The organism is Mesorhizobium sp. M7A.F.Ca.US.010.02.1.1, assembly GCF_004023085.1.
Lineage (GTDB): Bacteria > Pseudomonadota > Alphaproteobacteria > Rhizobiales > Rhizobiaceae > Mesorhizobium.
This window is the reverse complement of record NZ_RZRV01000016.1, coordinates 61101-117246: the sequence shown is the minus strand read 5'-3', so window position 1 is coordinate 117246 and position 56146 is coordinate 61101. Positions and strand designations below refer to the sequence as shown.

The 56146-nt window shown below is 63.9% G+C and carries 54 protein-coding genes, 2 tRNA genes and 2 riboswitches (1 of these 58 running past the window's edge); of the genes, 32 read left to right on the top strand and 24 right to left on the bottom strand.

The genetic code is table 11. The features are described 5' to 3' along the window. On the top strand, positions 1–700 hold the 3' portion of the coding sequence (locus EOA19_RS18620) for a hypothetical protein (RefSeq protein ID WP_023812412.1). It extends 17 nt beyond the left edge of the window; 700 of the gene's 717 nt are visible here — the last part of the coding sequence; its start codon lies beyond the left edge, outside the window; the stop codon is at positions 698–700. Here the strand turns inward: EOA19_RS18620 and EOA19_RS18615 are convergent. The 4 genes from EOA19_RS18615 to EOA19_RS18600 form a co-directional block, all read right to left on the bottom strand. Then, the gene (locus EOA19_RS18615) at positions 697–939 is read right to left on the bottom strand and encodes a hypothetical protein (protein ID WP_023812411.1); all 243 of its coding nucleotides are present in this window, start codon (positions 937–939) and stop codon (positions 697–699) included. The two genes, EOA19_RS18620 and EOA19_RS18615, sit on opposite strands and share 4 nt — an antisense overlap. A 133-nt stretch (positions 940–1072) precedes the next feature. Then, on the bottom strand, positions 1073–2290 hold the full coding sequence (locus EOA19_RS18610; RefSeq protein WP_128304439.1) for an ABC transporter permease: 1218 nt from the start codon (positions 2288–2290) through the stop codon (positions 1073–1075). Next, the gene (locus EOA19_RS18605) at positions 2287–3000 is read right to left on the bottom strand and encodes an ABC transporter ATP-binding protein (RefSeq protein ID WP_128304438.1); all 714 of its coding nucleotides are present in this window, start codon (positions 2998–3000) and stop codon (positions 2287–2289) included. The genes EOA19_RS18610 and EOA19_RS18605 overlap by 4 nt, the downstream gene beginning before the upstream one ends. Positions 3001–3004: 4 nt before the next feature. Next, positions 3005–4297, bottom strand: coding sequence for an efflux RND transporter periplasmic adaptor subunit (locus tag EOA19_RS18600; protein WP_128304437.1), 1293 nt, complete (start codon positions 4295–4297; stop codon positions 3005–3007). A gap of 101 nt (positions 4298–4398) precedes the next feature. Here EOA19_RS18600 and EOA19_RS18595 point away from each other — a divergent pair, with 101 nt between their 5' ends. Both EOA19_RS18595 and EOA19_RS18590 read left to right on the top strand, forming a co-directional pair. Continuing rightward, positions 4399–5307 (top strand): PhzF family phenazine biosynthesis protein, encoded by a 909-nt coding sequence (locus EOA19_RS18595; RefSeq protein ID WP_128304436.1) that lies wholly within the window; start codon positions 4399–4401, stop codon positions 5305–5307. Between the two features lie 106 nt (positions 5308–5413). Continuing rightward, positions 5414–5489 (top strand) — tRNA-Lys (locus EOA19_RS18590). A gap of 253 nt (positions 5490–5742) precedes the next feature. On the opposite strand, the gene cobT is transcribed toward EOA19_RS18590, so the two are convergent. Genes cobT through cbiE form a run of 7 tightly spaced genes read right to left on the bottom strand, consistent with a single transcriptional unit; the run spans position 5743 to position 12081 of the window. Continuing rightward, entirely contained in the window at positions 5743–6753 is a 1011-nt protein-coding gene (gene cobT, locus EOA19_RS18585; RefSeq protein ID WP_128304435.1) for a nicotinate-nucleotide--dimethylbenzimidazole phosphoribosyltransferase, read from the bottom strand. Positions 6754–6802: 49 nt separating this feature from the next. After that, complete coding sequence (locus tag EOA19_RS18580) at positions 6803–7579, bottom strand: adenosylcobinamide-GDP ribazoletransferase (protein ID WP_128304434.1); 777 nt, start codon at positions 7577–7579, stop codon at positions 6803–6805. A 3-nt stretch (positions 7580–7582) separates the two neighbouring features. Continuing rightward, positions 7583–8896, bottom strand: coding sequence for a cobyrinate a,c-diamide synthase (locus EOA19_RS18575; RefSeq protein WP_128304433.1), 1314 nt, complete (start codon positions 8894–8896; stop codon positions 7583–7585). Continuing rightward, complete coding sequence (cobA, locus tag EOA19_RS18570) at positions 8893–9711, bottom strand: uroporphyrinogen-III C-methyltransferase (RefSeq protein ID WP_128304432.1); 819 nt, start codon at positions 9709–9711, stop codon at positions 8893–8895. Before cobA ends, EOA19_RS18575 begins: the two co-directional genes overlap by 4 nt. Continuing rightward, entirely contained in the window at positions 9708–10472 is a 765-nt protein-coding gene (cobM, locus tag EOA19_RS18565) for a precorrin-4 C(11)-methyltransferase (protein WP_128304431.1), read from the bottom strand. The genes cobA and cobM overlap by 4 nt, the downstream gene beginning before the upstream one ends. Beyond that, positions 10469–10855: a cobalamin biosynthesis protein gene (locus tag EOA19_RS18560; protein ID WP_128304430.1), complete on the bottom strand. Its 387-nt coding sequence runs from the start codon at positions 10853–10855 to the stop codon at positions 10469–10471. The genes cobM and EOA19_RS18560 overlap by 4 nt, the downstream gene beginning before the upstream one ends. Beyond that, positions 10852–12081, bottom strand: coding sequence for a precorrin-6y C5,15-methyltransferase (decarboxylating) subunit CbiE (gene cbiE / locus EOA19_RS18555; RefSeq protein ID WP_128304429.1), 1230 nt, complete (start codon positions 12079–12081; stop codon positions 10852–10854). The genes EOA19_RS18560 and cbiE overlap by 4 nt, the downstream gene beginning before the upstream one ends. A gap of 1 nt (position 12082) precedes the next feature. Here cbiE and EOA19_RS18550 point away from each other — a divergent pair, with 1 nt between their 5' ends. Then, complete coding sequence (locus tag EOA19_RS18550; protein ID WP_023812399.1) at positions 12083–12844, top strand: cobalt-precorrin-6A reductase; 762 nt, start codon at positions 12083–12085, stop codon at positions 12842–12844. On the opposite strand, the gene EOA19_RS18545 is transcribed toward EOA19_RS18550, so the two are convergent. The 10 genes from EOA19_RS18545 to EOA19_RS18500 form a co-directional block, all read right to left on the bottom strand. Beyond that, on the bottom strand, positions 12808–13572 hold the full coding sequence (locus tag EOA19_RS18545; protein WP_023812398.1) for a precorrin-3B C(17)-methyltransferase: 765 nt from the start codon (positions 13570–13572) through the stop codon (positions 12808–12810). The genes EOA19_RS18550 and EOA19_RS18545 overlap by 37 nt on opposite strands. After that, complete coding sequence (locus EOA19_RS18540) at positions 13569–14327, bottom strand: precorrin-2 C(20)-methyltransferase (protein ID WP_128304428.1); 759 nt, start codon at positions 14325–14327, stop codon at positions 13569–13571. The genes EOA19_RS18545 and EOA19_RS18540 overlap by 4 nt, the downstream gene beginning before the upstream one ends. Beyond that, on the bottom strand, positions 14324–14956 hold the full coding sequence (locus EOA19_RS18535; protein WP_128304427.1) for a precorrin-8X methylmutase: 633 nt from the start codon (positions 14954–14956) through the stop codon (positions 14324–14326). The genes EOA19_RS18540 and EOA19_RS18535 overlap by 4 nt, the downstream gene beginning before the upstream one ends. Before the next feature lie 2 nt (positions 14957–14958). Further along, the gene (cobG, locus tag EOA19_RS18530) at positions 14959–16485 is read right to left on the bottom strand and encodes a precorrin-3B synthase (RefSeq protein ID WP_128304426.1); all 1527 of its coding nucleotides are present in this window, start codon (positions 16483–16485) and stop codon (positions 14959–14961) included. After that, complete coding sequence (locus tag EOA19_RS18525) at positions 16482–20204, bottom strand: cobaltochelatase subunit CobN (RefSeq protein WP_128304425.1); 3723 nt, start codon at positions 20202–20204, stop codon at positions 16482–16484. The genes cobG and EOA19_RS18525 overlap by 4 nt, the downstream gene beginning before the upstream one ends. Before the next feature lie 18 nt (positions 20205–20222). After that, on the bottom strand, positions 20223–21275 hold the full coding sequence (gene cobW, locus EOA19_RS18520; RefSeq protein ID WP_128304424.1) for a cobalamin biosynthesis protein CobW: 1053 nt from the start codon (positions 21273–21275) through the stop codon (positions 20223–20225). Between the two features lie 2 nt (positions 21276–21277). Continuing rightward, on the bottom strand, positions 21278–21706 hold the full coding sequence (locus EOA19_RS18515) for a DUF1636 family protein (protein WP_128304423.1): 429 nt from the start codon (positions 21704–21706) through the stop codon (positions 21278–21280). Positions 21707–21744: 38 nt separating this feature from the next. Further along, a riboswitch (cobalamin riboswitch) is annotated at positions 21745–21951 on the bottom strand. Positions 21952–22085: 134 nt separating this feature from the next. Continuing rightward, positions 22086–22292, bottom strand: a complete 207-nt coding sequence (locus EOA19_RS18510) for a hypothetical protein (protein ID WP_128304422.1) — start codon at positions 22290–22292, stop codon at positions 22086–22088. A 29-nt stretch (positions 22293–22321) separates the two neighbouring features. Continuing rightward, positions 22322–22999 carry a DUF6348 family protein gene (locus EOA19_RS18505; RefSeq protein WP_023812390.1) on the bottom strand — a complete coding sequence of 226 codons (678 nt, stop codon included), beginning with the start codon at positions 22997–22999 and terminating at the stop codon, positions 22322–22324. A 51-nt stretch (positions 23000–23050) separates the two neighbouring features. Continuing rightward, positions 23051–24259, bottom strand: coding sequence for a winged helix-turn-helix domain-containing protein (locus EOA19_RS18500; protein WP_023812389.1), 1209 nt, complete (start codon positions 24257–24259; stop codon positions 23051–23053). A gap of 331 nt (positions 24260–24590) precedes the next feature. Here EOA19_RS18500 and EOA19_RS18495 point away from each other — a divergent pair, with 331 nt between their 5' ends. The 23 genes from EOA19_RS18495 to EOA19_RS18385 all read left to right on the top strand — a co-directional run bounded on the left by EOA19_RS18495 (position 24591) and on the right by EOA19_RS18385 (position 49685). Next, positions 24591–24956, top strand: coding sequence for an NADH-quinone oxidoreductase subunit A (locus tag EOA19_RS18495; protein ID WP_010910112.1), 366 nt, complete (start codon positions 24591–24593; stop codon positions 24954–24956). After that, positions 24947–25528 (top strand): NADH-quinone oxidoreductase subunit B, encoded by a 582-nt coding sequence (locus EOA19_RS18490; RefSeq protein WP_013531090.1) that lies wholly within the window; start codon positions 24947–24949, stop codon positions 25526–25528. The genes EOA19_RS18495 and EOA19_RS18490 overlap by 10 nt, the downstream gene beginning before the upstream one ends. A 4-nt stretch (positions 25529–25532) precedes the next feature. Next, positions 25533–26135, top strand: a complete 603-nt coding sequence (locus EOA19_RS18485; protein ID WP_023812388.1) for an NADH-quinone oxidoreductase subunit C — start codon at positions 25533–25535, stop codon at positions 26133–26135. Then, the gene (locus tag EOA19_RS18480) at positions 26136–27326 is read left to right on the top strand and encodes an NADH-quinone oxidoreductase subunit D (protein WP_023812387.1); all 1191 of its coding nucleotides are present in this window, start codon (positions 26136–26138) and stop codon (positions 27324–27326) included. Then, on the top strand, positions 27327–28607 hold the full coding sequence (locus EOA19_RS18475; protein ID WP_023812386.1) for an NADH-quinone oxidoreductase subunit E: 1281 nt from the start codon (positions 27327–27329) through the stop codon (positions 28605–28607). A gap of 10 nt (positions 28608–28617) precedes the next feature. Continuing rightward, on the top strand, positions 28618–29922 hold the full coding sequence (gene nuoF / locus EOA19_RS18470; RefSeq protein ID WP_023812385.1) for an NADH-quinone oxidoreductase subunit NuoF: 1305 nt from the start codon (positions 28618–28620) through the stop codon (positions 29920–29922). 71 nt (positions 29923–29993) lie between these two features. Continuing rightward, positions 29994–30683 carry an NADH-ubiquinone dehydrogenase subunit gene (locus tag EOA19_RS18465; RefSeq protein WP_023812384.1) on the top strand — a complete coding sequence of 230 codons (690 nt, stop codon included), beginning with the start codon at positions 29994–29996 and terminating at the stop codon, positions 30681–30683. Positions 30684–30756: 73 nt separating this feature from the next. After that, complete coding sequence (gene nuoG / locus EOA19_RS18460; RefSeq protein ID WP_128304421.1) at positions 30757–32838, top strand: NADH-quinone oxidoreductase subunit NuoG; 2082 nt, start codon at positions 30757–30759, stop codon at positions 32836–32838. A gap of 2 nt (positions 32839–32840) precedes the next feature. After that, positions 32841–33884 carry an NADH-quinone oxidoreductase subunit NuoH gene (gene nuoH, locus EOA19_RS18455; RefSeq protein ID WP_023812383.1) on the top strand — a complete coding sequence of 348 codons (1044 nt, stop codon included), beginning with the start codon at positions 32841–32843 and terminating at the stop codon, positions 33882–33884. After that, positions 33884–34375 (top strand): NADH-quinone oxidoreductase subunit NuoI, encoded by a 492-nt coding sequence (nuoI, locus tag EOA19_RS18450; protein ID WP_023812382.1) that lies wholly within the window; start codon positions 33884–33886, stop codon positions 34373–34375. The genes nuoH and nuoI overlap by 1 nt, the downstream gene beginning before the upstream one ends. A gap of 240 nt (positions 34376–34615) precedes the next feature. Further along, the gene (locus tag EOA19_RS18445) at positions 34616–35236 is read left to right on the top strand and encodes an NADH-quinone oxidoreductase subunit J (RefSeq protein WP_023812381.1); all 621 of its coding nucleotides are present in this window, start codon (positions 34616–34618) and stop codon (positions 35234–35236) included. A 1-nt stretch (position 35237) separates the two neighbouring features. Beyond that, a complete protein-coding gene (gene nuoK / locus EOA19_RS18440) occupies positions 35238–35546 on the top strand; it encodes an NADH-quinone oxidoreductase subunit NuoK (RefSeq protein WP_010910101.1) in 309 nt (102 codons plus the stop codon). Positions 35547–35556: 10 nt separating this feature from the next. Beyond that, complete coding sequence (gene nuoL / locus EOA19_RS18435; RefSeq protein WP_128304420.1) at positions 35557–37530, top strand: NADH-quinone oxidoreductase subunit L; 1974 nt, start codon at positions 35557–35559, stop codon at positions 37528–37530. Continuing rightward, complete coding sequence (locus tag EOA19_RS18430) at positions 37530–39035, top strand: NADH-quinone oxidoreductase subunit M (RefSeq protein ID WP_027034803.1); 1506 nt, start codon at positions 37530–37532, stop codon at positions 39033–39035. The genes nuoL and EOA19_RS18430 overlap by 1 nt, the downstream gene beginning before the upstream one ends. Before the next feature lie 18 nt (positions 39036–39053). Then, a complete protein-coding gene (gene nuoN, locus EOA19_RS18425) occupies positions 39054–40490 on the top strand; it encodes an NADH-quinone oxidoreductase subunit NuoN (RefSeq protein ID WP_128304419.1) in 1437 nt (478 codons plus the stop codon). A 5-nt stretch (positions 40491–40495) separates the two neighbouring features. Further along, positions 40496–41317, top strand: coding sequence for a biotin--[acetyl-CoA-carboxylase] ligase (locus EOA19_RS18420; RefSeq protein ID WP_023812378.1), 822 nt, complete (start codon positions 40496–40498; stop codon positions 41315–41317). A gap of 118 nt (positions 41318–41435) precedes the next feature. Continuing rightward, entirely contained in the window at positions 41436–43106 is a 1671-nt protein-coding gene (locus EOA19_RS18415; RefSeq protein WP_127267199.1) for a ribonuclease J, read from the top strand. 119 nt (positions 43107–43225) lie between these two features. Beyond that, the gene (mce, locus tag EOA19_RS18410; RefSeq protein WP_128304418.1) at positions 43226–43630 is read left to right on the top strand and encodes a methylmalonyl-CoA epimerase; all 405 of its coding nucleotides are present in this window, start codon (positions 43226–43228) and stop codon (positions 43628–43630) included. Further along, positions 43627–43911 (top strand): DUF1467 family protein, encoded by a 285-nt coding sequence (locus EOA19_RS18405; protein ID WP_023812375.1) that lies wholly within the window; start codon positions 43627–43629, stop codon positions 43909–43911. The genes mce and EOA19_RS18405 overlap by 4 nt, the downstream gene beginning before the upstream one ends. A gap of 653 nt (positions 43912–44564) precedes the next feature. Continuing rightward, positions 44565–45893, top strand: coding sequence for a proline--tRNA ligase (gene proS / locus EOA19_RS18400; protein ID WP_128304417.1), 1329 nt, complete (start codon positions 44565–44567; stop codon positions 45891–45893). Next, on the top strand, positions 45890–47176 hold the full coding sequence (locus EOA19_RS18395) for a lipoprotein-releasing ABC transporter permease subunit (protein WP_128304416.1): 1287 nt from the start codon (positions 45890–45892) through the stop codon (positions 47174–47176). The genes proS and EOA19_RS18395 overlap by 4 nt, the downstream gene beginning before the upstream one ends. After that, positions 47173–47856 carry an ABC transporter ATP-binding protein gene (locus EOA19_RS18390; protein ID WP_174800360.1) on the top strand — a complete coding sequence of 228 codons (684 nt, stop codon included), beginning with the start codon at positions 47173–47175 and terminating at the stop codon, positions 47854–47856. The genes EOA19_RS18395 and EOA19_RS18390 overlap by 4 nt, the downstream gene beginning before the upstream one ends. Positions 47857–48434: 578 nt before the next feature. Continuing rightward, positions 48435–49685 carry a site-2 protease family protein gene (locus EOA19_RS18385; protein ID WP_128304415.1) on the top strand — a complete coding sequence of 417 codons (1251 nt, stop codon included), beginning with the start codon at positions 48435–48437 and terminating at the stop codon, positions 49683–49685. Between the two features lie 72 nt (positions 49686–49757). Here the strand turns inward: EOA19_RS18385 and lipB are convergent, their stop codons facing one another. Then, the gene (gene lipB, locus EOA19_RS18380; protein WP_128304414.1) at positions 49758–50501 is read right to left on the bottom strand and encodes a lipoyl(octanoyl) transferase LipB; all 744 of its coding nucleotides are present in this window, start codon (positions 50499–50501) and stop codon (positions 49758–49760) included. A 235-nt stretch (positions 50502–50736) separates the two neighbouring features. On the opposite strand from lipB, the gene EOA19_RS18375 reads away from it, so the two are divergent. The 3 genes from EOA19_RS18375 (at position 50737) to EOA19_RS18365 (ending at position 52974) form a co-directional block, all read left to right on the top strand. Beyond that, positions 50737–50821: transfer RNA gene (locus EOA19_RS18375), tRNA-Leu, on the top strand. Positions 50822–51011: 190 nt separating this feature from the next. Next, entirely contained in the window at positions 51012–52430 is a 1419-nt protein-coding gene (gene mgtE / locus EOA19_RS18370; RefSeq protein WP_023812369.1) for a magnesium transporter, read from the top strand. Between the two features lie 157 nt (positions 52431–52587). Continuing rightward, complete coding sequence (locus EOA19_RS18365; protein WP_027034793.1) at positions 52588–52974, top strand: MerR family DNA-binding transcriptional regulator; 387 nt, start codon at positions 52588–52590, stop codon at positions 52972–52974. Between the two features lie 252 nt (positions 52975–53226). Here EOA19_RS18365 and EOA19_RS18360 read toward each other — a convergent pair whose 3' ends face one another. Next, on the bottom strand, positions 53227–53703 hold the full coding sequence (locus tag EOA19_RS18360; protein ID WP_128304413.1) for an isoprenylcysteine carboxylmethyltransferase family protein: 477 nt from the start codon (positions 53701–53703) through the stop codon (positions 53227–53229). After that, a complete protein-coding gene (locus tag EOA19_RS18355) occupies positions 53700–54698 on the bottom strand; it encodes a DUF1624 domain-containing protein (RefSeq protein WP_128304412.1) in 999 nt (332 codons plus the stop codon). The genes EOA19_RS18360 and EOA19_RS18355 overlap by 4 nt, the downstream gene beginning before the upstream one ends. Positions 54699–54898: 200 nt before the next feature. After that, positions 54899–55106: riboswitch (cobalamin riboswitch) on the top strand. A 35-nt stretch (positions 55107–55141) separates the two neighbouring features. Between EOA19_RS18355 and EOA19_RS18350 the strand changes: the two genes are divergently transcribed. Further along, positions 55142–55321, top strand: a complete 180-nt coding sequence (locus EOA19_RS18350; RefSeq protein ID WP_027034790.1) for a CbtB domain-containing protein — start codon at positions 55142–55144, stop codon at positions 55319–55321. 15 nt (positions 55322–55336) lie between these two features. After that, complete coding sequence (locus tag EOA19_RS18345; protein ID WP_128304411.1) at positions 55337–56098, top strand: CbtA family protein; 762 nt, start codon at positions 55337–55339, stop codon at positions 56096–56098. The last annotated feature ends 48 nt before the right edge of the window (positions 56099–56146 follow it).

Sequence of the window (56146 nt, the reverse complement as noted above, 5' to 3'; positions counted from 1 at the left end):
GCGCAACGTCATCCTGCCGGTCGACGACATCGACGTCCGGCTCGATCCCGGTCCGCACCCTTTCGCAAGGGACAATGCAGAGGCGATCGCCGAGAACTGGCAGCACGAAATCGCCGCCAATCCGGCGCTGTTCGACGGCATGGTGGTGCTGCTGTCGCAACTTGCCTACCGCGACAGCCGTCTCGTCGGCCGCTGCCATGCGGTCAATTACTCGACGTTCATGCTGTGGCGGAAGCGGCGCGAGAATTCGGGCGCCGAGCATGCCTATGCCCATGCCATGCTGGTGGCCGGCGACAATGCGCTGGTGGCGATCCGCATGGGGCCGCACACAGTCAATGCCGGCCGCGTCTATTTCGCTGCCGGCTCGTTCGAGCCGATCGATTTTCGCGATGGGCTGGTCGATGTCGATTTCAACATGATGCGTGAGGTGCGCGAGGAAACTGGGCTCGACCTGTCAGGTGCTGAACGCGGCAAGCGATACCACGCCATGTCGACCAGCAGCGGCACGGTGATCTTCCGCCGCTATCACGAGACGGCGCCCGCAGACGAGATCGCCAGGCGCATCTCAGCCTTCGTCGCCACCGAGACCGAGCCGGAGATCCAGGGGCCGGTGATCATCCGCCATGCGGCCGACCTGCCGGATGGGCTCTCGCCGCACATGAAGCCGCTGATCGAGTGGCATTTCGCAAACATGGATTAAGGGCGCGTTTTGTCCTGTGCCGCCTTGCGATCGTTGTGGGCAGCGACGAGGAACAGGATGAAGCCGATGCCCAGCAAGCCGCCAATCGCCATTCCCATCGTCTGGCCGACGACTGCCTGGAAATCCGATGTGACGCGGTCGGGATTGGCCATGCCGTAGCGGGCGAGATACCACCAGATGCCTGCAAGAGCCGCCTCGATGATGACCATCGCCAGGATCAATCGCGCCTTCTTGCTCATCCCGCTATTCCTCCACCCAAGGTCAATTGCCCTAGCATCGCGAACAGTGTGGGGACAGTGGCGGGCCGGGTGGAAACGTCGAAGACTGTGCAAAACCGGGTCGGAGCGCCGGCCGCGTTCTGGCCGGGTTGCCCTATTCGTGCCTTAGCGCGTCGATCGGATCGAGCCTGGCGCCGCGCAATGCCGGGAAGAAGCCGAAGACCATGCCGATCAGGGCGGAAAAGCCGACGGCGAGCAGGATCACCGCCGGGCTCGGCGCAAACGGGATGGTCAGCGTCACCGCGGCGAGGCCGGCCAATGCCAGGCCGATCAGGATGCCGATGATGCCCCCGAGCAGCGACAGCACCGTCGCCTCGACCAGGAACTGGATCAGGATGTGCTTCTCATGCGCGCCGATGGCCAGCCTGATGCCGATCTCCCGGGTGCGCTCGGTGACCGACACCAGCATGATGTTCATGATGCCGATGCCGCCGACCAGCAGGCTGACGCCGGCGACGGCGCCCAGCATGCCGGTCATGGTGGTTGTGGCGCTGGCCATGGCGTCGGCGATCTGGGTCATGTCGCGGATGGCGAAATCGCTCTCGCGGTCCGGCGTGATGCGGCGCGCATCACGCAAAATGTCCTCGACGCGCGGCTGCAACTCGCTGGTCGGCGTACGGTCATCGGCGGCGATGTATATGTTGTCGATGTCGCGGTTGCCGGCGATGCGGCGCTGGTAGGCGTGCAGCGGCATCAGCACGACATTGTCCTGGTCCTGGCCGAAGCCGGTATAGCCCTTGGGCTCGAGCAGGCCGATGATCTTGCAGGAGGTGCGGTTGACGCGGATGATCTCGCCCTCCGGATCGCCGGCGCCGAAGAACTGCTGGCGCACCGTTTCGCCGATCAGGCACACGCCGGTGCCCGAGCGGGTTTCGGAATCGCTGAACGGGCGGCCCGACACCAGCTTCCAGTCGCGCGCATCGAGATAGGCGCTGTCGGTGCCGGTGACGCCCGAGGTCAGGCTCTCGGTGCCGAAGATGACCCGAACCTGCTTTTGCGAGGCCGGTGAAATCGCGCGGGCGCCAGTTAGATGCGCCACCAGCGCCGTCAGATCCTTTTCGGCCAGCGGACGCACCACCTGGTCGAGCCCGCCCGGTCCGCCGGGGCCGGCCGGGCGGCCGGAGCGGACCACCAGCAGATTGCTGCCGAGCTTGGAGATGTCGGCCTTGACCTTTTGCGTGGTGCCGGAGCCGATGGTGAGCATGGCAATGACGGCGGCAACGCCGATGACGATGCCGAGCAAGGTCAGGAACGAGCGCAGCACGTTGCGGCGGATCGAGCGCAGCGAGAGGCGGACGGTTTCCCAGATCATGGCTGTGCGATCTCCAGCTTCCTGGAATCCGAAGCGACATGGCCGTCGAGGAAGCGGATGGTGCGTTCGGCATAGTCGGCGACGTCGGCCTCATGCGTGACCATGGCGATGGTCAGGCCGAGCTCGGTGTTGAGCCGGGTGAGCAGTTCCATGATCTCGTGCGTGCGGGCGGTGTCGAGATTGCCGGTCGGCTCGTCGGCGACGAGGAGTGTCGGGCGGGTGACGATGGCGCGCGCGATCGCCACGCGCTGCTGCTGGCCGCCGGACAGTTCGGCCGGCGTGTGGTGCTCGCGGCCGACAAGGCCGACCTCCGCCAGGGCCTGCATGGCAAGGTCTCGGCGCTCTCGCGCGGCAACACCGCGATAGATCAGCGGCAGTTCGACATTTTCGGCCGCCGTGGTGCGGGCCAGCAGATTGTAGCCCTGGAAGACGAAGCCGACATAAAGGTTGCGCAGCATGGCGCGGCGGTTACGGTCGAGGCGGCCGGCGTCGATGCCCATGAAGGAATAGGTTCCGGCCGTCGGCGTGTCGAGGCAGCCGATGACGTTCATCGCCGTCGACTTGCCGGAGCCGGACGGACCCATGATGGCGACGAATTCGCCACGCCGGATGGCAAGATCGACGCCCGCCAGCGCATGCACCTTGGCCTCGCCCTGGCCGTAGCTCTTCCAGACCTTGTCGAAGGTGATGAGGGTCGCGCCCGCAGCCACGGCATCAGCTCCGCTGCTGCGACGCGGTGATGATTTGAGCGCCTTCGTCCAGGCCCGAAATGATCTCGGTCAGTTCGCCGTCGGTGGAGCCGATCTTGACGTTGACCGGGTGCGGACGCCCATTCTCCAGCACGTAGAGCGTGCGCGAGCCGTCGGTGGGCACTGTGGCGGCCTGGCGCTGGCGGTTGCCGCCGGGGTGCCCCATGCGGCCGGTGAACAGGTCGCTCAGACTCCAGCCGCGGGCGGCCTGCTGCGCCGGACGATAGCGGAAGGCGGTGGCCGGCACGGTGAGCACGCCCTTGGCCTGTTTGGTGACGACCGAAACGGTGGCGGTCATGCCGGGCCGCAGCAACAGCTCGTTGTTGTCGACCTCGAGCCGCGCATTGTAGGTGACGACGCCGTCGGTGGTGACGGAGGCATAGGAGATGTCGCGGATCTCGGCATCGAACGGCCGCTCGGGGAAGGCATCGACTGTGAAGCGGGCATGCTGGCCGGATTTGACCGCGCCGATGTCGGCTTCGTCGACCGCCGCCACCAGTTCCATGTTCCTGAGATCGGCGGCGATGATGAACAGCACCGGCGCCTGCAGCGAGGAGGCAACCGTCTGGCCGGGATCGACCGATCGCGTCAGCACGATGCCGTCGATCGGCGCATAGATGGTGCTCTTGGCAAGGTCGGTCTGCTGCGCCTTGAGGTCGGCCTGGGCGATGGCGAGGTTGGCCTGCGCACTGTCCAGCGCTGCCTTGGAACGGTCGCGCGTGGCGGTTGCTGCTTCAAGCGACTGGTCGGTCGCCATGCCGCGCCTAGTCAGTTCCGCGGCGCGCACCAGCGCCTTCTCGTTTTCGGCCAGCGTAACCGTGGCGTCCTCGACATTGGCGGCGGCGGCCTTGGCCGAAGCTTCGGCGCGCTCGATCTGGACTTCGAGTTTCACCGTGTCGAGGGTCGCCAGCACGTCACCCTTCTTGACCTGCTGGTTCTCCTCGGCCGAGACCGAGCGGATGATGCCGGACAGTTCGCTTGAAATGTCGACCTGGGTCAGGGGCTGCAGCGTGCCGGTTGCGGATACTGCGACGGTGAGGTCGGCCTTGGCGGCAGGCACGGTGGTGTAGTCGATCCTGGCCGGCGAGCCGGCATACCACTGATAGACGCCAAGCCCGGCGACGACCACGATCAGCGCCAGCAGCGCATAGAGCCAGCCGCGCCGGCGCGACTTGCGCCGACCCGTCATGTCGAGCCCGAGCGCCGTCTCGATGGCGGAATCCGATTCCGTCTTTGGCAGATTGACAATCTGGTCCACGCTGGACCCCTATAACGCGTAGTGTCCCTATCTGTGCACAGATCAGGCTTACTGGTTCAAATATCAAATTAAATTTCGCCCATGTTGGGATTGAGGCAGGAATGAAAACCCGGAATTACTTGCTTTACGATGTGTTTACGACCGAGCGACTGGCCGGCAATCCCTTGGCCGTCGTGCTGGACAGCAAGGGATTGGACACGGCCGCGATGCAGGCCATCGCGCGCGAATTCAACCTGTCGGAATCGGTTTTCGTGCTGCCGCCGGACAATCCCAAGCATAAAAATCGCATCCGCATCTTCACGCCCGACTATGAAATGCCGTTCGCCGGCCATCCGACGGTGGGTGCGGCGATCGCGCTGGCCGAACTGGCGGAAGAGGGCGGCGCCGGCATCTTCGTGCTGGAAGAAAACATCGGCCCGGTGCGGTGCGCCGTCAGCAAGCATGACGGCAACACCTTTGCCGAGTTCGACCTGGCGAAGCTGCCGGAGCCGCTGAAGCTCGAGGCCGATCCGGAGGCGATCTGTGCGGCGCTTGGGTTGACGCCGCACGAGATCGGCTTCGAGAATCACCGCGTCGCGTTCTGGTCGGCGGGCGTGCCCTACGTCACCATTCCGGTTGCCAATCTCGAAGCGGCGGGCCGGATCCGGCTGGACAACCAGGCCTGGTCGGAACTGGCGCCGCGCAAGAGCGAGTGGGCCTTCGCCAGTCCCTATGTCTACTGCCGCGAAACGGTGAACCACGAAAGCGCCTTCCATGTCCGCATGATCGTGCCCGGCACGCCTTCCTACGAGGATCCGGCGACCGGCTCGGCGGCTGCGGCCTTTGCCGGCGCCATCATGCATTTCGACGCGCCGACCGACGGCATTTCGCAGCTGTGGATCGAGCAGGGGCTGGAGATGGGCCGGCCATCGCGCATCCGCCTCGAACTGACCGTGCAAGGCGGAAAACTGGCCTCGGCGCGCATTGGCGGCAACGCGATCAAGGTGGCGGAGGGCAAGCTGTTCATCTGATTGAACGCATGCTCGGTCGATTTGTCGGGAAATGATTCCGGCAGGGCTGGACAGGACCGATGGTGGCGGCTATATGCCCGCCAACGCCGGTTTTTGCCGGCCGAGTGGGTGCGTAGCTCAGTTGGTAGAGCAGCTGACTCTTAATCAGCGGGTCCACAGTTCAATCCTGTGCGCACCCACCAAATTTCTAGAAGAGTTGGTGGAAAGACCCTGAAAACGAGACGCGTTTGACGCGTCTCGAGCATGCGTCTGGCCGTGATTCTTCAACCGCTATCCGGATCTCGTGGCGATTCAGCCGCGTTGAAAAATGCGGCTCAGAAACCGGCCGAATCGAAAAGCAATGCTCTTTTCCCCGGTTGAGAATCGCCGATGCCGGAAGATGCTTCCTTTGTCGTAACAACGGCTTCTTTGTCGGTCGATACGGGGGTTGGATACCTACTTCTCCGAAACACCCGCTTCTGCAAAACTTGCCATGCGGGCATGGCATTCCAGCGCCGAGCGGACGATGTTGACGGCGAGGCACGCGCCGGAGCCTTCGCCGAGCCGCATGCCGAGATCGAGCAGCGGCGGCAGGCCGAGGGCTTCGAGCAGGCCACGGTGGCCGGATTCTGCCGAAACGTGCGCGGCAATTGTGTGGGCGAGGCCGGTCGGGTGCAGTCTGGCCAGCGGGGCCGCGGCGGCGGTGCAGACGAAGCCGTCGAGCAGCACGGGTATGCCCACATGGCGGGCGGCCAGCGTGGCGCCGAAGATGGCGGCGAGTTCGCGGCCGCCGAGCGTGGCAGCGATAGCAAGCGGATCGGCAAGGGCGGCGGCGTGGCGCTCCAGGCCGGCTTCGATGGCGACCACCTTGCGCTTGAGGCCGGCGTCGTCGACACCGGTGCCGCGCCCGGTCCATTTTTCAGCACCGCCGCCGAACAAGGCGGCTGAAATGGCGGCTGCAGGCGTGGTGTTGCCGATGCCCATTTCGCCGAAGCAGACGAGGTCGAGGTCTTTTGTCACCGCGTCGTAGCCGGCCGACACGGCGGCGAGGAACGACTTCTCGTCCATCGCCGGCACTTGGGTGAAATCGCCGGTGGGATGGTCGAGATCGAGCGGAATGACGTCGAGTTCGGCGCCGGCCATGCGGGCAAGCTGGTTGATGGCGGCACCGCCGCCGGCGAAATTCGCCACCATCTGCACGGTGACCTCCGAAGGATAGGCCGAAACGCCTTGCGCGGTGACGCCATGGTTGCCGGCGAAGACGAAAACCTTGACGCGGTCGAGTTTTGGCATGTCGCGGCCCTGCCAGCGTGCCAACCACGCGGCGATCGTCTCCAGCCGGCCAAGGCTGCCTTGCGGCTTGGTCAGCGTGTCTTGGCGGCGGACGACCGCATTGGCCGCGGCATCGCTGCCGGCCGGCAGGTCGAGGCAGGCGGCGCGCAATTCACTAAGCGATTTGAAGGGCATGGGGGCAAAGTCTCCGAAAAGGAATCAGGCCAAGGGATCAGGCCAAGGATCAGGAAAGCGCTACGGAAGCGACGAGCAGCACCGCGATCTCGCTTGCCTGCTGCAAGGCTCCGATCGTGTCGCCGGTCTGGCCATCGATCTGGTTGAGGCAAAGGGCGCGGAAAGCGGCAAACAGCAGGCCAAGCAGGATCAGCGCGAAGACGGCGCCGCCCAATCCGAGCAGGAGCAGCGGGATCGCGCCGAGCACGGCGCCGGCCATGGCGGTTTCCTGCGAGACGGTGCCGGCATCGGCCGAGAGGCCGTCGACGCGCGCTGGAGGCAGCAGATGCATGAAAGCGCCAAGCAGGCCGCGCGAGGCCGCGTGCGCGGCCAGGAGGGCGAACAGGGCCTGTGTAGGGTCGACGAGTTCCGACAGCGCGCTCCAGCGGATCAGCAGCGACAGGCCCAGCGCCGCCGCACCATAGGCGCCGATGCGGCTGTCGCGCATGATCTCGAGTTTGCGGCCGCGTGATTTGCCGCCGCCAAAGCCGTCGGCGACGTCGGATAGCCCGTCCTCATGCAGGCAGCCGGTGGTGAGCACGGTTGCCACAAGCGCAAGTGCGGCCGCTGGCCCCATGGCCAGGCCAAACCGTTCCGCCGTGGCGAAGACGATGGCGCCGATCAGGCCGACGACAAGTCCGGCAATGGGGGCTGCCCAGATCGCGGCGGCAAGACTGCGGCCGCGAAAATCGAAGACGGGCAGCGGCAGACTGGTGAAGAAGACCAGGCAAAGCGCGATGTCGTCGACGACCTGCCGCGGTGAAAGAGCCAGATTCTTGAACTTCATGCTTTAGCCCCTCGCAATCGCATGGAAGAAGGTGCCGCTGACATGGCCGCGCCGGTAGCCCGAGGCGCCGATCGGGTTGCCCTGCCCGTCGGCGAGGTCGGCCAGCGGCTCGTCATTGCCGGTGGCCGTCATCTGCGCATAGTGGAATTCGTGGCCTCGGATCAGCGCGCCTTGTGAGCCCAGCGGGCAATCGGCGCGCAACCGAGCCTCGCGATAACCGAGATTCATCTTGCGTTTGGCGAAGCTGGTGGAATGGCCGAGCAGGCCGAGCATGGCATGCGTTTCGCCTGACGCGTCCTCCAGCGCTCCGCCCAGCACCATGAAGCCACCGCACTCGCCATGGATGGGCTTTGTCGCGGCGAAACGGGTCATCCCGGCGCGGAAAGTCGCGGCGGCGGCGAGGCGGCCGGCGTGAAGCTCGGGATAGCCGCCGGGCAGCCAGCAAACATCGCAGGTCTCGTCGGGCGCTTCGTTGGCGAGCGGCGAGAACGGGACGATTTCGGCACCCGCCTTGCGCCAGTAGGCGGCGACATGTGGATAGAGGAAGGTGAAGGCGGCATCCTCGGCCAGTGCGATGCGCTGGCCGGGCGGCGCCAGCGCGTCGTCGAAGCCGCCATGTGCCGGGGTGAGGGGTGTCGCCAGGGCCATGATCGCATCGAGGTCGAGCGACTTTTCCGCCATGTCGGCCAGCCGGTCGAGATGCGTCATCAGGTCGTCATACTCGCCGGCCTGGACGAGGCCGAGGTGGCGCTCGGGCAAATTGAGCGTGGGATCGCGCAGGATGGCGCCGACGACCGGCAGGCCGATCGCCTCGATGGCCTCGCTGCACAGCTTGCGGTGGCGCTCACTGCCCAGCCGGTTGAGCACGACGCCGGCCATGCGCACATCCGGATCATAGGTGGCAAAACCCTTGGCGACGGCTGCTGCGGTGGTCGACTGGCCGGAAACGTCGAGCACCAGCAGCACGGGCAGGCCGTAGAGCCGCGCCAGATCGGCCGCCGAACCGGTGCGGCCCGGCGAGGCCGGAATGCCGTCGAACAGCCCCATGGCGCTTTCGAGGATGACAAAATCGGTGTCGTCGGCGGCCTGCGCGGCGAGCGCGTTGAGCAGCGAGGGCGGCATTGCCCAACTGTCGAGGTTGACGCCAGACAGGCCCGTGGCGGCGGTGTGGAAGCCGGGGTCGATATAATCTGGGCCGGATTTGGCGCCCCGCACCTTCAGCCCTCGCCGGGTTAGCGCGCGCAGGATGCCGATGGTGACGCTGGTCTTGCCCGAGCCGGAGCGCGGCGCGCCGATGATGATGGCGCGGGCCGTCATGCTTGCCCTGCCAGTGCCGCGCGCATTGCAACGATGCCGCCGACGACGATCAGCGCCGGCGAGGCAAGACCGGCGGCGGCCGCTTGCTCGGCAATGGTGGCGAGCGTTGCGACGACGGTCCGCTCCTGCGGCGTCGTCGCGGCGACGATCACCGCCGCCGGCGTCGACGGCGCCAGCCCGCCATCGAGCAGTGCGGCTGATATCAGCGGCAGATTGGCCATGCCCATATAGACGACGACAGGCTGGCCGGTGCGGGCGATCGCCGCCCAGTCGATATCGTCATCGGTGCCGGCGGCATGGCCGGTGGCCAGGATCACCGCCTTGTTGATGCCGCGCATGGTGGCCGGGATGCCGGTGGTGGCCAGTGCGCTGAGGCCCGATGTCAGGCCGGGAAGGACGCGGAACGGAATGTTTTCGCGCACCAGCGCCAAAGCTTCTTCGCCGCCGCGGCCGAAAATATAGGGGTCGCCGCCCTTCAGCCTGACGACGCGGCGGCCGTCGCGCGCCAGCCGCACCAGCAAAGCGGTGATATCGTCCTGTTTCATCGACGGTTTTCCGCCGCGCTTGCCGGCAAAGAACAGCTCTGCGCTTTCGGCAACGGCGACGACATCGGGAGAGACCAGCGCGTCGTAGACCAAGGCGTCCGCCTCGGCCAACGCAGCCAGCACTTCCAGGGTCAGGCAGCCAGGATCGCCGGGACCCGCGCCGGCCAGCCAGACATGGCCCGGTTCCAGCCGTCGCGGCTTGAAATTCAGCCGGGACAAGGCTTTTTCGAGCGTGGCGTTTTCGCCGGTTTTTTTGGTGCTGCCGCTCACAATCCGTCCCGTCCGCGAAAACGCCGCTGATAGTGGGCGTCGTACAATGAACTCTCGCCAAAACCTTCCGCCGCCAGCGAGCGGCCGACAAAGATGATCGCCGTGCGCTCCATCGGATCGGCGGCCAGCAACGCTTCGATGGTCGCCAGCGTGCCGGTCAGCACGCGTTCGTCCGGCCAGGAGGCGCGGAAGACGATCGCCACCGGGCAATCGCCGCCATAGTGTGGGGTCAACTCGGCGACGACGCGATCGATGGCGTGGATGGCAAGATGAATAGCGAGCGTGGCGCCGGTGCGGCCGAAGCCGGCGAGCGTTTCGCCGGGCGGCATTTTCGATGCGCGCCCGGAAATGCGGGTCAGCACCAGGCTTTGCGCGATCTCGGGAATGGTCAGTTCGCGGCGCAATGCGGCGGCAGCAGCGGCGAAGGAGGGGACGCCGGGCGTCAGCGTGTAGGGAATGCCATGCCTTTCCAACCGGCGGATCTGCTCGGCCACGGCGCTCCATACAGACAGGTCGCCGGAATGCAGGCGGGCGACATCGTGGCCAACCTTGTGCGCCGCGACATACTCGGCCTCGATCTCGTCGAGCGACATAGGTGCGGTGTCGATCAGTCTTGTTCCCGGCGCGCAGTGCTGCAACAATTCGGGCGCTACGATCGAGCCGGCATGGAGGCAGACCGGGCAGCTTGCCAGCAGCCTCGCGCCGCGTAACGTGATGAGGTCGGCGGCACCCGGGCCGGCGCCGATGAAATGGACGGTCATGGCGCATCTCCGCTGATGGCGATGGCGCAAGTGACCGGGCCGAGCACCGTACGGGGCCCGAGCAGTCTGGCGCCTTTGCCGGCGACGGCAAGGGCGGATGCCTCGGAAACCGATGGGGTGCCGGCGAGTTCTTGCGAGAGCTCGGAATGGCTGAGCGTGTCCGACGAGACGGCCTGAAGTGCTGCATCATCGACGACGATGACCGGAAGATTCAGCACGCGGCCAGCGGCAGAGATCGCTTCTTCATCCTTCTTGAACTCGGTCGTCGCCAGTGCCGAAAGCGCCGTCATCGCAAGCCCATGCGCTTCTACAGCGGTTTCGACCGCCGCAAGCACGTCCTCGACGCTCACCCCTTTTCGGCTGCCAATACCCGCGACCATCATGGCTTCACCCAGCTCCATTGCGTGACTGGCATGGCTGGCCGCCATGCCTGCATCGCGCCGACCGGCGACGCGCGAGAGATGGCGATGCGGGTGAGATCGCCGCCAAGCGAGACATGGCGGGCGAGAAGCAAGGCTTCCATCTCCAGCGTCACCGCATTGGCCACAAGACGGCCGCCAGTGCGCAGCGCTTTGATGGCAGCGTTCAAGACACCGGCATCGCTGCCGCCGCCGCCGATGAAGATCGCGTCCGGCGTGTCCAGCCTGGCAAGCGCCTTGGGGGCGCTGCCTTCCACCACGACAAGGCCGGGAACGCCGCAGGCGGCCGCGTTGCGGCCAATGCGGGCGGCGCGGATCGGATCGGCCTCGATGGCTATGGTGCGCATCGAAGGATGGGCCAGCATCCATTCGATGCCGATAGAACCGGAGCCGGCGCCGATGTCCCACAGCAATTCGCCGCGCCGCGGCGCCAGCGCCGACAGGGTGACGGCGCGGATCTCGCGTTTGGTGATCTGGCCGTCATGGTCGAACAGATGATCGGCAAGGCCTGATGTGAGCGGCAGGACGCGCGCATCCGGACCCGAGTCAATTTCGACCGCCAACACGTTGAGCGGATGGATGTTTTCGAGATCGAAGGCATCGGCGCGGGTCGAGCGCTGGCTCTCGCTTGGCCCTCCCAACGCCTCCAGGATCGTCAGTCGTGAGGCGCCGAAGTCGAGTTCGGTGAGCAGGCGCGCTATTGCCGCCGGCGCATCGCTATCCGACGTCAGTGCCAAAATGCGCGCGCCTGGCTGCAGCAGCGGCCGGATCAGATCGAGCGGCCGGCCGTGCAGCGAGACGGTCTCGATGTCCTGCAGCGCCCAGCCAAGGCGCGCGGCCGCCAGCGAAACGGCCGACGGTGCGGGGATGACATGCATCTCCTGCGGCTTGACCTTGCGGGCGAGGGTGGCGCCGACGCCGTGGAAGAACGGATCGCCGGAAGCGAGCACGCAGACGTTCCTGCCTACAAGGGCGAGTACGTCTCGCATCTCAGCATCGAACGGAACCGGCCAGGTGCGAGCCTCACCCTTGGCGAAGGAGGCGACCAGCGCCAGGTGCCGCTTGCCGCCCAAGATGATCTCCGCCTGGGCAATCCGCTGCTTGGCCTCGTCGCCGAGACCCGCTAAACCGTCCTCGCCGATGCCGACGATTGTGAGCCAGGCGGCGCTCGATTGACCCCTAGCAGGCATGATGACCCACCGCATTCTGATCCTCGGCGGCACCACCGAAGCCCGGCAACTGGCCGGAAAACTGGCGGCGCGAGCCTCGGTCACGCTGTCGCTGGCTGGCCGCACTGAAAGCCCGGTCGCGCAAGGCGTGCCGGTGCGAAGCGGAGGCTTTGGCGGTGCCGATGGGCTGGCCGCCTATCTGCGGGAGACGGGCACCGACCTGCTGATCGACGCCACGCATCCCTATGCGGTGCAAATCTCCGCCAATGCCGCGCAAGCGGCGCGCATTGCCAGTTTGCCGATCCTTGCCCTGCGACGCCCCGGCTGGGAGCCTGTCGAAGGCGACCGCTGGACTGAGGTCAATACATCCGGCGATGCCGCGCGAGCGCTTGGACCGGCGCCGCGCCGTGTTTTCCTGGCGCTGGGCCGGCAAGAGGTCGCTGCTTTCGAAGCTGCGCCCCAGCATCATTATCTCGTCCGCAGCGTCGACGCGATCGAGCCCAAGCTTGCCGTGCCGGATGCGAGCTATCTTCTGGCCCGTGGCCCGTTTCGTGAGGCGGAGGAACGCGCGCTGCTCGAAAAGTATCGCATCGATGTCATCGTGTCCAAGAACAGCGGCGGCGCGGCGACTTATGGCAAGATCGTTGCGGCGCGGGCGCTTGGGATTGAGCTGGTCATGATCCGCAGGCCGGCTTTGCCGGATGTTGCTTCGGCTGAAACCGTCGAACAACTCGCCGCGATGATCGATCATTTTGTCCGTCCCGTGGACGAACGCGGCGTGTAGACCAGCGCCGGCTTCTCCGCGCGCTTGATGATCCTTGTTTCCGGCGAGCCGATGATGATGCAGGTCGCCATGTCGGCCTTTTCAGCCTCGACATCGGCCAGCAGAGTGACCTCGATGCGCTCGTCCGGGCGGCCGGCGGCGCGGCCGAAAATCACCGGCGTGGTGCCGGGCAGAATCGCGGCCAGGCATTCGAAGGCGCGGCCGAGCTGCCAGGGGCGCGCCTTGCTGATGGGATTGTAGAGTGCGATTACGAAGCCGGCGCCGGCCGCCGCCAGCAGGCGCAGTTCGATCAGCTCCCAGGGCTTGAGATTGTCGGACAGCGAGATGGCGCAGAAATCATGGCCCAGCGGCGCGCCGATTCGGGCGGCGACCGCGAGCATTGCGGTGATGCCGGGCACGACGGCGATGTCGACCGCGCGCCATTCGGCCGGGCCGGCCTCGATCGCTTCGCAAACGGCCGCAGCCATGGCGAACACGCCGGGATCGCCACCAGAGACGACGGCGACATCGTGGCCTTCGGCCGCCTTGATCAAGGCGTCCTTGGAGCGGGCGAGTTCCTCGCGATTGTCGGAAGCGACGCGGGTCTGATCCGGGCGCAGCTCCAGCCGGTCGAGATAGGGTTTGTAGCCGTAAAAGAATTTGGCCTCGGCGACGGCGCGGCTGGCTTCCGGGGTGACCTGATGGGCATTGCCGGGGCCAAGGCCGATGACGGTGAGACGACCGCTCATGCCTGCGCTCCCAAGACGCCAGGCCGGCCGGACCAGCCGGCGACCAGCACGATGGCGAAATAGGGCGCCTTGTCATCCTGCTTGTCGGCAAGCTTCATGGAGACGCTGCCGGCCATGGTGCCGCGCTCGACATAGACGGCGCGCGACAGTTTGGCCGTAGCTTCCAGCGCTCGTCTGATCTTGGGCAGGTTGCGGCCGACCTTCATGATGACGGCGGCATCGGTGTCGGCCAGCCTGCGCGTCAACTCGAATTCGCTCATCGTGCCGGGCAGCACCGTCAGCACGTCGTCGCCCTGGACGATCGGAACACCAGTCTGCGACCAGCAGCCGGACATGGCGGTGATTCCGGGAATGACTTCGGTCGGGAAGCGATGAGCGAGCCGGACATGCAGATGCATGTAGGAGCCGTAGAAAAGCGGATCGCCCTCGGACAGCACGGCAACCATCCTGCCGGCTTCGAGGTGCTCGGCGACCCTCTCGGCCGACTCCTCGTAGAAAGCCGTGATCTGCGACCGGTAGTCGTCGTGGTCCTTGTCGATTTCGGTGGTGACGGGATAGAGCAGCGGCAGTTCCGTCATTTCGGGCCGGAACTGCGCTTCGACGATGGCGCGCGCGTTGCTGTTGTTGCCGCGCTTGGCGAAATAGGCCACGACATCGGCTTCCGCCAAGGTGCGCGCGGCTTTCAGGGTCAGCAGTTCGGGGTCGCCGGGGCCGGTGCCTACGCCGACGAGACGGCCTTTGGGAAGCGCGTTCACAGGCCCGGCCTCGCCAATGAATTGAGCGCTGCGGCGGTCATGGCGCTGCCGCCGAGACGGCCACGCACGATGGCGTAAGGCACGCCGTAGGAATTCTCGGCCAGCGCGTCCTTCGATTCGGCAGCGCCGACGAAGCCGACCGGCATGCCGATGATGGCCGCAGGCTTCGGCGCGCCGTCGCGCAGTTTTTCCAATAGATAGAACAGCGCGGTCGGCGCATTGCCGATGGCGACCACCGACCCCGCCAAGCGTTCGCCCCAAAGGTCGATCGCGGCGGCCGAACGGGTGTTGCCGATTTGCCCAGCGATGTCGTGCGTGCGCGGATCGCGCAAGGTGCAGATCACCTCGTTGCCGGCCGGCAGCCTGGCGCGGGTGACGCCATGCGAGACCATTTCCGCGTCGCAGAAAATTGGCGCGCCAGCCGCCAAAGCGGTGCGCGCGGCGGCAACGAAATCGGTGGAGAAGACGAAATGACTGGCGGCTTCGACCTGGCCGCAGGCATGGATCATGCGGATGGCGACATCGGCCTCGGCTTCGGAGAAGCGCGACAGATCGGCCTCGGCGCGGATGATGGCGAAGGAGCGCTCGTAGATCGCCGTGCCGTCATGGATATAGTCGTAGGCGGCCATGCTCATTTCCGTTTTTCAGTTTGGGCCTGTCGGTAAGCCTCGGCGATTGCCACCGGCCCGAGCCTTGTCAGGCAAGCGGCGGCGGTTTCGCCTTGATATCGTGCGCTGCGGATCATTGCCGCCACGCGGCCAATGCCGCGCGCGGCGTCATAGCCCGGCCTGTAGCCGGCAGGAAGGCCCTTTGCCGTCGCGTTCACGACAAGTCCGGCTCCGTTTTCGCCGCCGACAATCGTCAGCGCCGCCGAGCCGGGGTGGGCGCAACCCTTGGCGCAGCCGGAAACGTGCAGGGTGAAGTCGAGGATGTCGGCATTTTCAGCGGCAATCGTCTCGGCAATGTCGCGCGTGGCGATGCGGCCGGAGGCGCAGGCTGGTGTGCCCGGGCAGGCGGCAATGCGCGTGCGCGGGTCGGTGGAGGAGATGACGAAGCCGAGGGTGGCGGCGGTGTGTTGGAGCGATGAGTTGGCGGCCGGTGGCTGACCTAGGAAAAGCAAGACGCGGCCTGGGGCTAGGCGGATCTCTGACGTGCCGAAGGTGAGAGCACTTTGGGCGAGAGAGATGATTTTGTCCGCCGGCATGCTGCCGTAGGGGAGGGCGATGCCGAGGGCGTGGTCGGTCGATAAAGAGAAAAGACCGATAGGTCGGCGATCCTGCACACCCCCCTCTGTCCTGCCGGACATCTCCCCCGCAAGGGGGGAGATTGAGCCGTCATCGGCGCTTTCGCCAATTGCCGACGTCACGTCCACCGCCGATGTTGCAGGACGAGAGCCGGCGTCGGAACTGCCGATCTCCCCCCTTGTGGGGGAGATGTCCGGCAGGACAGAGGGGGGTGTGACGGAGTGCCAACCTGCGAGAGAGGCCAATTGGCGGTCCGTCAAATCCCTCGCATGCGCCTCCCGACTCTTCTCGGCAATCATCCTGAGCACCGCAACGGCAATATCGCGCGCTACATCGTCATCGACCGTCGCAAGCGGCCTCGCGCTTTGGCCGTCACCTGAAACAGACACAGCCCACAGCACGCCAGCGCTGGCCCGCACCGCCTTCAGCCTCACATCGGCCGTGACCGCATCCAACCCAAGCTGCCCGCCACCATCGACAATCACCGAAACCTTCGGCCCCAGCCGTTGCGTCAGCCCAGCCTCTTCAATTGCCGCCCTGATCCGCTCCGCCAGCGGCCGGGGATCGGCAATCTCTTGCGGATCGATGCCGGCCAGCGGCCCGGTCTCGACCGGCACGCCGGTGCGCACCGCGATATCAAGCGCATCGACCTCCGCCGCCAGCAGCGCCGCGCTTTCCGCCGTCAGGCCGCGTATCTGCAGGCTGCCGCGCGCTGTCACTTCCATGATGCCGTTGCCGTGCCGCAAAGCGGATTCGGCTATCCCGATCAAAAGCTTCGGCGACAATCCTCCATAAGATGGGCCTCCAGAAGACGGGCCTCCAACAACCGGATTGAGCCGCACCAAAAGCCCGTCGCCGGTTTGCATTGGCGCCGACAAAGCCGGGCAGGCGCCGCGGCGCGAGAAGGCGTTCATGCAGCCACCTCAAGCGCCTCGGCCTCGGCAATCATGGCCGTCAAGTCGTCGTCGATGGAATTGCGCAGGGGATGCCAGAGGCCACGCCGTCGCGCCGACAGGAAGCGCTCGGCGATGACTTTCGCGGCGGCGGGGTTCTCGCGCAGGATGAAGGCGCGGACCAGTGGATCGCCGAGATAGGCGTCATGAACCGCCTCGATCAGCGTTCCCGAAATGGCGTGTGTGGTTTCGGCAAAGCCGACCAGCCGGTCGACGGTTTCGGCAAATTCGGAGGCGCCGCGTGGGCCGTGGCGCATCTGGCCTGCAATGAAGCGTGGATTGACGGCGCGGGCGCGCACCACCCGCGATACCGCTTCGCCTACCGAGCGGGGCTTCGGCCTTTGCGGATCGGTGGTGTCGAGCACGATGACGTCGGCATGCCTGCCCAGGGTTGCCAAGGCCGCCGAAAACCCGCCAATGAAGGCGACGTCGGCGGAGCCCTCGAGGATATCGCGGCCGGGGTCGTCGCCGGTGTGGACGAGAAGATCGGCTTCGGCGATGCGGCCTTCGAAGGCGCCGGGCACCGAGATGCCTTCTCCTTCTGCGCCGCCATAGGCGTGCGAGGTGGCGTCGAGATAGGCGCGGCCGATTTCTTCGCGCGCGGCCCAGTTGCCGGAGGACAAGACATCCTCGACGCCGGCGCCATAGGTGCCGGGCGAGGTGCCGAAGATGCGCGGGCTGAGCTTGCCGTCGGCACGGGTTTTGGCCGCGAGCGGGTTTTCCGTATCGTCCTCGTCGCGGGCGGCTACCGCGTTGGCGGCGGCATCGATCAGTGCGATCTGGGTCGGGAACATATCGCGGAACAGGCCTGATATGCGCCAGGTGACATCGACGCGTGGCCTTCCGAGCGTGGCCGGCGACAATACCTCGATGCCGGTGATGCGGCCGGTCGCCGAATCCCATTGCGGCCGGCAGCCCATCAGCGCCAATCCTTGCGCGATCTCCTCGCCGCCGGTGCGCAGTGAGGCCGAGCCCCAGAGATCGATGACCAGCGAGCGCGGCCAGTCGCCATGCGATTGCATGTAGCCGCGCACCACTTCCTCCGCCGCTGCCTTGCCCAGATCATAGGCGGTCGGCGTCGGCATGGTGCGCGGGTCCGAGGTGAACAGGTTGCGGCCGGTGGGCAGAACGTCCGAGCGACCCCGCGCGGGCGCGCCGGCCGGGCCGGCCTTGACGTGGCGGCCATCGAGTGCGGCGAGCAGCGCCGCCTTCTCGGCTGCCGCACTCTGGCGCCGCATGGCGTCGGGCTCGTCCTCAGGGGCGCGGCCATAGATATGCAGCCCGTCCTTGATGGCAAAATCCTTGAGGTCGCAGAGCCAGGCGTCGATGCGGCGCAACGCTTCGTCGGGCGCGTCGGTCGTGGCGACGCCGGCTTCGGAAGCGAGGCCGGTCTTCTGCGCCGTCTCGACGATCAGCTTGGCAAGGCGGTCGCGGCGGCGGCGGTCGAGCCCGTCGGCCTGGGCGTATTCGTCGACCAACCGTTCCAGCTTGTGCTGGTTCTCGTCCAGCTCGGCATCGGTCAGTGGCGGCGGCAGGTGGCCAAGGGTGACGGCGGCGATGCGGCGCTTGGCCTGCGCCGCTTCGCCTGGGTTGGAGACGATGAAGGGATAGATGACGGGCAAGGCGCCGGTGACGATCTCGGGAAAGCAGTTCTCCGAAAGCGCAACGGTCTTGCCCGGCAGCCACTCCAGCGTGCCATGCGCGCCGACATGGACAAGCGCGTGGACGCCGAGCGACTTGCGCAGCCACAGGCCGAAGGCGATCAGCGCATGGCGCGGCGGCAGCGTCGGGTCGTGGTAGTCGGCGCGGCGGTCGACGGAGCGGCCGCGGTCTGGGGCGAGGGCTACGGTGATGTTGCCGAAGGTGGCGGCGCGGAAGGGGAAGTGGGCGGCGGTTGGCGCTTGAGCACCCCCCTCTGTCCTGCCGGACATCTCCCCCGCAAGGGGGGAGATTGAGCTCTCATTGCCGCTTTCGCCAGCTACGAACGTCGCAGAATGAGCGCCGATGGCGGAACTGCCGATCTCCCTCCTTGCGGGGGAGATGTCCGGCAGGACAGAGGGGGGTGCCTCGCACAAACCTATCTCATATTCAGCCTTCCAAGCTGCATCTACGGCAGCAATTGCTGCAGACGGCAGTGCCTTCGAGAACTCCACATAATCCCTCAAGGCCAAGCCATGCCCGCCCTGGCCCAGTCGCGCCAGCAACTCACGCGGCGTTTGCGGAATCCCCTCAACGACATAGCCCTGTTCGCTGAGGTCCTGCAGCATGGCCAGCACGCTGGACGGGACATCCAAACCCACGGCGTAGCCGGTGCGGCCGGGGGCACTGGGATAATCCGGGATCAGGATGGCTAGCTTGCGCTCGGCGCGGGGCGTCTCTTGCAACTTGATAAAGGCCGCGACGCGGTCAGCCACTTGCGCCACACGATCCGGTTCCGGCCGGTTGGCAAAGGCGCGGTGGCCAAGTGCTGGATCGGTCTCGCTCTCACCCTTAAAGGAAATGGCGCCGGCCAGGATGCGGCCGTCGAGTTCGGGCAGCACGACATGCATGGCAAGGTCGGCGGGCGCCAGGCCGCGCTGGTTGGTCTCCCAGACATCGTGGCGGGTGGTGGCGACGATGACCTGGAAGACCGGCATGCCGGCGCGGTCGAACAGGGTCTCATTGCCGGGTTCGGCGCCGGACGCGAAAGCGGTCGCGGTGATGATGGCGGCGGGTTTCAGCGAGGCGAGTGCTGTTTCCACGAAGGCCAGGGATGCGGGGTCCTTGAGGCTGGAGACGAAGATGGGAACCGGCTTGATGCCGCGCTGGCGGAGCGCTTCGAAAAGCGCATCGATGGGCGCGACATCGGCGGCCAATAGCATCGAGCGATAGAACAGGATGGGGATGATAGGAGCGTTGACGTTGTCAGCGTCGAGTTCCTTCACACCCCCCTCTGTCCTGCCGGACATCTCCCCCGCAAGGGGGGAGATTGCGCTGTCATTGGAGATTTCGCCAATTGTCGAGGTTGCGGACGCGTCAGCTTCTAATGAAACGGGAAAAGAGCCGGCTTTGATGAAGTCCGATCTCCCCCCTTGCGGGGGAGATGTCCGGCAGGACAGAGGGGGGTGTGAAGGATCACCAACGACCCCAAGTCCTGGCTCATAAAACCCGGCTTTCGGCACTGGAACCGGCTCTGCTACGTCCGCATCCGATCCAGCCAGTCGCGCCAGCCTCCGCACCAGCGCGCTCATATTCGCCGGGCCGCCCTCGCGGAAATAGTCGAGCAGGCCATCGAGCTCCTGGCGCGGCAGCGTCGAGGCTTCGATCAGGCGCAGATCCTCGTCGCGGCATTCGCCGGGCAGCAGCGCCAGCTTTATGCCGTGTGCGCGAGCGGTCGAGGCAAGCTGGTCGCAGCCGTAGCGCCACCAGTCGTAGCCGCCGAGGAGGCGCACGAGGATGACCTTGGCGTGGCGGGTGACGCTGTCGACCCAGAGGTCGACGGACATGGGATGGCGCAGGTCACGCAGGGCAGCCAGCCGCATCGAGGGCAGGCGGCCGGCATCGGCCTTCCAGGCTGCCGCCAGTCCGGCGAGGTCGCTGTCGGTGAAGGACAGGGCCACGATATCCGCCGGCGTCTGCCGCAGATCGACCGGCTCGGCGAGGTCGTCGAGCGAGGCGGATGTCGTGGTGAGGATGTGCATCGCAACCCGTGTCCGAAATCAGCCGGCGAGTATACGCTCGATCGCCGGGCGGTTCAGCCCCTTCAAGCCGATGACGACGAGGCGCGAACGGCGGTCGTCCGTGGCGGTCCAGGCGCGGTCATAGTAATGGTTGACGCGCGGCCCGACCGCCTGCAGCAAGAGCCGCATCGGCTTGCCGCCGACCTCGACGAAGCCCTTCACGCGCAGCACATTCTCTTCTTCGGCGACGGTGGCGACGCGTTTCGCCAGTTCGTCCGGGTTGGCGATCGAGGCAATGTCGACGATGAACGTGTCGAAGTCGTCATGCTCATGGTCGAATGCGCCGTCATGATGGGACTTGCGGTTCTCGATGTCGTCCTCGACCGCCAGACCGAGCCCGAGCAGCACCGAGGGATCGACCTTGCCATGCGACGTCGGCACGATCTTCACCGCGCGGGCGGAGTGTTCGTTGATGATGGCGTTGGCGTGGGCGGTGCCGGCGGCGTCCATCAGGTCGCTTTTCGACAGGATGATCAGGTCGGCGCAGGCGATCTGATCCTCGAACACCTCCTCGACCGGGTCGTCGTGATCAAGCGTCTCGTCCTGGGCACGCTGCGCCTGCAAGGCGTCCATGTCATTGGCGACGCGGCCTTCGGCCAATGCCGGCCCGTCGACCACGGCGATGACGCCATCGACGGTCACGCGGCTCTTCACGCTCGGCCACTGGAAAGCCTGGACCAGCGGCTTGGGCAGCGCCAGGCCCGAGGTTTCGATCAGGATATGGTCGACCCTCGGCGTCAGCGCGAGGATCTTGTCGAGCGCCGGCACAAAATCGTCGGCGACGGTGCAGCAGATGCAGCCATTGGCCAGTTCGACGATGTTTTCGTCTGGGCAGGTGTCGATGCCGCAGCCCTTGAGGATCTCGCCATCGATGCCGATGTCGCCGAATTCATTGACGATGATGGCGATACGCTTGCCGCCGGCGTTTTCCAGGAGATGGCGGACCAGTGTCGTCTTGCCGGCGCCAAGGAAGCCGGTGACGACGGTGCAGGGAACGCGGGAGAGATTGGCAGACGAATCTGGAGCACTCATGGTCAGTCCTTCAACAGGTCTAGGGGAGGGATGCGGGCAACGAGGCCACGCTTGAGGCTATCGGGACGGCCACGCCACGGAATCAGGCCGTCCTTCGAGGTGGCGAAGAGTTTGGCGCCGGTGACGAGGTCGGCGCCGCTGGTCGCGGTCAGGTCGCCGAAGACATAGCTCCAGCAACCGTTGCGCAGGATGGCGGCGCTAAGCCGCCGCTTGCAATTGCCAAGGCATTCGACGCTGCGGATGCGGATGTCTTCGCCAGATGCGGCGCGGCGCGTGTCGTCGGCCAGCAATTCGCCGGCGCGGGGATGAGCGTCGGAGCCGGTCTCGTCGCGGCAGGAGGCGCAGACGATGACGGTGACGCCGGCCAAGGCATCATCATGGCCGGACGAAATATCGGCTGTGCCAGCCGAAAAACTGCTGTCGTGGTCCAAAGATCGAACTCCTTGCCCGGAAACCCGCCGGGCGATCGGATTCTACAGTCGTAGACGGCAGGTCTCCTGGCTCGCGGGTCATCGCCTTGGGTAGCCGCCTTCCCGGGACCATTCCCAGTGGCTTTCGGCCTTGGCTCTTCGCTTACAGTTGCGGGGACAGCCGCGGATTTGGGATTTTGCCCCGCACCGCATTCCCTCTTAGCTCTTGCCGTTGCGGGCAAGAGACCATCTGAACCGGATTTAGGCTTTTGCGGGCAGCGGTGTCAACGCAACGCAGGGGCAATCTGAAATCAGGGGCGGGGACGCTTCACTACCACTGACCGCTCTTCGCGAATGCCATCTTCGTTGTTGGGATCAGGAAAAGCTGTAACGAAAGCCGTCAGAAGGATATCTCCATCTTGCCGGTCCAGCCATCCGGCGCCGTCACCCACATCGAAGTAAATGCCATCAACTTTGAAGCCAAATGTGTCTCCAGCAGGTCAGGGTAGCGTTTTCGGATTGCCTGCGCATGTACGTCCCATGAAAAGGACGAAATCCTATCGAGGCACTCCTGCACCTCTTGGGTCAGCCTGGCTTTGATATCCATTGTTTATCCGCTAGCCTGTGTACGTTGGCTCAATTGTTATCTCCCGGCAACGCAAGGATGACCTGACGCAGCGCCTGGTACCCGTCGCCGTGGTGCCAGTCCTGATCAACGAGGAGCTCTTGACCTTCCGGCCAAGTTTCGTTGTCCAGGAGAATTTCGTTGCCGACCAGTGCTCCGCCATAGCTCGCCAGGAATATCCGGATGAAATGACTGCCAGGGCGAACCTTAGCCGTGAACAGTTTTTCCAAGCGGGCATAAAACGCTGGATATGTCCGGTTGAGAGTGCATTCCACTGCAGCCTGTGTGATCACAGGTCCACCGTAGATCTTCCAGCCAGCATCATTCCGTTGCCAGAATGCAATCTCGGCTTGCATGTTCTCGCAAACATGCTCCGCAAGGCCCTCGATCAGCACATGAAATACACCGATCAGGAATTTTCCGAATGCTTGGAAAATCGCCTGTTCACGCGTGTCGCCCAGTCCAACAAAAGATTCGATGACCGGCTGAGTGCCTAGCAACGGTGAGAAGACGTAGATTTCGAGAACAAGCCTGCGACCCGAGCCTGACGGCTCCTTGTCGAAAACTTGGGCTTCAAAGCGCAGGTCTTCCAGTTCAATCCTGACATCGTTCTGTCCACGGATGGCGCTGATCCCATGCGCAATCAACGCTTCGTGAATCAGGTCGAGAACCTCTTGCGATGCCATCATTGAACCTAGGCCGACAAAACTCCCTCAAACGGCTGCAGCCGACGGCTGATGTCAAGAGCGCCCGTCGCTGATCACGCTCAGCAGCGCCGGACCCAAATCCCCGGCAGGCGTCACTTCGATGCGTTCGAGTCCGAGCCAGCCCTGCATCTGCTTCAATTCCTCGAACAGCTCTGCAGCGGTTTCAGGCGGTGCACCGGGCTCCGCATAGGCCGCATGGACGCGCAGTATGCTGGCCGGACGGTCGGCCTTGAGGTCGACGCGTGCCACGATCCTGTCGCCGAGCAGGAACGGCAGGACATAATAGCCATATTGCCGCTTGTCGGCCGGCGTGTAGATCTCGATGCGGTAGTGGAAATCGAACAGCCGCTCGGTGCGCGACCGCTCGAAGACGACCGGATCGAACGGCGCCAGCAGGGCGCGGGCCTCGACTTTGCGCGGCAGGCGGGCGTCTTTGTGAAGATAGGCGGGCTTGTCCCAGCCTTCGACACGCACCGGCAGCAACTCGCCCGTTTCAACCAGTTCCTCCAATCGGCCTTTCATATCGGCCGGCGACAGGCGGAAATAATCGCGCAAATCGCCTGAAGTGCCCACGCCGTGGGCGCGGGCGGAAATGCGCAGCAATTCGCGGTGCGCGTCCTCGGGCGTGGGCACCGGCAGGTCGAGGACCGCCTGCGGCAGCACGCGCTCGGGCAGGTCATAAAAACGCTCGAACCCGCGACGGTGCGCCGTGGTGATGCGGCCGGCCCAGAACAGCCATTCGAAGGCGTGCTTGGCATGGCTCCAGCCCCACCAGCCGCCCGAGCCTTTCTGGCCCTCCAGCGCGGAAGCGGCGATCGGGCCGCGCTCGGCGACCTGGCGGTAGATCTCTTCGATGTAGCCGGCGTGCTCGCGGCCCCATTTGGCGAGCCCCAGATACATTTCCTCGCCGCGCTCGGCGCGCTGCATGCGCCAGCGCATCAGCGGGTATGTCTCGACCGGCAGGAAGGAGGCCTCGTGCGCCCAGTATTCGAAAACAGTGCGCTTGCGCGTCACGGCCGCGTTGTCGAGCAGCGAGAACGGGTAGGGGCCAAGGCGCGAATAGAGCGGCATATAATGAGCGCGCACCACGGCGCTGACGGAATCGATCTGCAGCAGGCCGGTGCGGGAGAGGGTGCGGGCAAAATGCCGGCGGTCGGGCGTACCGGTCGGGCGGGGATCGAGGAACCCCTGGGCGGCAAGCGCGATGCGACGGGCCGTGGGGAGCGAGATCTTTTCCTTCATGCAGGCATCACTTTGAAGTGTTTTGACCGAGGGTCGAAAGGCTGATTCCAACCCATGCTAGCAGGGTTTTGGCGGCATCCATGTCAGGAGAGAAAAGTGGAGTAATAGGCGCAGGAAATCAAACAGGAGCGGATCGGACCAGTTTGCCGCGATATGCCGTCCAGGTCGGTGTTTTGAACAAGGTTTGACTTGCTTCGCTGGAAGTGCTGCGCTAACCCTCGCCGCGTTGCAGCATAGGCCCTTAAAACGGTTCAGCGGTTAAACTGTCACGCTTCCGCATTAGGGTCCGGTGCTGTAATCAAAGTGGATTGGCGCCAACGGAAAGCCGAGCATGAACGCACTCTTGAGCTCATACCTGCCCATCGTCCTGTTCATAGGCGTGGCGCTGGTTGTCGGCCTGGCGCTGCTGGCCGCGCCCTTCCTGGTGGCCTACCGCAATCCAGATCCCGAAAAGCTTTCCGCCTATGAGTGCGGTTTCAACTCGTTCGACGACGCGCGCATGAAGTTCGACATCCGTTTCTACCTGGTGTCGATCCTGTTCATCATCTTCGACCTGGAAGTGGCCTTCCTGTTTCCGTGGGCGGTGTCGTTTTCGAAGATCGGCATGCTCGGTTTCTGGTCGATGATGGTGTTTTTGGCGGTGCTGACCATCGGCTTTGCCTATGAATGGAAAAAAGGAGCGCTGGAATGGGATTGAACGACAGTTCAGGCACCCTCGTCGCGCCGAAGCCCAAGGGTATTATCGACCCCAACACCGGCAGGCCGGTGGGGGAGGACGATCCCTTCTTCCTCGAGATCAACAATGAGTTGGCCGACAAGGGCTTTTTGGTCACTTCGACCGAGGCGCTCATCACCTGGGCGCGCAGCGGGTCGCTGATGTTCATGACGTTCGGCCTCGCTTGCTGCGCGGTCGAGATGATCCACACCTCGATGCCGCGCTATGATTCGGAGCGGTTCGGCGTCGCGCCGCGCGCGTCCCCGCGCCAGTCCGACATCATGATCGTCGCCGGCACGCTGACCAACAAGATGGCGCCGGCGCTGCGCAAGGTCTACGACCAGATGCCGGAACCGCGCTACGTCATCTCGATGGGCTCCTGCGCCAATGGCGGTGGCTACTACCACTATTCCTATTCGGTGGTGCGCGGCTGCGACCGCATCGTGCCGGTCGACATCTATGTGCCCGGCTGTCCGCCGAGCGCCGAAGCGCTGCTCTACGGCATTCTTCTGCTGCAGAAGAAGATCCGCCGCACCGGCACGATCGAACGGTAAATCCATGACCGCATCCCTGAGCGAACTGTCGACCTATCTCGGCGAGAAGCTGATCGGCCGCGTGAACGAAGCGGCGATTGCCTATGGCGAGCTTACCGTTCATGTAGAGCCGCGCGACCTGGTCGAGGTCATGACCTTCCTGCGCGACGATGCGCGCTGCCAGTTCATCTCGATCATCGATGTATGCGGCGCCGACTATCCGTCGCGGGCCAAGCGCTTCGACGTCGTCTATCATCTCCTGTCGCCGAAGCAGAATGTGCGCGTCCGCGTCAAGGTTCTGGCCGACGAGGAGACGATGGTGCCGTCGATCACCGGCGTGTTCCCCGGTGCCGACTGGTTCGAGCGCGAGACCTACGATCTCTACGGCGTGCTGTTCTCCGGCCACCCGGATCTGCGCCGCCTGCTGACCGACTACGGTTTCGAAGGCCATCCGCTGCGCAAGGATTTCCCGCTGACCGGATTCGTCGAGGTGCGTTACGACGACGAGGCCAAGCGCGTCATCTATGAGCCGGTCGAGCTCAAGCAGGAATTCCGCAATTTCGATTTTTTGTCCCCGTGGGAAGGTACGGATTACGTGCTGCCGGGTGACGAGAAGGCAAAGCAGTAAATGGCTGAAACCTCGGTCCGCAACTTCAACATCAATTTCGGCCCGCAACACCCTGCGGCGCACGGCGTTTTGCGCCTTGTGCTGGAGCTGGACGGCGAAGTCGTCGATCGCGTCGATCCGCATATCGGGCTCTTGCATCGCGGTACCGAAAAGCTGATCGAAGCCAAAACCTATTTGCAGGCGATCCCTTATCTCGATCGGCTCGACTATTGCGCGCCGATGAACCAAGAGCACGCCTTCGCGCTCGCCGCCGAGCGCCTGCTCGGCATCGAAGTGCCGAAGCGCGGGCAGCTGATCCGCGTGCTCTATTGCGAAATCGGCCGCATCATGTCGCACATCCTCAATGTGACGACGCAGGCTATGGACGTCGGCGCGCTGACGCCGCCGCTGTGGGGCTTCGTCGAGCGCGAAAAGCTGATGGTGTTCTATGAGCGCGCCTCCGGTTCGCGCATGCATGCCGCCTATTTCCGTCCCGGCGGCGTCCATCAGGACCTGCCGCAGAAGCTGGTCGAGGACATCGGCAAGTGGATCGACCCGTTCCTGAAGTCGATCGACGACCTCGATCAGCTGCTGACCGGCAACCGCATCTTCAAGCAGCGCAATGTCGATATCGGCATCGTCTCGCTGGCCGATGCCTGGGCCTGGGGTTTTTCGGGTGTGATGGTGCGCGGCTCGGGTGCACCCTGGGACCTGCGCAAGTCGCAACCCTATGAATGCTATTCGGAAATGGATTTCGACATTCCGATCGGCAAGAACGGCGACTGCTTTGACCGCTACCTCGTGCGCATGGAAGAAATGCGCCAGTCGGCGAAGATCATGCGCCAGTGCGTCGATCTCCTGCTCGGCAAGGAAAGCACCGGCCCGGTGTCGAACCTCGACGGCAAGGTGGTGCCGCCCAAGCGCCAGGCGATGAAGCGCTCGATGGAAGCGCTGATCCATCACTTCAAGCTCTACACCGAGGGTTATCGCGTACCCGCCGGCGAGGTCTATGCCGCCGTCGAAGCGCCGAAGGGCGAATTCGGCGTCTATCTGGTTTCCGACGGCTCCAACAAGCCCTACCGCTGCAAGCTGCGCGCGCCGGGTTTCGCGCATCTGCAGGCGATGGATTTCCTCTGCCGCGGCCACATGCTGGCCGACGTCACCGCCGTTCTCGGTTCCCTCGACATCGTGTTTGGTGAGGTCGATCGCTAAATGTCAGTCCGCCGTCTCGCAGAAGCCAGCGTCCAGCCAGCCTCCTTCGCCTTCAACCGGGCGAATGCGGCCGCGGCGAAGCAATGGATCAAGAAATATCCGAAGGGTCGCGAACAGTCGGCCATCATTCCCTTGCTGATGATAGCGCAGGAGCAGGAAGGCTGGGTGACGAAGGCGGCGATCGAGACGATCTCCGACATGCTCGGCATGCCGCGTATCCGCGGGCTCGAGGTCGCGACCTTCTACACGCAGTACCAGCTGAATCCGGTCGGCACGCGTGCGCATATCCAGGTCTGCGGCACCACGCCCTGCATGCTGCGCGGTTCGGAAGCGCTGATGGATGTCTGCCGCTCCAGGATCCATCACGACCAGTTCCACGCCAACGACAAAGGCACCTTGTCCTGGGAAGAGGTCGAATGCCTTGGCGCCTGCGTCAACGCGCCGATGGTCATGATCTTCAAGGACACGTTCGAGGATCTGACGCCGGAACGCCTGGCTGAAATCATCGATCTCTATGACGCCGGCAAGGGTGCTTCGGTGGAACCGGGGCCGCAGAACGGCCGTACCGGCTCGGAGCCGGCCTCCGGCCTCACCACGCTGAAGAGCGAAAAGGCGATCCTCAAGTCGACCCGTGAAAGGGAAGCCAGGGAAGCGGCCAGGGCTGCCAGGGCGGCGCCCGACGCGATCATCGCAGGGCCCGTGCCGGCACCGGCTGCGGCCCCTGTCGCGCCGTCCAACACCAGCAAGCCGAAGACCGACGCCCCTGAAACCAGCCCGGCATTGAAGACGCCTTCAAAAACCAAGGTCGCGCCGACGGTTGAAAAGGCGGCGAGCGTTGCCGCCCCACTGCATTCGGCCGCCAATGCCAACAAGGCAGACTCCAAGGTCGAGCAGGTTTCCAAGCAGCGCAACGGTCCAATAACCAAGGCCGAGCCGGCATCCGCCTTCAAGGCGCCGGAGGTCAAGGTACCGGCAGCCAAGCCGGCCAAACCGTCGCTCGAGGACAAGAACCGTCCGGCCGGCATCGATAAACCGGTACAGGTCGATGACCTGAAGCTGATCTCCGGCGTCGGCCCCAAGATCGAGGGCATCCTGCATACGCTGGGCATTTTTACCTTCGCGCAGGTCGCGTCGTGGAAGAAGGCCGAACGCGAGTGGGTGGATGGCTATCTCTCTTTCCAGGGCCGCATCGATCGCGACGACTGGGTCAAGCAGGCCAAGGCGCTCGCCAAGGGTGGCGTGGCCGAATACATCCGCGTCTTCGGCAAGAAGCCGGTCTGAGGGACGAAAAATGCTCGGGGATAAAGACCGCATCTTCACCAATATCTACGGCCTGTTCGACAAGTCGCTGGCCGGCGCGATGGCGCGCGGCGCCTGGGACAACACGCCCGGCATCGTTGCCAAGGGGCGCGAGTGGATCGTCAACGAGATGAAGGCGTCGGGCCTGCGCGGTCGCGGCGGCGCAGGCTTCCCGACCGGGCTCAAATGGTCGTTCATGCCCAAGCAGAGCGACGGCCGGCCGAGCTATCTGGTCATCAATGCCGACGAATCCGAGCCCGGCACTTGCAAGGACCGCGACATCCTGCGCAACGACCCGCACACGCTGGTCGAGGGCGCGCTGCTTGCCGGTTTCGCCATGGGCGCGATTGCCGCCTACATCTATGTGCGCGGCGAGTTCATCCGCGAGCGCGAGGCGCTGCAGCGCGCGATCGAGGAAGCCTACGAGGCCAAACTGATCGGCAAGAACAACACGTCCGGTTACGATTTCGACATCTACATGCACCACGGCGCCGGCGCCTATATCTGCGGCGAGGAGACAGCGCTCCTCGAAAGCCTGGAAGGCAAGAAGGGCCAGCCCCGGCTGAAGCCGCCATTCCCGGCCAATGTCGGTCTCTATGGCTGCCCGACCACGGTCAACAATGTCGAATCGATCGCGGTTGCGCCGACCATCCTGCGCCGCGGTGCGGCCTGGTTCTCGTCCTTCGGCCGGCCCAACAATGTCGGCACCAAGCTGTTTTGCATCTCCGGCCACGTCAACAATCCGTGCACGGTCGAGGAGGCGATGTCGATCCCGTTCCGCGAGCTCATCGAGACGCATTGCGGCGGCATTCGCGGCGGCTGGGACAATCTTTTGGCGGTCATACCGGGCGGCGCCTCGGTGCCGCTGGTGCCTGCCGAGCAGATCATCGACGCGCCGATGGATTTCGACGCCTTGCGCGACCTCAAATCCGGCCTTGGGACCGCGGCTGTCATCGTCATGGACAAGTCGACCGATGTCGTGAAGGCGATTGCGCGGCTTTCCTACTTCTACAAGCACGAGAGCTGCGGCCAGTGCACGCCATGCCGCGAAGGCACCGGCTGGATGTGGCGGGTGATGGAACGGCTGGTGCGCGGCGAGGCGCAGAAGCGCGAGATCGATATGCTGCTCGACGTCACCAAGCAGATCGAAGGGCATACGATCTGCGCGCTGGGCGACGCGGCGGCATGGCCGATCCAGGGCCTGATGCGGCATTTCCGCGGCGAGGTGGAGCGGCGCATCGACGAGTTTTCGCGCAATGCGCACCGGGCGGAGCCTGTGATGGTGGCGGCGGAATAGAATAACGTTTTATGCGGATGAAAGTCCGCAGCGAAGGGCGGGGCGAACGAAGAAACGACCAGGAGAACTCTATGGCGCCGTATTCGAACCCGCTGATGCCCAATTTGGACCAGATCGAGAAGATGAACCAGGACTTGACCAGGATGATGCCGAAGGAGATGGCCAGCGCCGTCAACCTTTTCGTGCATCCCGTGGCGGGTGCGGCGGCGATGTCGGCGCTTGGCCTCGGGCTCGCCAACCACGCTTTCGGCGTCTGGCTGGGCGCGCTTTCGGGAGCGACTGAGGCCTCGCAACGGCTGCTGCAGCCGATCGTCGATGATTTCGAGGCGCGCGTCGCGCAGTTCGACGATCCGAACTCTTCCTCCACCAAGGCGCGGGCGACGGCGAAAACCATGATCGCCGAGGCGCAGTCCTTCGCCAGGGAGGTCACCGATATTGCCGCCAAGGAAGCCGCCACTGCCGTGCCGGCCGCGAATGCCGCTCCGGCTGCGGGCGGCGCCGGCGATGCGCTGATGCCCGAGGATTTCAGGCAGCCCAACGCCATGGAGAAGCCGGCCAAACCGGCGGATCTCAAGGCCATCTCGGGCATCGGGCCGAAGCTGGAAAAGGTTCTCAACGGCCTCGGCATCTGGACGTATGCCCAGATCGCGGCATGGACGCCGCAAGAGGTTGCCTGGGTCGAGGACTATCTGTCGCTCGGCGGCCGCATCGGCCGCGACGATTGGACAGCCCAAGCGGCGGCGCTCGCCGTCAAGAAGTGAATGAAGTGCCCGACGTGGTCTCGACCGCGTCCGGAAAAAGAGATTGCGGGAACTCCGCAGGGGTTTGAGGCGAATGGCAAAGCTCAAGGTCGACGGGAAAGAGATCACTGTACCCGACCACTACACGCTGCTGCAGGCGGCTGAAGACGCTGGCGCGGAAGTGCCGCGCTTCTGCTTCCATGAGCGGCTGTCGATCGCCGGCAATTGCCGCATGTGCCTGATCGAGGTGAAGGGCGGGCCGCCCAAGCCCCAGGCCTCCTGCGCCATGAACGTGCGCGATCTGCGTCCCGGGCCGAATGGCGAGGCGCCGGAAATCTTCACCAACACGCCGATGGTCAAGAAGGCCAGGGAAGGCGTGATGGAGTTCCTGCTGATCAACCATCCGCTGGATTGCCCGATCTGCGATCAGGGCGGCGAATGCGACCTGCAGGACCAGGCGATGGCGTTCGGCGTCGATTCCTCGCGCTATCACGAGAACAAGCGCGCGGTCGAAGACAAATACATCGGACCGTTGGTGAAGACGGTGATGAACCGCTGCATCCACTGCACGCGCTGCGTCCGCTTCACCACCGAAGTCGCCGGCATTTCCGAACTGGGCCTGATCGGCCGTGGTGAGGATGCCGAGATCACCACCTATCTCGAACAGGCGATGACGTCGGAGCTGCAGGGCAATGTCATCGACCTTTGCCCGGTCGGCGCGCTGACCTCGAAGCCATTCGCCTTCCAGGCGCGGCCGTGGGAGCTGACCAAGACCGAATCCATCGACGTGATGGATGCGGTCGGCTCGGCGATCCGCGTCGATAGCCGGGGCCGCGAAGTGATGCGGATCCTGCCGCGCGTCAACGAGGCGGTGAACGAGGAGTGGATCTCCGACAAGACCCGCTTCATCTGGGACGGCCTGCGCACGCAGCGTCTCGACCGCCCCTATGTGCGCAAGGACGGCAGGCTGGTTGCCACCAGCTGGGCCGAGGCCTTCGCCGCGATCAAGGACGCGGTGTCGAAGACGGCGCCCGAAAAGATCGGCGCTATCGCGGGCGATCTCGCCGCCGTCGAGGAAACCTATGCGCTCAAGCTGCTGATGGCTTCGCTCGGCTCGAAGAATACGGATTGCCGCCAGGATGGCGCCGCACTCGACCCGGCGCTCGGCCGTGCGAGCTACATCTTCAACCCGACCATCGAAGGCATCGAGCAGGCCGATGCGGTGCTGATCATCGGCGCCAACCCGCGCTATGAAGCCTCGGTGCTCAACGCCCGTATCCGCAAGCGCTGGCGGACCGGCAATCTGCCGGTTGGCGTCATCGGCGATGTCGGCGACACACGCTACGACTACGAACAGCTGGGCGCCGGACCGGATTCGCTGAAGGATTTGGCTGACGGCAATGGCAAGTTCTTCCAGGTGCTGAAGAAGGCGACGCATCCGCTGATCATCGTCGGCCAGGGCGCGCTGGCGCGCGCCGATGGCGCGGCCGTGCTCGGTCAGGCGGCCAAGCTCGCCGCCGCCGTCAACGCTGCCCGCGCGGATTGGAACGGCTTTGCCGTGCTGCACAATGCGGCCGGGCGCGTCGGCGGTCTCGATCTCGGCTTCGTGCCGGGCGAGGGCGGCAGAAACGTTGCCGGCATGCTGGGCGAAATGGAGCTCCTGTTCCTGCTCGGCGCCGACGAGATCGACATGGCCAAGACCGGCGGCGCCTTCGTCGTCTATATCGGCACGCATGGCGATCAGGGCGCGCACCGCGCCAATGTCATCCTGCCGGCGGCCGCCTACACGGAAAAGTCGGCCACCTATGTCAACACCGAAGGGCGTGTGCAGCAGACCAACCGCGCCGGCTTCGCGCCGGGCGAGGCTCGCGAGGACTGGGCGATCCTGCGGGCACTGTCGGATGTGCTGGGCAAGAAACTGCCGTTCGATTCGCTGCCGCAACTGCGCGCCAAGCTCTATGGCGAATACCCGCATCTGGCCCGTATCGACCAGGTCGCGGCCGGCAATGCCGAGGACATCGCTGGGGTGGCGAAGCTCGGCGGGCGGCTGAACAAGGGCACCTTTACGTCGCCGGTGACGGATTTCTACCTGACCAACCCGATCGCGCGGGCATCGGCCGTGATGGCGGAATGCTCGGCACTGGCCAAGAGCGGCTTCAAGCAGGCGGCGGAATAAGCATGGACACTTTCTTCTCCTTCTACGTGCTGCCGGCGCTGATCATTCTGCTGAAATCGGTCGTGCTGATCGTTATCCTGCTGATTTTCGTCGCCTATATCCTCTATGCCGACCGCAAGATCTGGGCGGCGGTGCAACTGCGCCGTGGCCCGAACGTCGTCGGCCCCTGGGGCACGCTGCAAGCCTTCGCCGATCTGCTGAAATTCGTCTTCAAGGAGCCGGTCATCCCGTCCGGCGCCAACAAGGGCGTGTTCCTGCTGGCGCCGCTGGTCTCGGCCGTGCTGGCGATCTCGGCCTGGGCGGTCATCCCGGTCAATCAGGGCTGGGCGATCGCCAACGTCAATGTCGGCATCCTCTATGTCTTCGCCATCTCCTCGCTCGAGGTCTACGGCGTGATCATGGGCGGCTGGGCCTCCAACTCGAAATATCCGTTCCTCGGCGCGCTGCGTTCGGCGGCACAAATGGTGTCCTACGAAGTCTCGATCGGCTTCGTCATCGTCACTGTTCTGCTCACCGCCGGCTCGCTCAACCTGTCCGACATCGTGCTGTCGCAGCATGATGGAATTGGTACGCGGCTTGGCCTGCCCAATACGTTCCTCGACTGGAACTGGCTGGCGCTGTTCCCGATGTTCATCATCTTCTTCATCTCGGCGCTGGCCGAGACGAACCGCCCGCCCTTCGATCTGGTGGAAGCCGAATCGGAACTGGTCGCCGGCCACATGGTCGAATATTCGTCGACGCCGTTCCTGCTGTTCTTCCTCGGCGAGTATGTAGCCATCGTGCTGATGTGCGCGCTGGCCACCATCCTGTTCCTCGGCGGCTGGCTGCCTCCGTTCGACTTCGCGCCGTTCACCTGGGTGCCGGGCGTCATCTGGTTCGTGCTGAAAGTCTGCTTCGTGTTCTTCGGCATCTCCATGGTGAAAGCCTTCGTGCCGCGCTACCGCTACGACCAATTGATGCGGCTTGGCTGGAAAGTGTTCCTGCCGATCTCGCTGTTCATGGTGGTCGCCACCGCGGCCTTCCTCAAGATCACGGGGTTTGCGTGATGTCCGCTCTTTCCCAAGCCGCCAAATCGCTGCTGCTGCAGGATTTCGTCAGCGCTTTCTTCCTGTCGATGCGCCAGTTCTTCGCGCCGAAAGAGACGATCAATTATCCGCACGAGAAGGGGCCGACCAGTCCGCGCTTCCGCGGCGAGCATGCGCTGCGCCGCTATCCCAATGGCGAGGAACGCTGCATCGCCTGCAAATTGTGCGAGGCGATCTGCCCGGCGCAGGCCATCACCATCGAGGCCGGCCCGCGCCGCAATGACGGCACGCGCCGCACGGTTCGCTACGACATCGACATGGTGAAGTGCATTTATTGCGGCTTCTGCCAGGAAGCCTGCCCGGTCGACGCCATCGTCGAGGGGCCGAATTTCGAATTCGCGACGGAGACGCGCGAGGAACTCTACTACGACAAGGACAAGCTGTTGGCGAATGGCGACCGGTGGGAGCGCGAACTGGCGCGCAACATCTCGCTGGACTCGCCCTACCGCTGATATTTGACGCATGGACGGGGCAGGGGCCTCGTCCAGAGGATGATCCCGAAAAGTTGCGGACTTTTTCGGACCAGATCATGCTCCGGAATACAGAGTGGCCCATGTTTCTTTCGATCGGGCCTTTCAACCCGATCGGAACATGGGCTAGGACAACGCGGCTTTGGAACCGGAGGCGGAACCAGGCCAGAGACAACAAACAGGACGAGCGTCCTGTTCGTACAGGAACCCGGGGGATCCCCAATGTTGAGTGGACTAGAGGCGGCCTTTTTCTACCTCTTCGCCTTTGTCGCGGTGGCGTCGGCGTTCATGGTCATTTCGTCGCGCAACCCCGTGCATTCGGTGCTGTTCCTGATCCTGACCTTTTTCAACGCCGCCGGCCTGTTCATGCTGACCGGGGCCGAGTTCCTGGCGATGATCCTGCTCGTCGTCTATGTCGGCGCGGTGATGGTGCTGTTCCTGTTCGTCGTCATGATGCTCGACGTCGATTTCGCCGAGATGAAGGAAGGCGCCCTGCAATATGCGCCGATCGGCGCGCTGGTCGGGCTGATCCTGGCGGCGGAGCTGATCGTCGTTCTCGGCGGCTACACTTTCGCGCCGCAGCTCGCTTCGACGGTCTCCAAGCCCATTCCGGATCTCGCCACGCGGACCAACACCGCCGCGCTCGGCGACATCCTGTATACCGACTACCTCTACTACTTCCAGATTTCGGGCCTCATCCTGCTGGTCGCCATGATTGGCGCCATCGTGCTGACGCTGCGCCATAAGCCAGGCGTCAAGCGGCAGTCGATCGCGGCCCAGGTCGGCCGCACGCCGGCGACCGGCATGGAAATCCGCAAGGTCAAGACAGGCGAGGGACTCTGAGATGGTTGTCGGCATCGCACATTATCTGACCGTATCGGCTGTTCTGTTCACGCTCGGCGTGTTCGGCATCTTCCTGAACCGCAAGAACGTCATCGTCATCCTGATGTCGGTTGAACTGATCCTGCTGGCGGTCAACATCAATTTCGTCGCCTTTTCGGCGGCACTGGGCGATCTGGTCGGCCAGGTGTTCGCGCTGTTCGTGCTGACGGTAGCTGCGGCCGAGGCCGCCATCGGACTTGCCATTCTCGTCGTCTTCTTCCGCAACCGCGGCTCGATCGCGGTCGAAGACGTGAACATGATGAAGGGTTGACGGAACCACCATGTATCAGGCCATCGTCTTCCTTCCCCTGCTCGGCTTCCTGATCGTCGGCCTGTTCGGCACGTCGCTCGGCGCCAAGGCGTCCGAATACATCACCTCCGGTTTCCTGGTGATCGCGGCCGTGCTGTCGTGGGTCGCTTTCTTCACCGTCGGTTTCGGCCATGGCGAGGTGTTCACCGTGCCGGTGCTGCGCTGGATACAGTCGGGCGGACTGGAAGCGTCCTGGGCGCTGCGGATCGACACGCTGACGGTGGTCATGCTGGTGGTGGTCAACACCGTGTCGGCGCTGGTCCACATCTATTCGATCGGCTACATGCACCACGATCCGAACCGGCCGCGCTTCTTCGCCTATCTGTCGCTGTTCACCTTCGCCATGCTGATGCTGGTGACGGCGGACAACCTCGTGCAGATGTTCTTTGGCTGGGAAGGCGTGGGGCTGGCGTCCTACCTGCTGATCGGCTTCTGGTACAAGAAGCCGTCGGCCAATGCCGCGGCAATCAAGGCCTTTGTCGTCAACCGCGTCGGTGACTTCGGCTTCGCGCTCGGCATCTTCGGCGTGTTCGTGCTGTTCGGTTCGGTCAATCTGGGCACCATCTTCGCCAATGCGGCAACGTTCATTCCGGCCGAAGGCGCCCCGCATGGCGCCGCGGTGCTGACCTTCCTCGGCTATGCGCTGGACAAGCAGGCGGCCATGACGATCGTCTGCCTGCTGCTGTTCATGGGCGCCATGGGCAAGTCGGCGCAAGTGCCGCTGCACACCTGGCTGCCGGATGCCATGGAAGGCCCGACACCGGTTTCCGCGCTGATCCATGCCGCCACCATGGTGACGGCCGGCGTGTTCATGCTGGCCCGGTTGTCGCCGCTGTTCGAACTCTCGCATTCGGCGCTGACTGTCGTGACCTTCATCGGTGCCTTCACGGCCTTCTTCGCGGCCACCGTCGGTCTCGTCCAGAACGACATCAAGCGCGTCATCGCCTACTCGACCTGCTCGCAGCTCGGCTACATGTTCGTGGCGCTCGGCGTCGGCGCCTATGGCGCGGCGATCTTCCACCTGTTCACGCATGCCTTCTTCAAGGCGCTGCTGTTCCTCGGCTCGGGCTCGGTCATCCATGCCGTGTCCGACGAGCAGGACATGCGCAAGATGGGCGGCCTCAGGAAACTGATTCCGACCACCTACTGGATGATGGTGATCGGCACGCTGGCGCTGACCGGCGTCGGCATTCCGGTGACGGTCATCGGCACCGCCGGCTTCTTCTCCAAGGACGCCATCATCGAGAGCGCCTTTGCCGGCCACAATTCGGTTGCCGGCATGGCCTTCGTGCTTTTGGTCATCGCCGCCTGCTTCACCTCCTTCTACTCCTGGCGGCTGATCTTCATGACCTTCCACGGCAAGCCGCGGGCGAGCCATGAGGTGATGCACCATGTCCATGAATCGCCGCCGGTGATGCTGGTGCCGCTGTTCATCCTGGCCGCGGGCGCGCTGTTTGCCGGCATCATCTTTCACGGCGCCTTCATCGGCGAGGGCTATGCCGAGTTCTGGAAGGCATCGCTGTTCACACTGCCTGACAATCACATCCTGCACGACATCCACGAATTGCCGCTGTGGGTCGAACTGTCGCCCTTCATCGCCATGCTGATCGGCTTCGCGCTGGCCTGGAAATTCTACATCCGCTCGCCGGAAATGCCGGTCAACCTGGCCGCGCAGCATCGCGGGCTGTACGCCTTCCTGCTCAACAAGTGGTATTTCGACGAGCTCTACGACTTCCTGTTCGTGCGGCCCGCCAAGCGCCTCGGCCATTTCCTGTGGAAGACCGGCGACGGCACCATCATCGACGGCCTCGGCCCGGATGGCATTTCGGCGCGCGTCGTCGATGTCACCGACCGCGTCGTCAAGCTGCAGACCGGCTATCTCTACCACTACGCCTTCGCCATGCTGATCGGCGTTGCCGCACTCGTCACCTGGATGATGCTCTGATGACCGCCTGGCCAATCCTCTCGCTGGTCACCTTCCTGCCGCTGGTTGGTGTGCTGCTTATCCTGTTCATCAATGACGACAGCGAAAATGCCCGCCGCAACATCCGCGCCATCGCGCTGTTGACGACGACTTTCACCTTCATCATCTCGCTGTTCATCTGGACCGGATTCGACAATTCGCAGTCCGGCTTCCAGTTCGTCGAGAAGGTCGCCTGGCTCGACTCCGGCATTTCCTACCATATGGGCGTCGACGGCATCTCGATGCTGTTCGTCATCCTGACGACGTTCCTGATGCCGCTGTGCATCCTGGCGTCGTGGGAATCGATCGAGAAGCGCGTGAAGGCCTACATGATTGCCTTCCTGCTGCTCGAAACGCTGATGATCGGCGTATTCTGCGCGCTGGACATCGTGCTGTTCTACGTCTTCTTCGAAGCCGGCCTGATCCCGATGTTCATCATCATCGGCGTCTGGGGCGGCAAGCGGCGCGTCTACGCCTCGTTCAAGTTCTTCCTCTACACGCTCGCCGGCTCCGTGCTGATGCTGCTCGCCATCATGGCGATGTTCTTCCAGTCCGGCACAACCGACATCCCGACGCTGCTGACCCACAACTTCCCGGCCAACATGCAGACCTGGCTGTGGCTTGCCTTCTTCGCCTCCTTCGCGGTGAAGATGCCAATGTGGCCGGTGCACACCTGGCTGCCCGATGCGCACGTCGAGGCGCCGACGGCGGGCTCCGTCATCCTGGCCGGCATCCTGTTGAAGATGGGCGGGTATGGCTTCCTGCGATTCTCCTTGCCGATGTTCCCGCTGGCGTCGGAAATGTTCGCGCCGCTGGTCTTCGCGCTGTCCGTCGTCGCCATCATCTACACCTCGCTGGTGGCGCTGATGCAGGAAGACATGAAGAAGCTGATCGCCTATTCGTCGGTTGCTCATATGGGCTTCGTCACCATGGGCATCTTCGCCATGAACCAGGAAGGCGTGCAGGGCGCGATTTTCCAGATGCTCAGCCACGGCCTCGTCTCCGGCGCGCTGTTCCTGTGCGTCGGCGTCATCTACGACCGCATGCACACACGTGAGATCGCCGCCTATGGCGGCCTGGTCAACAACATGCCGAAATACGCCACGGTGTTCCTGATCTTCACCATGGCCAATGTCGGCCTGCCCGGTACCAGCGGCTTCGTCGGCGAGTTCCTGACCATGCTGGGCGTGTTCCGGGTCAACACCTGGGTGGCGTTCTTCGCCGCCACCGGCGTCATCCTGTCGGCCGCCTACGCGCTCTGGCTCTACCGCCGGGTGATCTTCGGCGCACTGACCAAGGAGAGCCTGAAGGGCCTGCTCGATCTGTCGCCGCGCGAGAAGGTGATCATCTACCCGCTGGTCGTGCTGGTCATCTTCTTCGGCGTCTATCCCGCCCCGGTCTTCGACGCGACGGCCGAATCGGTCAAGTCGCTCGTCACCAATGTCACTGCATCCATCGGCGCCGCGCAGACCGCGGCGGCGAACTGACCAGAGGTTTTGCGAACCATGACGCCGGACCTTCTCTCCAGCCTGTCGCTCTCGACGCCAGAGCTGATCCTTGCCGTCGGCGCGCTGGCGCTGCTGATGGTCGGAGCCTATTCGCGCGCCAACACGGCCAACACGGTAACCGGCCTTGCGGTTGCCGTTCTGGCGATCGCGGGCGCCTGGCTGATCTTCCGGACCGGGCAGGGCAGCGCTTACGGCAATGCCTTCATCCAGGATTCCTTCGGCCGCTTCATGAAGGTGCTGGCGCTGATCGGTTCGGCGGTGACGCTGGTGATGTCGATGCGCTTCGCCAAGGCTGAACGCTTCGACAAGTTCGAATATCCGGTGCTGATCCTGCTCTGCACGCTCGGCATGATGCTGATGATCTCGGCCAACAGCATGATCGGCCTCTATCTCGGCCTCGAGCTGCAGTCGCTGGCGATCTATGTGCTGTGCGCGATCAATCGCGACAATCTGCGCTCGACCGAAGCAGGCCTCAAATATTTCGTCCTCGGCGCGCTGTCGTCGGGCATGCTGCTCTATGGCATCAGCCTGGTCTACGGCTACACCGGCAACACCGGCTTCCAGGAGATCGCTTCTGCGCTCGGCAGCGGCGAGCGCCAGCTCGGTCTCGTTTTCGGCCTCGTCTTCGTGCTGGCCGGCCTGGCCTTCAAGATCTCGGCGGTGCCGTTCCACATGTGGACGCCAGATGTCTATGAGGGCGCGCCGACACCGGTGACGGCCTTTTTGGCGGCAGCACCGAAGATGGCGGCGATGGCGCTGATGGTGCGCGTCACCATGGGTGCGTTCAAGCCGATCGCCTCCGACTGGCAGCAGATCATCGTCTTCATCTCGATCGCCTCGATGGCGCTTGGTGCTTTCGCCGCCATCGGCCAGACCAACATCAAGCGGCTGATGGCCTATTCCTCGATCGGCCATATGGGCTATGCGCTGGTCGGCCTTGCCGCCAACAGCCAGGCTGGCGTGCGCGGCGTTGCCATCTACATGCTGATCTATCTGGTGATGACGCTCGGCACCTTCGCCTTCATCCTCGCCATGCGGCGCAAGGAAGGCGATGTCGAGCAGATCAGCGAGCTGGCCGGCCTGTCGTCGACCAATCCGATCATGGCGACGATCCTGACCATCCTGATGTTCTCGCTGGCCGGCATCCCGCCGCTCGCCGGCTTCTGGGGGAAATGGTACGTCTTCCTCGCCGCCATCAACGCCAATCTCTATGCGTTGGCGATCATCGGCGTGCTGGCCTCGGTGGTGGGCGCCTATTACTATTTGCGCATCATCAAGATCATGTGGTTCGACGAACCGGTCGGCGGTTTCGTGCCGATGGCGAGCGAATTGCGTGTCGTGCTCGGCGTCTCCGGCGCCTTCGTGCTGTTCTACGTGCTGATCGGCGGGCCGATCGGCACCTATGCCGAAGCCGCCGCCAAGACGTTTTTCTAGTCGGCATGGCATTTCGGCTGGCTCCAACCTCGGCGTCGGATGGGTTCCGGCTCGAGGCGCATGAGAGCGTCGGCTCCACCAATGCGCTGGCACTGGACCACGCAAGGGCAGGCGACCCCGGCAAATTGTGGGTCGTTTCCAAGAAACAGGAAAGTGGGCGTGGCCGGCGCGGCCGCGTCTGGGCGACGCCAGAAGGCAACCTCGCGGCGACGCTACTGGTCATCACCAAGGCAGAGCTTCGCCTTGCCGCGACGCTGGGCTTCGTCGCCGGGCTGGCGCTGGCCGATGCTCTCGATGCCGTGGTGCCGAAGGGCCGGATCGCCATCGGCCTCGACGGTGGCAGCGAAGGGAAAAACCGTTTCGAACTGAAATGGCCGAACGACGTGCTTGCCTCCGGCGCCAAGCTGGCCGGCATCCTGCTGGAATCGGCAATCCTGGAAGGCGGCCGTTTCGCGGTGGCGGTCGGAATCGGCGTCAATGTGGTGGCATACCCCGAGGATTTGCCCTATCCCGCAACATCACTCAGCGCGCTGGGCGCGGCATGCGATGCGGAAACACTTTTCCTGGCGCTGTCGGATGCCTGGAGCGAGAATGCCCGGTTGTGGGACGAGGGGCGCGGACTTGCCGCCGTCAGGCGTCGGTGGCTTGATCGTGCTGCGGGGCTCGGCGGCGAGGTTGCTGTCAGAATTGACGGTAATGTGGTGCGTGGGGTGTTCGAGACCATTGACGAGGACTGCCGTTTCGTGATCCGCGACGATGAAGGTTCGGTTCGGACGATCGCCGCCGGCGATGTGCATTTCGGCGCGGTCGCTTCGGCCAGGGCATAGGGCCGTTCATGAACGGTTCTAACTGTTTGTTTTTGCGCAACTCCGGTGGGAAAACCGTTACACACTTTTCCCGGAATTGCTTTTTGGGCTTGGCCTGAGGGCCAGGAAGGGAAAAATCATGGCGAAAGCGGAAACCGCCGAACTCGTCTTCGTGCCGCTCGGCGGCGTCGGCGAGATCGGCATGAACTTCGCTCTTTACGGCTACGGGCCGCCCAATGCGCGCGAATGGATCGTCATCGATGTCGGAGTGACCTTCCCCGATGCCAGCCTGCCGGGCGTCGACCTGGTGCTGCCCGACACGCGCTTCATCGAGGAGAACCTCGCCAATCTGCGTGGCATCATCATCACGCACGCGCATGAAGACCATTACGGCGCGCTGCTCGACACATGGCCGAAGCTGAAGGCACCGGTCTGGATGACGCCGTTCAGCGCCGGCCTGCTGGAAGCCAAGCGGCAAGGCGAGCAGGGCGCGCCGAAAATACCGGTGACGATCTACCGGGCGGGCGAGAAATTCACCGTCGGCCCGTTCGAGATCGAAGCCATTCCGGTCGCGCACTCGATTCCCGAGCCGATGTCGCTGGCGATCACCTCGCCGGCCGGCACCGTCATCCATACCGGTGACTGGAAGATCGATCCGGAGCCGACGATCGGGCCGAAGACCGACGAGGCGCGTTTCCGGGCCTATGGCGACAAGGGCGTTCTGGCGCTGATCTGCGATTCGACCAATGCGCTGCGCGAAGGTGAGTCGCCTTCGGAAGTGGCTGTGGGCGAGGGCCTCAAGGGCGTCATCCAGGCGGCCAAGGGCCGTGTCGCCGTCACCACATTCTCCTCCAATGTCGGACGCATCGTCTCCATTGCCAAGGCGGCGCGCGATGCCGGACGCCAGTGCCTGGTGCTTGGCCGTTCGCTGAAGCGGGTCATCGATGTGGCCGGCGAACTCGGCTACATGGACGGTCTGCCGGAGTTCATCGCCGAGGAGGATTTTGGTTTCATCCCGCGCGAAAACCTGGTCATCATCTGCACCGGCAGCCAGGGCGAGCCGCTGGCCGCACTGGCCAAGCTGTCGCGCGAAGAGATGAAGTCGGTGTCACTGACGGCAGGCGACACGGTGGTGTTTTCCTCGCGTACCATTCCCGGCAACGAGAAGGCGATCCTCGAGATCAAGAACCGTCTGATCGATCTCGGCGTCAAGATCATCGAGGACGGCGATGCACTGGTGCATGTCTCCGGCCATCCGCGACGCAGCGAATTGCGCAAGATGTATGAATGGGTGCGCCCGCAGATCGGCGTTCCCGTGCATGGCGAGGCGGCACATCTGGTGGCGCAGGGCTCGCTGATGTCGACATCGGGCATCGGCCAGGTGGCGCAGGTGCGCGACGGCGACATGCTCAGGCTTGCTCCCGGCCCAGCCACCATCATGGATCAGGTGCCGTTCGGCCGTATCTACAAGGATGGCAGACTGATCGGCACCGATCAGGCGATGGGCATCCGTGATCGGCGCAAGCTGTCTTTTGCCGGCCACGTGGCGGTCAATGTCGTGTTGGACGACAAATATGAGCTTGCCGGCGACCCCGACCTGGTCGCCATCGGCGTCGCCGAGGCCGATGGCCGTGGCGAGTCGCTGGAAGACTTGATGATCGATGCGGCAATCGGCGCGGTGGACTCGATCCCCCGTCAGCGCCGAAAAGACCTCGACCTGGTGCAAGAAGCAGTGCGGCGCGCCGTGCGCGGCGCCGCCAACGAAGCCTGGGGCAAGAAGCCGCTGGTGACTGTATTCGTCACAAGGTGACGAAAGGGAGTAGGGGAGTAGGGGAATAGGGGAATAGGGGAATAGGAAGAGCAAGCAGCTGACATATCTGTCTTTTCCCCTACTCCCTTATTCCCCTACTCCCTTAGCTGGGAGTGCCAATGCTCGGACGACTGAACCATGTCGCGCTTGCCGTGCCGGATCTGGCTGCTGCCGTCGCTGCCTATCGCAACACGCTCGGCGCGGAAGTGACGGCGCCGCAGGCGCTGCCGGAGCATGGGGTGACGGTGGTGTTCGTCAATGTCGGCAACACCAAGATCGAACTTCTGGAGCCCTTGGGCGAGGGGTCGCCGATCGCCGCCTTCCTGGAGAAGAATCCTTCCGGCGGCATGCACCATCTTTGCTACGAGGTCGATGACATCCTGGCCGCGCGCGATCAGCTCAAGGCCGCCGGCGCCCGCGTGCTGGGCGACGGCAATCCGAAGATCGGCGCGCACGGCAAGCCGGTGCTGTTCCTGCATCCGAAGGATTTCTTCGGAACGCTGATCGAACTGGAGCAATCATGAGCTGGGTTTCGTTCACCGCCCTGTTTTTCGCGACCTGGTGGGTGGTGCTGTTCGCTGTGCTGCCGTTCAGCGTGAGGACGCAGGACGACGATCGTGACGTGACGCTTGGCACGGTTCCGAGCGCGCCGCGCGGACCTCACATGCTGCGCGCCGTGATCCGCACCACCATCGCCACCGCGATCCTGATGGGCATTTTCTATGGCCTGACGCATGGGCTGGGATACAGCCTCAACGACATCCCGCACATCGTGCCGGAATTCAGCCAAACCCCAGCCAAATAGCCGGTCCCGGCCCAAGAAGATTTGTCCGGCAAAGACGTTTTCATCCGTCGGAACAGCTTGGTTCCAGACAGGAATGCCGTGCCGTTTTGCGGCCGGACGAGCGCTGACGCTGGGTAAGGTGGTTTGGCAACGCGTTGCGCTAAGCAGATGATTGCACAAAAAAAATGCAAGGCACGAGGCCTTGCAATTTAAACGCGTCCGATCTGTTTCCGGTTTCCGGCGGCAGCGAGTAACCGCGCCTAGATCGCATCCTCCCAAGACTTTGACCGCGTAGGAGAGCAGATTTTTTTCTACCCTCTCGGTTATCGAGGTACATTAGCCTAAGGCGAATGACAATGTCACGAAGAATTTTGCCTTGAAACGGGCATTCTCGTGCTGCACTGCACAATAGTGTGGCAGGCGTTGCTTGGCGAACGATCATCAAGACGCGCGCGGTGACCGGGAGGCCTTGCGGCGCCGTGGGTCTTCTGGGCGGGCGAAGGACGGTGCGACGCTCTGATCCCGGCTATCCCGTGCTTTTTGAAAATCGATTGCCGCTTTTCGGGCCGAAGCGTCCGGGTTCCCATTCCGCCTTGAAATGGCTATGAAGCCGGGTCAAGCAAGCCAAAGTCGCGCCGATTCTGACGCGGCCATCCTCACTCACGGACCAGTCCATGCGTTTGTCGCGCTATTTCCTGCCTATCCTCAAAGAAAATCCGCGCGAGGCCGAGATCGTCTCGCACCGGCTGATGCTGCGCGCCGGCATGATCCGCCAGCAGGGGCAGGGCAGTTTCTCGTGGCTGCCACTCGGCAAGCGAGTGCTGGACAAGGTCTGCCGCATTATTCGCGAGGAGCAGAATCGCGCCGGTGCGCTGGAAATCCTGATGCCGACCATCCAGTCGGCCGATCTGTGGCGCGAAAGCGGCCGCTATGACGACTACGGCAAGGAGATGCTGCGTATCAAGGACCGGCAGGACCGCGACATGCTCTACGGCCCGACCAATGAGGAAGTGGTCACCGAGATCGTCCGCGCCTATGTGAAGTCCTACAAGGACCTGCCGCTCAATCTCTACCACATCCAGTGGAAGTTCCGCGACGAAGTGCGGCCGCGCTTCGGCGTCATGCGTTCGCGCGAGTTCCTGATGAAGGACGCCTATTCTTTCGACCTCGACTTCGAGGGCGCCAGGGCGGCCTACAACAGGATGTTCGTGTCCTATCTCCGGACTTTTACGCGCATGGGGCTGCAGGCAATACCGATGCGGGCCGACACCGGGCCGATCGGCGGCGATCTCAGCCATGAATTCATCATCCTGGCCGACACCGGCGAGAGCCAGGTCTATTGCCACCGCGACTATCTTTCGCTCGATGTGCCCGGAGAGAAGACCAACTTCGCCAATGCCGCCGAGATCGGCGATATCGTCAAGACTTGGACGACACCCTACGCGGCCACCGACGAGATGCATGACGAGGCGGCGTGGGAGAAGATCGGCGAGAGCGACAAGGTTTCGGCGCGCGGCATCGAGGTCGGCCACATCTTCCATTTCGGCGATAAATATTCGAAACCCATGGGCGCCAAGGTGACCGGGCCAGACGGCAAGGATCATTTCGTCTCCGGAGGCTCCTATGGCATCGGTCCGTCGCGGCTGGTCGCTGCGATCATCGAAGCCAGCCATGACGACAACGGCATCATCTGGCCGGAGGCGGTGGCGCCGTTCGACATCGGGCTGATCAACATGAAAGCGGGCGACGCCGAGTGCGACCGCGTCTGCGACGAGCTGCATGCCGCTTTCGTCGCCGCCGGCAAGGACGTGCTCTATGACGACACCGACCAGAGGCCCGGCGGCAAGTTCGCCACCGCCGACCTGATCGGCCTGCCCTGGCAAGTGATCGTCGGCCCGCGCGGTGTCGCCGCCGGCGAGATCGAGATCAAGAATCGCAAGACCGGCGAGCGCGAGACGCTGCCGATCGCAGACGTGAAAAAGCGCTTCGGTGTCGCCGCATGAGCGATGCGGTGGCGGCAAGACCGGTCGGCGCCGGACCCTTTTCCATCTTCGAGCGCATGGTTGCCTGGCGCTATCTGCGTTCGCGGCGCAAGGAGACGGTGATCTCGGTGATCGCCTCGATCTCCTTCCTCGGCATCATGCTGGGCGTCGCCACGCTGATCGTGGTCATGGCGGTGATGAACGGTTTCAGGGCGGAGCTTTTGACGCGCATCCTCGGCGTCAACGGTCACCTGATCGTGCAGCCGCTCGATTCGCCGCTGGAGGACTATGCGCAGGTCGCCAGCCGCATCAACGGTGTAGCAGGCGTCAAATATGCCATCCCGCTGATCGACGGCCAGGTGCTGGCTCAAGGCAATGTCGGCGGCGGAACCGGAGCGCTGGTGCGCGGCATCCGCGGCGAGGATCTGAGCAAGATCGCCATCGTTGCCAGCAACATCAAACAGGGCTCGATCGCCGATTTCGACTCCGGCGACGGCGTTGCCATCGGCAAGCGCATGGCGGAGAATCTCGGCCTGACGCTTGGCGATACCATCACCTTGATTTCGCCCGACGGCGACGTGACGCCGATCGGCACCACGCCGCGCATGAAGGGTTACAAGATCGCGGCGATCTTCGAAGTCGGCATGTCCGAGTATGACACCTCCATCGTCTACATGCCGTTTTCCGAAGCGCAGCTCTATTTCAACATGGACGGGCGGGCGCAGACGATCGAGATCTATGTCGAAAATCCAGACGATGTCGATGCGCTGAAACCGAAGGTGGAGGCGGCGGCGCAGCGGCCGATCGACATGGTCGACTGGCGCCAGCGCAACGAGACCTTCTTCTCCGCCCTGCAGGTCGAGCGCAACGTCATGTTCATGATCCTGACGCTGATCGTGCTGGTGGCGGCGCTGAACATCATCTCCGGCCTGATCATGCTGGTGAAGGACAAGGGCCACGACATCGCCATCCTACGCACCATGGGGGCATCGCGCGGCGCCATCCTGCGCATCTTCCTGATGACGGGCGCGGCGATCGGCGTGACCGGCACGCTTGCCGGTGTGCTGCTCGGCGTGCTGATCTGCACCAACATCGAATCCATCCGCCAGTTCTTCTCATGGATGACCGGCAAGGTGCTGTTCAATCCTGAACTCTATTTCCTCAGCCAGTTGCCGGCGAAGATGGATCCGCGCGAGACGACCTATGTCGTCCTGATGGCGCTCGGCCTGTCCTTCCTGGCAACGGTGTTTCCGGCATGGCGTGCCGCGCGCCTCGATCCGGTCGAAGCCTTGAGGTACGAATAGTGGCCGAGGTCATTATCGAGCTGAAGAGCGTCGAGCGGCACTATGTCCAGGGGCCGCGCAAGCTCACCATCCTGAACGGTGCCGATTTCTCGCTGAAGCGCGGCGAGATGGTGGCTCTGGTGGCGCCGTCGGGCACCGGCAAGTCGACGCTGCTGCACACCGCCGGCCTGCTGGAGCGTCCCGACGCCGGCGACGTCATCCTGGCCGGCCGTGCCTGCGGGCGGCTCTCCGACGACGAGCGCACGGCGATCCGCCGCAACGATGTCGGCTTCGTCTATCAGTTCCATCACCTGCTGCCGGAATTCTCGGCGCTGGAAAACATCATGATGCCGCAGCTCATCAAGGGGCTCAGCCGCAAGGACGCGGCCGAGCGCGCGGCGCAGCTGCTCGATTACATGCAGATCGGCAAACGCGCGTCGCACCGGCCGTCCGAACTCTCCGGCGGCGAGCAGCAGCGCGTCGCCATCGCGCGCGCGGTCGCCAATGCGCCGCTGGTGCTGCTGGCGGACGAGCCGACCGGCAATCTCGATCCGGTCACCGCGTCTTATGTGTTCGAGGCGCTGGCGGCGCTGGTCAAGCAATCGGGCCTTGCGGCGCTGATTGCCACCCACAATCACGAATTGGCATCGCGCATGGACCGGCGCGTCACCCTGGCCGACGGCAAAGTGGTGCCGCTTTAGTCTCCAATGTCGTCATCCTAGGGCGGAGCTCCGCGGAGCGGAGCGTAGACCCTAGGATCCATGCCGTTACTTTCGAGACAAATGCAGGGGTCGAGGATAACGAGCCTCTGTCAGAATGATGATTCTGCACCGTTGCATCGCCTCCAGATCGCGGCATGGATCCTAGGGTCTGCGCGCGTCGCTACGCTCCTTGCTCCGCCCTAGGATGACGAAGCGATGGGCGTATTGGCTAATCGCAAAGGCATGTGCTCTGCCCGTCAACCTTTCCTTAACCCTGCCGAATTGATCGCCGAGATTCCGGAAAATGCCGGATTGCGCGCATTGACATTTGAACAAAATTAGAACAAAATACGAACATATCAACAACGGGAGAGAGTTATGACCGATCTGGTTCAGGATGTCATCTCACTGGTTTGCATGAGCACCTTTCTCGTTTCCATGGCGATCTGGATCGGAGCCATGTGATTTGGCGGCGTTCGCCGTCGCTGTTCCTGCACGGTCGAAGGCCGTTCCGCCGTTAAGCTTTTCTTGCCGTCGCGGCGTTAGGGTGCGCCGGCAAGACAGGGAGCAACGTCCAGGTGTCGCCCATCGTCACGGCCATTCTGGTGGCCAGCAATCTCGGGCTGATCTTTCTGTTGATGACCGTGCCGCTTGGTTTGCGCACGGTCCGGCTGACCCGTCTGGTGGCAATGGATCGTCAGCGCCTCTGGCAGGCGCTGTGGCCGCTCGGCAGCGATGCCGGCTGGTCCGGTGAGATCCTTTCCGCCGAGGCGCCGGACGGCGAGGGCGTGGCCCGCATCACGCTGTCGTGGGAAGGTCGCGACGGCAAGCCGATCGAACGCAAGTCGCGGTTTGAGGACGTCGTCGAAGGTATCAGCTTCTCGATGCGTGTCATTGAGGACACCGCGCTCGATGCTTCGTTCTGGAAGGACTTTTCCGAAACCGCCGAACTCGTTTCCGAAGGCACCAGCACGCGGGTGACGCTCAGCCAGACCGATCGCTATCGCGGCGTCGCGTTCCTGGTGTTCCGCTATTTCGCCCTGCGCCGCGAACTCTCCAAGCTGCAGCGCTGGGCGCGGACCGGGGAGTATCGCAAGGGCGGTTGGTTCGAGCATCCGTTGAGCCAGGTCGGTTTCGCCGGGCTTTCGGCGCTGATCCTGTGGCCATTCTTCGGCCTTCACTTCGGCGGCCTGGCACTGTCCGCGATCCTCACATCGGTGGTCGCCCTGCATGAGCTTGGCCATATGGCGGCGTTTCGGCTTATGGGCCACAACCGGGCACGGATGATCTTCATTCCGCTGCTCGGCGGCATCGCCATTGGCGGGCGGCCCTATGACAGCCGTTTCGAAGTCGCCTTCGTGGCGCTGATGGGCGCCGGCTTCTCCGCATTCCTGGTGCCGATCGCTATCGCCGCCAGCACCTTTGCCGGCGCTGAAGGACATCGGCTGGCGGCGGCGCTGCTGGCGACACTGGCGGGCTTCGCCGCCCTGTTCAACATCGCCAATCTGGTGCCGGTGTGGAAATTCGACGGCGGTCAGGTGCTGCGCCAGATCTGTCCGGGACCGGTCGCGTTGGCGCTGGCTTCCTTCTTCCTGCTCTCGGCTTTCCTGGCCGTGGGTTGGCAGGCCGGCTTTTCCTCCAACTTCCTGCTCGCGACGGGAGCGGTGTTTTCGATCCTCAGCCTGTTGACGATGAGCAGCGGGGTCAAGCCGCGTTACGAGCTGAAGCCGATCCGCACCATCGACCGCCTCGCCATGGCCGCGGCGTTGCTGGCGGTGTTCGCCATCCATGGCTATGGCGTCCTGTGGGCCTCCGCCCAGCTCATCTGAGGTGTGTTGATATTCAGATGGATGCCGGCCTGTGAATCACACATAGCTTGAGCCGTACCGGATCAGGAAGAATCAGCCGGCCTTGCGCTCGGCTTCGACAGGCAAAGCCGTGGCGGGACCGAACACATCCTCGAAGGCGGATTTCAGCGCCAGGTCAAGATCGGCCATGGTCAGGGGAAGGCCGAGGTCGACGAGGCTGGTGACGCCGTGGTCCTGCACGCCGCAAGGCACGATGCCGCTGAAATGGTCGAGATCGGGCTCGACATTGATGGCGATGCCGTGGAAGCTCACCCAACGCCGCAGCCGAATGCCTATGGCCGCGATCTTGTCCTCGGCCGGCGAGCCGTCCGGCAGGGCAGGGCGGTTCGGCCGCACGACCCAGACGCCGACCCGGTCCTCCCGGCGCTCGCCCCGCACATTGAAGGCGGCCAGCGTGCCGATGATCCACTGTTCGAGCGCCGCGACGAAGGCGCGGACGTCCTCGCGCCGCCGCTTCAGATCAAGCATGACATAGGCGACCCGCTGGCCCGGCCCATGATAGGTGTATTCGCCGCCGCGGCCGGCCGCGAACACCGGGAAGCGGTTGGCGTCGATCAGGTCCTCGCCGCGGGCGCTGGTGCCGGCCGTGTAGAGCGGCGGGTGTTCGACCAGCCAGACCATTTCGCCGGCGGCCCCGCTGCGGATCGCCTCGGCGCGCGCCTCCATGAAGGCAAGTGCTTCGGGATAGGCGGTAAGGCCGGGCTCGATCAGCCATTCGACCGGTGCTGAACCGGGGAGCGGCAGGAACGACGTGGCGATCTGGCTGCGTTCGGGCATGGCGTATCGTCTTTTCGCTTATGCATGTCGCGTCCCAAAACCGCCTCGCACCTTTGGGTGACATCAACTTGCCTTCCATATGGCGATATCAGGCGCAAACGTCCAGTTCCGGCGCTGCATTCGGGCCCTGTGGAGCATTATGCCAATCGCCTGACATTATTGCTTGCGGTGCACTTGTTTCACCGGAAACGATTTGCTACACGCCGCGAGCCGGTCGGTTCCGGCTCTACCACGTGCGGTCGTGGCGGAATTGGTAGACGCGCAGCGTTGAGGTCGCTGTGGGGCAACCCGTGGAAGTTCGAGTCTTCTCGACCGCACCATTCTCTCCCCAGAATCCGATTTGTACCGGTCTCGCCCGCTGCGGGCCGGGCGCATTTCGTTTGATATTCCCGCACTTTACGCCACTTTCTTTCTGAGCGTCGGATTCTCCCAAAACCGGTTTCCCCTTTGGGGCCGATGCTCTAGACCTGATTTGCACCTTTTCCGGGATTCTTGTGGCGGGAGGCGCTGGTGGAAGGCGAGCACGAACGGACGACCGGCGCCAGGGCCGCCGAGGACAACCACGCCGATATCTATGGCGAGGACGGCGCCGTGCTTTCGTCCTTCCTGGCGCGGATTGGCGCGGCGATCGCCGATCGCGACACGCTGACCCTCAAGCATGAAGTCGACGACCTGCACCAGTCGGAACTCGGCGACCTGCTCGAGGCGCTGCATCCCGAACAGCGCCGCGCGCTGGTCGAACTCTTGGGCGCTGATTTCGACTTCTCCTCGCTGACGGAGGTCGACGAGGCGATCCGTATGGAGATCGTCGACAATCTGCCCAATGCGCAGATCGCGCAGGCGGTGCAGGAGCTCGATTCCGACGACGCCGTCTACATTCTCGAGGATCTCGACCAGGAAGACCAGGACGAGATCCTGTCTCAACTGCCGTTCACCGAGCGGATCAGGCTTCGCCGATCGCTCGATTATCCCGAAGAGACGGCCGGCCGCCGCATGCAGACCGAGTTCGTCGCGGTTCCGCCGTTCTGGACGATCGGCCAGACCATCGACTACATGCGCGAAGACAACAACCTTCCCGAGCGCTTCAGCCAGATCTTCGTCATTGATCCGAGCTTCAAGCTGCTCGGCGCCATCGACCTCGACCAGATCCTGCGCACCAAGCGTTCGGTCAAGGTCGAGGAGGTGATGCACGAGACGCGGCACGCCATTCCGGCCACCATGGACCAGGAAGAGGCGGCGCGGGAATTCGAGCAGTACGATCTTTTGTCGGCCGCGGTCGTCGACGAGAACGAACGGCTGGTTGGTGTTCTGACCATCGACGATGTCGTCGACGTCATCCAGCAGGAGGCCGAGGAAGATTTGATGCGCATGGGCGGCGTCGGCGACGAAGAGCTTTCCGACAGCATCTTTTCGACCTCGCGCTCCCGCGTTCCGTGGCTGCTGATCAATCTTCTGACCGCGTTCCTGGCGGCGTCGGTGATCAGCCTGTTCGACCGCACGATCGAACACATCGTGGCATTGGCGGTGCTGATGCCGATCGTCGCCGGCATGGGCGGCAATGCCGGCTCGCAAACCATGACCGTCACCGTGCGGGCGTTGGCGACCAGGGATCTCGACATCTACAATGCCGGCCGCATCATCCGCCGCGAGATGGGTGTCGGCTTCATCAACGGCATCGTCTTCGCCATCCTGATCGGCATCGTTGCGGCAGCCTGGTTCCGTGACCCCAATCTGGGCGGCATCATCGCGGCGGCGATGATCATCAACATGTTCGTGGCCGCCCTGGCCGGCATCCTGATCCCGCTACTGCTCGATCGTTTCAAGATCGATCCGGCGGTCGCTTCGGCGGTCTTTGTCACCACGGTTACCGACGTCGTCGGTTTCTTTGCATTTCTCGGCATTGCCACGTGGTGGTTCGGCGTGCCCTGAAGGCACGCCTTTTGGCTCAATTGACTTTTACGTAAATGCCGTGCGAGGCTCGCGCGGGGCGCCATGTCGATTCCGGCATGGCATGGGTTTTGGTTCGGGACACAAGGGTGACGCCGGCATGGCGATCGCCCCGGTGTTTCGGCGTGCGGGAGTGGCAATGCGAGAATATTATTCGATCACCGAGTTGACCCGCGAGTTCGACGTGTCGACGCGGACGCTGCGCTTTTACGAGGACGAAGGGCTGGTGCAGCCGGTGCGGCGTGGCCGCACGCGGCTGTTTCGCCCCTCCGACCGACACCTCATCCGCCAGATCATGCGCGGCAAAAGGCTTGGCTTCTCGATCAACGAGATCCGCGAAATCATCCAGATGTACAGGGAGCCGCCCGGCGAAGTCGGCCAGCTCAACCTGATGATCAAGCGCATCGAGGAAAAGCGCGAGGATCTCCGGCAGAAGCGCCGCGACCTCGAGGAGACGCTGGCTGAACTCGACCAGGCCGAGGAGTCTTGTGTGGAGCGGCTGGTCGAGCTTGGCGTGAATACCTGAGCGGACTGGATTCTATCGCGCGTTAGCGTTCGGAATGAGCGGAAACGTCTATTCCTTCTGCAATGCACCGCGACGGCGCAGAACTTTGCTCCGCTGCACTCCTAGACCGAGGTCACGGCATGGATCCTAGGGTCTCCGCGACGGAGCTGCGCTCCTGCTTCGCCCTAGGATGACGAAGTTCGCAAGACTTAGGCTAATCGCCGAAGTGTGCACCTGTCAAAACCTCTCCGCGATGGAAACCGGAGCGCCAGCTCAAATCCAGCGGCGCACGCGTTTCGCGTAGTCGCGGTATTTCTTGCCGAATTTTGCCGCCAGCATCTTTTCCTCGCCTTCGATCGCCATTTTTTGCGTGGCATAGGCGGCGATGAAGGCGAGCGGCAGGAACCACACGATGCCCGAGACAAAGGCGACGCCGATCAACAGCAGGGTGTTGGCCAGATACATCGGATTGCGGGTGATGCCGAAGGGACCCGTGGTGACAAGGTGATCGGGCACAGCGTTCGGGTTGAGCGTGGTCTTGGCCCGGATCATGGTGCGGATCGCGGTGAACCAGAGTGCGGCAACGGCGAAGAGTGCCACCCAGCCGGCGGCGAACAGGATATCGCCCAGCAGGTCGCCGATCCAGGGCAGGGGATAGAGCAGGCCCAGCGCGATGCTGATGGCGATGGCGGCGGTGTAGATCAGCGGCGGCCACGGTATGAGCCCCGGCTTCGGCTGGTTCTCGGTCATTTGACCCCTTCCTCCATCAACTTGCTGTCCGTCTTGGCGGTACACATGCCGGCGAGATCGGACAGATGCGTCTTCCATTCCGCAGTCTGGTCGTTGTTGTAGAGCCGATCAAGCGTCGCCTCGCCCTCGAGCGTGTCGAGCATGCAGACACAGTAGCTCGTACAGAACTCGGTGTCGCGCGACTGCTCGCAGGACAGCTGGCAGGTTTTGAGGAAATTCACCTGCGGGGTTTCGACTTGCGCCGGCATGATCTGCGAGAACAGCCAGACGCAGCCGATCAGCAATGGCTGGTGGATCAGGTAGAACGCCAGGCTGTGCCGGCCGATGAAGACCAGCGGGTTGGCCAAGCGACCGGGCGCCAGATTGGCAAGCCGGGCAAGCAGGCCGGCACCTGCGGCGAGTTTCGTCACCGCGATGCCCGCAAGCACGGCGCCGAACCACGGAAACAGCGGAACGTAGTCGTTGGAGCGCGGATTGGTCGCCGACAGGCCGACCCACCACAGCCATGGGTGATCGAAGGCCTCGAAGCGCAGATAGACGGGGGCGGCGATGACGAGCGCGGCGACGACAAGCGTCAGCAGCGCTGGCAGGCGCAGGAAGGCGAGGCCGAGCAGGCTGGCCAGCGCGATCTCGTGCAAGATGCCGAAGAAGATGAAGCCGTCCGGGGTGGCGATGCGGGTGACGACCGAAATCGCGATCGCGGCTCCGGCGACCATGGCGAACCGCTTCCAGAAGCCGTTCCAGCGGATTTGTCGGCCATGGGCGAGATACAGGCTGACGCCGACCAGGAACAGGAAGGTCGAAGCGATGCCGCGCGCGTAGATCTTCCACCAGCCGAAGGCGGTCAGGCCGGGATCGGTGTAGCCGAAGAACTCCAGATCCCAGGTGAAATGGTAGCTTGCCATGGCGATCAGCGCGATGCCGCGCACGATGTCGATGACGACGATGCGCTTTGGTCGATCCTGAACGGGTGCGGTCGGCGTTTGGATGCTCATGGTCTCGCATTCTGATTCAGCCCCGCTGGAGGACTATCACGGTTGCCCCGGACAAAAGAAGACCGGGAGCTCTGATCAGCTGCGGCATTGGGCCAGCGCCGGGAAGCCAGGAAATTTGCCAATCACCGCGCCGGTGATCCTGCATTGGCACGACGCATTCGCAATGGTTGCCGGCGAAATTTGGTTTGCCGGAGGCGAGGATTCTGCCTATAGTCGCCGGTGTCGTCGGTTCCATTTTGGAGCCAAGAGGGAATGCGGTGAGGGCGAGTTTTTGCCCAATGCCGTGGCTGCCCCCGCAACTGTGTGCGGTAGTCCTCTCCATATGCCACTGAAGATTTTTTCTTCGGGAAGGTGGGGAAGGACGCTGATCCGCGAGCCAGGAGACCTGCCGGCGACAGGAAACTGACTTCGATGCCCTCGGGTGGAGGGCGAAAGGACAAGACATGACTACCGCTTCCGTCTCCCTCGGCGCCTCCGTCTCCTCGCAGTCGCGCTTCATGCAGCTCGCGCTCGCCGGGCTGCTCGGCATTTTCGTGATGGGCTTTGTCGGCTTCTCGCATATCGATGCGGTCCACAATGCGGCTCACGACTATCGCCATTCGATGGCGTTTCCCTGCCACTGACGAGGGGCTGACATCATGAACCTGTTTCGCAACGTCGTGTTCATCGCGGCGATCGCAGGGCTCGTGGCCGGCGTTGTTCTCGCCTGCATGCAGGCCTACGCCACCGTGCCGCTGATCCTGAAGGCGGAAGTCTACGAGCAGGCCGGCGGCGGGCATCACCATGACCATGCCGCTCCGGCGGCAACGGATAGCAATGCCATAAGCACAACTGCACCGGCGGCGGAAGCCGCTCCGGCAGACGAAGGCTGGGCGCCGGCAGACGGTTTCGAGCGTTTCGCCTTCAGCGTGCTTGCCAATATCGTCACCGGCATCGGCTTCGCCTTGATCCTGGTCGCGGTCTCCGAATTCGCCGGCGGCATCGGTGGCTGGCGCCAGGGCGTGTTCTGGGGCCTTGCCGGCTTTGCCGTGTTCACGCTGGCACCGGGCCTCGGCCTGCCGCCGGAATTGCCTGCCATGCCGGCCGCCGATCTCACCCAGCGGCAGATCTGGTGGTGGGCAACGGTGGCGGCAACCGCTGCCGGTCTCGGCCTGATCGCGTTCCGCAAGTCGCTGCCGCTGGCGATCCTTGCCGTCTTTTTGATCGTCGCACCGCATGTTGTCGGTGCACCGCAGCCCGACAGTTACGAGACGGCGATTCCGGAAGGGCTGCATCACCAGTTCGTGGTGGCGGTGACCGTGACCAACCTCGTGTTCTGGCTGGTGCTCGGCGCGGTCGTCGGTGTGGTGCGTGGCCGCTTCACCGGCACCGCGACCAGCCTGCGCGACAGCTTTGCCTGATCGCAAGACACTGACCTTCCTCATCGGCGGTGCGCGCTCCGGCAAGAG

Bases quoted from the DNA above. Each gene is read 5' to 3' on its own strand.
- nuoF (WP_023812385.1), top strand. From the start codon at position 28,618: ATGCTCGGGGATAAAGACCGCATCTTCACCAATATCTACGGCCTGTTC.
- nuoL (WP_128304420.1), top strand. From the start codon at position 35,557: ATGTATCAGGCCATCGTCTTCCTTCCCCTGCTCGGCTTCCTGATCGTC.
- EOA19_RS18510 (WP_128304422.1), bottom strand. From the start codon at position 22,292: ATGGATATCAAAGCCAGGCTGACCCAAGAGGTGCAGGAGTGCCTCGAT.
- EOA19_RS18545 (WP_023812398.1), bottom strand. From the start codon at position 13,572: ATGAGCGGTCGTCTCACCGTCATCGGCCTTGGCCCCGGCAATGCCCAT.
- cobT (WP_128304435.1), bottom strand. From the start codon at position 6,753: ATGCCCTTCAAATCGCTTAGTGAATTGCGCGCCGCCTGCCTCGACCTG.
- EOA19_RS18350 (WP_027034790.1), top strand. From the start codon at position 55,142: ATGACTACCGCTTCCGTCTCCCTCGGCGCCTCCGTCTCCTCGCAGTCG.
- EOA19_RS18355 (WP_128304412.1), bottom strand. From the start codon at position 54,698: ATGAGCATCCAAACGCCGACCGCACCCGTTCAGGATCGACCAAAGCGC.
- EOA19_RS18445 (WP_023812381.1), top strand. From the start codon at position 34,616: ATGTTGAGTGGACTAGAGGCGGCCTTTTTCTACCTCTTCGCCTTTGTC.
- nuoN (WP_128304419.1), top strand. From the start codon at position 39,054: ATGACGCCGGACCTTCTCTCCAGCCTGTCGCTCTCGACGCCAGAGCTG.
- nuoH (WP_023812383.1), top strand. From the start codon at position 32,841: ATGGACACTTTCTTCTCCTTCTACGTGCTGCCGGCGCTGATCATTCTG.
- EOA19_RS18580 (WP_128304434.1), bottom strand. From the start codon at position 7,579: ATGAAGTTCAAGAATCTGGCTCTTTCACCGCGGCAGGTCGTCGACGAC.
- proS (WP_128304417.1), top strand. From the start codon at position 44,565: ATGCGTTTGTCGCGCTATTTCCTGCCTATCCTCAAAGAAAATCCGCGC.
- EOA19_RS18475 (WP_023812386.1), top strand. From the start codon at position 27,327: ATGTCAGTCCGCCGTCTCGCAGAAGCCAGCGTCCAGCCAGCCTCCTTC.
- EOA19_RS18345 (WP_128304411.1), top strand. From the start codon at position 55,337: ATGAACCTGTTTCGCAACGTCGTGTTCATCGCGGCGATCGCAGGGCTC.
- EOA19_RS18430 (WP_027034803.1), top strand. From the start codon at position 37,530: ATGACCGCCTGGCCAATCCTCTCGCTGGTCACCTTCCTGCCGCTGGTT.
- EOA19_RS18500 (WP_023812389.1), bottom strand. From the start codon at position 24,259: ATGAAGGAAAAGATCTCGCTCCCCACGGCCCGTCGCATCGCGCTTGCC.
- EOA19_RS18490 (WP_013531090.1), top strand. From the start codon at position 24,947: ATGGGATTGAACGACAGTTCAGGCACCCTCGTCGCGCCGAAGCCCAAG.
- EOA19_RS18560 (WP_128304430.1), bottom strand. From the start codon at position 10,855: ATGATGGTCGCGGGTATTGGCAGCCGAAAAGGGGTGAGCGTCGAGGAC.
- EOA19_RS18575 (WP_128304433.1), bottom strand. From the start codon at position 8,896: ATGACGGCCCGCGCCATCATCATCGGCGCGCCGCGCTCCGGCTCGGGC.
- mce (WP_128304418.1), top strand. From the start codon at position 43,226: ATGCTCGGACGACTGAACCATGTCGCGCTTGCCGTGCCGGATCTGGCT.
- cobW (WP_128304424.1), bottom strand. From the start codon at position 21,275: ATGAGTGCTCCAGATTCGTCTGCCAATCTCTCCCGCGTTCCCTGCACC.
- EOA19_RS18485 (WP_023812388.1), top strand. From the start codon at position 25,533: ATGACCGCATCCCTGAGCGAACTGTCGACCTATCTCGGCGAGAAGCTG.
- EOA19_RS18505 (WP_023812390.1), bottom strand. From the start codon at position 22,999: ATGATGGCATCGCAAGAGGTTCTCGACCTGATTCACGAAGCGTTGATT.
- EOA19_RS18415 (WP_127267199.1), top strand. From the start codon at position 41,436: ATGGCGAAAGCGGAAACCGCCGAACTCGTCTTCGTGCCGCTCGGCGGC.
- EOA19_RS18405 (WP_023812375.1), top strand. From the start codon at position 43,627: ATGAGCTGGGTTTCGTTCACCGCCCTGTTTTTCGCGACCTGGTGGGTG.
- nuoG (WP_128304421.1), top strand. From the start codon at position 30,757: ATGGCAAAGCTCAAGGTCGACGGGAAAGAGATCACTGTACCCGACCAC.
- EOA19_RS18365 (WP_027034793.1), top strand. From the start codon at position 52,588: ATGCGAGAATATTATTCGATCACCGAGTTGACCCGCGAGTTCGACGTG.
- cobM (WP_128304431.1), bottom strand. From the start codon at position 10,472: ATGACCGTCCATTTCATCGGCGCCGGCCCGGGTGCCGCCGACCTCATC.
- EOA19_RS18595 (WP_128304436.1), top strand. From the start codon at position 4,399: ATGAAAACCCGGAATTACTTGCTTTACGATGTGTTTACGACCGAGCGA.
- EOA19_RS18535 (WP_128304427.1), bottom strand. From the start codon at position 14,956: ATGGCCGCCTACGACTATATCCATGACGGCACGGCGATCTACGAGCGC.
- lipB (WP_128304414.1), bottom strand. From the start codon at position 50,501: ATGCCCGAACGCAGCCAGATCGCCACGTCGTTCCTGCCGCTCCCCGGT.
- EOA19_RS18395 (WP_128304416.1), top strand. From the start codon at position 45,890: ATGAGCGATGCGGTGGCGGCAAGACCGGTCGGCGCCGGACCCTTTTCC.
- cbiE (WP_128304429.1), bottom strand. From the start codon at position 12,081: ATGCCTGCTAGGGGTCAATCGAGCGCCGCCTGGCTCACAATCGTCGGC.
- EOA19_RS18610 (WP_128304439.1), bottom strand. From the start codon at position 2,290: ATGATCTGGGAAACCGTCCGCCTCTCGCTGCGCTCGATCCGCCGCAAC.
- EOA19_RS18550 (WP_023812399.1), top strand. From the start codon at position 12,083: ATGACCCACCGCATTCTGATCCTCGGCGGCACCACCGAAGCCCGGCAA.
- nuoI (WP_023812382.1), top strand. From the start codon at position 33,884: ATGTCCGCTCTTTCCCAAGCCGCCAAATCGCTGCTGCTGCAGGATTTC.
- nuoK (WP_010910101.1), top strand. From the start codon at position 35,238: ATGGTTGTCGGCATCGCACATTATCTGACCGTATCGGCTGTTCTGTTC.
- EOA19_RS18465 (WP_023812384.1), top strand. From the start codon at position 29,994: ATGGCGCCGTATTCGAACCCGCTGATGCCCAATTTGGACCAGATCGAG.
- cobG (WP_128304426.1), bottom strand. From the start codon at position 16,485: ATGAACGCCTTCTCGCGCCGCGGCGCCTGCCCGGCTTTGTCGGCGCCA.
- EOA19_RS18480 (WP_023812387.1), top strand. From the start codon at position 26,136: ATGGCTGAAACCTCGGTCCGCAACTTCAACATCAATTTCGGCCCGCAA.
- EOA19_RS18495 (WP_010910112.1), top strand. From the start codon at position 24,591: ATGAACGCACTCTTGAGCTCATACCTGCCCATCGTCCTGTTCATAGGC.
- EOA19_RS18360 (WP_128304413.1), bottom strand. From the start codon at position 53,703: ATGACCGAGAACCAGCCGAAGCCGGGGCTCATACCGTGGCCGCCGCTG.
- EOA19_RS18525 (WP_128304425.1), bottom strand. From the start codon at position 20,204: ATGCACATCCTCACCACGACATCCGCCTCGCTCGACGACCTCGCCGAG.
- EOA19_RS18420 (WP_023812378.1), top strand. From the start codon at position 40,496: ATGGCATTTCGGCTGGCTCCAACCTCGGCGTCGGATGGGTTCCGGCTC.
- EOA19_RS18615 (WP_023812411.1), bottom strand. From the start codon at position 939: ATGAGCAAGAAGGCGCGATTGATCCTGGCGATGGTCATCATCGAGGCG.